The organism is Streptomyces sp. NPDC043726 (assembly GCF_056436565.1).
In genome coordinates, this window is sequence record NZ_JBWKCI010000006.1 from 1 (window position 1) to 57088 (window position 57088).

Below are 57088 nucleotides of genomic sequence, written 5' to 3' on the forward strand. Positions count from 1 at the left end.
TCGCCGAGCTGTCCGTCGCGATCACCGAAGAACTGCGTGGGGAGATCCGCCGCCATGGCCAGCACTGAGACCACCGCCAAGGACGGCAACGACCTCGCCGGCCTCGAAGCCGGCCTGGACGCCCTCGACACCGTCCAGACCAGCCGCGCCTCCGTGCGCGACACCCTCGTACGCAAGGTCCTCCCACCCGTCACCGCCGTCGCGCTGGTGCTGGTGGTGTGGCAGGTGCTGGTCTGGGCCGAGGTCGCCCCCGCCTACAAGCTTCCCTCGCCCTCCGCCGTAGGGGACGAGGTCCGCGCCGCCTGGCTGCAGGGCACCCTGCTCGACTACATCTGGACGAGCGTCTCGCGCGGTCTGCTCGGCTTCCTGCTCGCGCTGGCCATCGGCACCCCGCTGGGTCTGCTGGTCGCGCGGGTGAAGTTCGTGCGGGCGGCGATCGGACCGATCCTGTCCGGCCTCCAGTCGCTGCCGTCGGTCGCGTGGGTGCCGCCGGCCGTGCTGTGGCTGGGTCTGAACAACTCGATGATGTACGCCGTGATCCTGCTCGGCGCGGTCCCCTCCATCGCCAACGGCCTGGTCGCGGGCATCGACCAGATCCCCCCGCTGTACCTGCGCGCCGGACGCACCCTGGGCGCGACCGGGATGCGCGAGGCCTGGCACATCGTGATGCCGGGCGCCCTGCCGGGCTATCTGGCGGGTCTGAAGCAGGGCTGGGCGTTCTCCTGGCGCTCGCTGATGGCCGCCGAGATCATCGCGTCGTCGCCCGATCTCGGCGTCGGACTCGGCCAGTTGCTGGAGAACGGCCGCAACAACGCCAGCATGTCCCAGGTGTTCCTGGCCATCTTCCTGATCCTGCTCGTCGGCATCGCCATCGACCTGCTGATCTTCAGCCCCCTGGAGCGGCGGGTGCTGCGCAGCCGGGGCCTGCTGGCCAAGAGCTGACCGGCGCGGCGGCCGGGGAGGGCAGCCTCGCCGCCCTCTTTCGCCACCCTGCCGCTACCGGACGTCTCCAGCTCCTAGAGGACTCGTTCCCATTCGAGTGGGCGCTTCGGAGATGACCGCGCGAGCCGGAGACACAGCCATGACGCAGACCCCCCGCAGGAAGCGGGCCAACGGGGTGGAGTCCCGGCAGCGCATTCTGGACGCCACCGTGGAGATCGCCGGCGAGCGCGGTGACGACGGCACCTGCATCGCCGCCGTCAGCGCCAAGTGCGGGCTCCCGGCCAGCTCCGTCTACTGGCACTTCAAGGACAAGGACGACCTGATCGCCGCGGTCATCGAGCGCAGCTTCGAGACGTGGCCGGCGGCCGTGGAGCTGCCCGCCGAAGGGCCGCCTCTGGAGCGGGTCACGCTCATGGCCGCGAACATCGCCAGGTCCCTCGTCGAGGCCCCTGACTTCCTCCGCCTCGGCCTCATGCTCGCGCTCGAACGCCGTCCGACCGAGACCCCGCGGCCGGACCGTCTTCCTCCAGGTGCGGGAGATCTCCCGGCAGCGGATCTCGGAGACGATCCGTACCCTCTTCCCGGACCTGGACGAGAGCGAGGTCCACACCCTCACCACCTACGCCGTCGCGGGCGCCGACGGACTGTTCGTCCAGCGGGAGATCGCCGGCGACGGCGTGGACCTGGTCGCGTTGTTCGAGCTGCACGCGCGTCTGGTCTACGAGGCGGCGACACGGATGAGTGTCAGTTGAGCGGCTTGGCCAGCACCGCCTTGCGATGGCTGAACGTGTCGATGGAACAGCGGCCGTGGTAGTTGCCCATACCGCTCTCGCCCACTCCGCCGAACGGCAGGTCGGAGACGGTGAGGTGGGCGAGCGGCAGGCCGTGTCCGAGGCCGCCCGAGGAGGTCTCGGCGGCGATGCGCTCGCGCGTGTCGTCCGATGCGGAGAAGACGTACAGGGCGAGGGGCTTGTCGCGGTCGTTGATGAAGTCGATCGCCTCGTCCAGGCCGGGGACGGTGACGACGGGCAGGATCGGGCCGAAGATCTCCTCGCGCATGACGGGCGAGGCGGGGTCGACGTCGGCCAGGACAGTCGGCGCGATGTACTTCGACGCCCGGTCGCTCGCCCCGCCGACCACCGCGCGCCCCGAGCCGAGCAGCCCGGTCAGCCGGTCGAAGTGCCGTTCGTTGACGATCCGGCCGTACTCGGGCGAGACCGCCGGGTCGGTGCCGAACAGTGCCTCCACCGCGCGGACGAACTCGGCCTCCAGGGCCGCCGCGGTCTCGGGGTCGGTGAGGACGTAGTCGGGGGCCACGCAGGTCTGCCCGGCGTTGAGGAACTTCCCGGCGGCCAACCGGTCGGCGACGACCGTGAGGTCGGCGTCGCGGTCGACGAACGCCGGTGACTTGCCGCCGAGTTCGAGGGTGACCGGGGTCAGGTGTTCGGCGGCGGCGCGCATCACGATCCGGCCGACCGTGCCGTTGCCGGTGTAGAAGATGTGGTCGAAGCGCTCGGCCAGCAGGGCCGTGGTCTCGGGCACGCCGCCTTCGACGACCGCCACCGCCTCGGGATCCAGGTGCGCGGGCAGCAGCCGGGCCAGTACGGCGGAGGTGGCCGGAGCGAGTTCGCTGGGCTTGGCGACGACCGCGTTGCCCGCGGCGAGCGCACCGACGATCGGGGTCAGCAGCAGCTGGACCGGATAGTTCCAGGGGGCGATGACGAGGACGACGCCGAGCGGGTCGTACTGCGTCCAGGCGCGGGCGTCGGCGCCGAGGTGCTCCGGGACGGGGACGGGGACGGGGCGCAGCCAGTCGTCGAGGTGGTCGAGGGTGTGGTCGATCTCACGGACGGTGAAACCGATCTCGGTGCGCTGGGACTCCTTGGCGCTCTTGCCCAGGTCGGCGTGGAGGGCGGCGGCCAGCTCGGGGGCGTTCTCGGTGAGCATCGCGCGCAGCCGGCGCAGTTGCGTGACGCGCCACTCGACGGGCTTGGTGCGGCCGGTGCGGAAGGCGGCGCGCAGTCGCGCCACGGGGTCGGCGGGGTGGTTCACGGTGCCTCGCTGGTGATGCGCGGGCCGTGCGGCCCGCTCGCGGTCTGGCCGGGCGGTCGGCCCGACGTATCGATGTATACACCAACCATTCAGCTCGAGAAACGATTCCCAGACCCAGCCCTCGACTGGACCTCTCCACAGTGCAGCCTCTACACATAAAGGCCAAATAAGAGCAAAATGCTCGGTAGGCGGCGCTTATCCGCATACCGCACCAGACGCGGTCAGGCCTGCGAGTCAAAGGAGACGAGTCATGGCCAACGTCTCGCCCACCCGGGGTGACATAACCAGCCACCCCGATGCATCGGAGATGCGGGAACGCTACGCCCGCATGCTCGGCGGTCGTGATGTGACGCTCTTGGACGGACCGGTGTTCCTGCTCGGTCTTTACTGCGCCGTGTCCCCGTGGATCGTCCACTACACGACCAGCCAGCCCGATCTCGTCCCGCACAACCTGGTCATGGGGATCGCGATCGGCCTGCTGGCGCTCGGATTCACCCGGGCTCCCGAGCGCATGTACGGCCTGAGCTGGGCCATGTGCGCACTGGGCGCCTGGATGATCGTCGCGCCGTGGATCGTCGGCGACAGCCCGGACGCCGGCGTCGTGTGGAACAACATCATCATCGGAGCGCTGGCCGTGATACTCGGCCTGACGTGCGCCGGTGCGGCGGCGAAGAGCGCCCCGAGGCCATAACAGCCACGAAGTAGAGGAACAAGGGAAAGAGGAGAACGCGTCGGCGGGCCCCCGTACCCCGGGGTCCGCCGACGCCTCGCGTCCCGGCTCAGCCCTCCGGCACCAGCCACGGCTCCTGCGAGAGCGTGCGGCCGGTCTCCAGCAGGGACTTGAGGTTGGACAGCACGGCCGGCCACCCCTGGGAGACGGCGGCGAGGTCGTCCTCAGTGGGCAGGTTCTCGTGGGTCACGGTCAGCCGGACGATGGCGCCGTGCGGCTGGATGTCGAAGGTGACCCGGGACGAGGCGTCGGCCCGGCCCTCCTTGTCCGGTTCGGCCCAGGTGGTGACCAGGCGCGTCGGCCGCTCGCTCACCACGACGGTACCGACCACGTCGGCGATGCCGGAGCCGTCGGTGCGGACGTGTGCCCAGCGGGAGCCCTGCTGCCAGTCGGAGACATTGCTGTGCCCCCAGTAGCCGGCGGTCAGGTCGGCGTCGGTGAGCGCGTCCCAGACCTTGTCGGGCGTGCTCTCGATGTAGATGACGTAGACGTAGGTGGGCTTGTCGGTCATGGCTTCCTCGGCTTGTCGCTTCACGGCGCCGAGCGCGCGCAGCCGCGGGCGCTCGAACTTGTCGATCCAGCGCTCCTGGATCTCGTGGAGCGGGACCGGGTTGAGGTAGTGCAGCTTCTCCCTCCCCCGCCGCACCGTGCTGATCAGACGGGCCGCCTCCAGGACGGCGAGGTGCTGGGTCACCGCCTGCCGCGTCATCGCGATGCGGGCGCACAGCTCACCGAGCGTCTGGCCGTTCTCCTCGTGCAGCCGGTCGAGGAGCCGCCTGCGCGTGTCGTCGGCCAGGGCCTTGAAGACCTGATCCATCCGGGAGGCGTCCACTGATCGCACACTCAACGTTATGCAGGCAATTCCTTGCATGTCAACTCGGCGCCCGCTGCCACAACCCTCCGATTCCTCCGTGAGCCCGCCTGCTCAGCCGAGCTCCCGGCGATGGTCCGCCACCCAGTCGTGAGCGGCTCGCACCTCTTCCAGGACTCCTCGCTCCCGCAGCCGGACCATGGCCGCGTCGCCACGCTCGGCGCCGGCCGCGATGCCCCGCAGACACCGGTCCTGCCACCACAGGATCGTGTCGACCAGATCGTCCAGCTCGCGCTCGCCGTACGCCTCGCGTACGAGCCCGATCCGCCGGGCCGCCTCGGGCACATCGGTCACACCGGGTCCGAGGCCCAGGAACTGCCAGCACACATGGGCCACGTCGTGCACCCGCTCGCCCGGGGCGGCGAGGTCCCAGTCGACGAAGGCGGTCGGGCGCCAGTCGGCGTCGTACACGGTGTTCTTCGGCGCCAGGTCGTTGTGGCAGACCACGTCCCGGTCACCGGCGAGGGCGGTGCCGTGGGTCAGGTCGTGGAACTCGCGCACCATGCGGGCGATCCGGACGAGCGCCGCGTCCGTGCGGGCCGCCGTCCGCTCCTCGGGACTGACCGCTGCCCGCCCCTCGAGATAGCCGAGCATCTCCCGGCCCTGCTCGTCGGTCCCGAGGAACCGCGGCGCCCCCGGCCAGCCGTGCCGCTCGAACAGGGCGAGCAGGTCGTGCACGTACGGCGATCGCGGTGCGGGCCGCCGCCGTACCGTCGCGCCCACCCGTACGACCTCGTTGATCGCTCCGCCGTCCAGCGCGTGTTCCTTCATCCGCCGAGTATCGCCGCTGGGCTCGCCGTTGGTTGAAATCGAACGGACTGTTCATGGCACGGAGGGGCACCCGGAGGATGTGGGGGGACCGAGGAGAAGAGGTGGAGATGGAGATCTCCGGCATCATCAGTGCCATTGTGATCGGCATTGTCATCGGTGTGCTGGGCCGGCTGGTGGTGCCCGGCCGTCAGCGCATCGGGATCCTGCTCACGATTCTCGTGGGCATTCTGGCCGCACTGATCGGTACGGCCCTGGCCTCGGCGTTCGGCGTGGCCGACACCGATGGTGTCGACTGGGTCGAGTGGCTGTTCCAGATCGCGCTGGCGGCACTGGGTGTCGTCGCGCTGGACCGGTCGAAGGCACGCCGCTGACCGACCCGGCGGTCACTGCCGGCCGAGCCATTGCGCGTACCAGGCGACGGTGGCGTCGATGGTCTCGGCCAGCGGGGTCGGTGCCGCCCCGAAGGCCCGTTCGAAGGCCGAGGAGTCCATGATCTGCGGCTCGGTGTGCTGGTAGAACATCTCCGCGTACTCGGCCATGAACTCCTCGTCGAACGGGCCGAAGGGGCGCGCCTCGGGCACGGGCACGACGGTCAGGGGCCCGCCCACCCGCTTCTCGATCAAGGTGAGGATCTCGCGAGTGCTCAGGGCGGGCGCCGTCGGCAGGTGCCAGACGCGGCCGTCGCCCTCCGGGTGCTCGCCGAGGGTCGCGAGCCCGGCCGCCACGTCCTCGATGCTGGTGTAGCTGTGCGGCAGGTCGATGTCGCCGAGTCCCGGGACCTCGCCGCCGGTCAGCGCGGCCGGGAACACGGCGCCGCCGAGCGTGGAGTTGAGCACGCCGGGCCCGACGAAGTCGGCGGAGCGGCCGAGGACGACGCGGGCGCGGCCCTCACGGTGGGCGGCGAGGTACTTCTCATCGAGTTCGGCGCGCATCCGGCCCTTGCGAGTGGTCGCCTGCCACGGTGAGTCCTCGGTCATCACCGCTCCCCCGGTCTCGCCGTACGGGTAGAGCGTGTCGAGCACGACCAGGCGGGCGCCGGACTCCTCGGCGGCGGCCAGGACGGCCTCCTGGATGCGCGGCATCACCTCGACCTGGAGGTGATAGCCGACGTTGACGCAGTGGTAGGCGACGGCGGCGCCGGCCAGAGCGGCCCGCGCGCCCTCGGGGGTGGAGACGTCGGCGGCGCACCGCGTCACGCCCTGGAGCGCGGGGCCCTCGCCCTTGCGGTCGACGAGCCGCACGGGGTGGCCCCGGCGCACCAGTTCGCGGGCGAGCGCGGTTCCGGCCGGGCCGGAGCCGAGGACGACGTGCAGGGCGCGCATCTCAGTGGTCATGGCTGACCCCTTCTCGGGATAGTTAGCTTCCATCGCTTTCGTTAGAGACTATAACTCTCACGACAGGGTCTGGCAATGGCCGTCCGGCGTAGGCTGCGCGGGAAGATCACCCGAGCCGGAAGGGGCGTACGCCATGGGCGTGAAGGACTCCGAACTGCCGTACCTGCGGCGCTGCGTGGAACTGGCGGCCGAGGCGCTGGACGCCGGGGACGAGCCGTTCGGATCGGTGCTCGTCACGGCGGACGGCTCAGTGGTCGCCGAGGACCACAACCGGGTGGCATCCGGCGACCGCACCCGGCACCCCGAGTTCGAGCTGGCCCGGCTCGCGGCGGCCCGGCTCACGCCCGAGGAGCGGGCCGCGGCCACGGTCTACACGTCCGGCGAGCACTGCCCCATGTGCGCGGCCGCGCACGCCTGGGTGGGCCTCGGCCGCATCGTGTACGTGGCCTCCTCCGAACAGCTCTCCGCCTGGCTGACCGAGCTGGGCGTACCGGCCGCGCCGGTACGGGCCCTGCCCGTCAACGACATCGCGCCCGGCGTGACGGTGGAGGGCCCGGTCCCCGAGCTGGTCGACGACATCCGCGCACTGCACTTCCGCTTCCACCGCACGCGGGGCTGAACGGCACCCTGTCCCGCCCGAGATGCACGGGCCGACCCTCGCTGCCTAGGATCAAGAAAGGCCACGGCCGGATGGGCCGGGCCCCTCCCACGCGGGGAGGCGCATGACCTTGCAGCCGGCTCAGCGGCTTACGGCCGCACTGGTGACCCTGGTCGGGGTCGCCACCGCCGTGTACCTGACGGTCCCGGCGGCCCTCACCCCGGTGTGGGCCGTGATCGGTCTTTCCGGGGTCGCCGCCGTCCTGATCGGCGTCGAGGTACACCGACCCGCCCATCGCTGGCCCTGGTGGGCGCTGGCCGCCGGGCTGCTGACCTTCATCACCGGGGACACGTACTACAACGCGATGGAGGAGTACTTCGACGCCTCCAACCCGTTCCCCTCCCCCGCCGACGCCTGCTACCTGGCCACCTACCCGCTGTTCGCCATCGGCCTGTCCGGCCTGGTCCGCTACCGCTGGGCGGGCCACGACCTGCCCAGCCTGCTGGACGCGCTGATCTTCACCGCGGCTCTGGCGCTGCCGGTCTGGGTGTATCTGGTGCAGCCGCTCACCGAGGTGGAGGGACTGACCTGGCAGCAGCGGGCGATCAGCATCGCCTATCCGCTCGGCGACGTCCTCGTGCTGGCCCTGCTCGTACGGCTGCTCGCCCCAAGCCCCCTCAAGGGGCCCAACCGGTCGGTCCAGCTCCTCGTCATCGGCACCCTGACGCTGCTTCTCTTCGACATCGCCTACGGCATCCTGCAGCTCAACGGGCTGTGGCAGACGGGCACGCTGATCGACGCCGGGTGGATCATCTTCTACACGGCCTGGGGCCTGGCCGCGCTCCATCCGGCCATGGTGGAACTGACCGCGTCCGTGCCCACCCGCGCGTCCCTCGTCCCGCCCGCCCGCCGACTGCTGCTGCTCGCGCTCGCGACGCTGATCGCACCCGGCATCCTGCTGCACGAGTCGATCCGCGACACCGCCCAGGACGCCGCCGTGATCGCCGCGTTCTCGGCCCTGCTGTTCCTCCTGGTCATCCTGCGCCTGGCGGTCATGGTCGTGGCCCACCGCCAGGCCGTGGCCCGGGAACTGACCCTGCGCGCGGCCGCGGGCTCGCTGGTCTCGGCGTTCCTCCAGACCGACGTGGTCCGGTCCTGCGAGCGCGCCGCCGACACCCTGCTCGGACCCACCGTCCGCCACCGCACCCTGGTGCTGCCCGCCGAGAAGGTCACGGTCCCGGCCCTGCGCGAGGCGCACCTGACCACCCCGGACGCCCTCGGCCCGGAGCTCGCCGCCGAACTGGGCGACCTGCCGTCCGTGCTGGTGTGCCCGATGACCCCGCCCGACCGGCCGCCCGGCGGTGCCGCGGGCGCGCTGCTGGTGGCCGGGCCCGCCCGGCGGCTCGCCGAGACCCGCGGCTCCCTGGACATCCTCGCCTCCCACGCGGGCCTGGCCGTGGAGCGGGTGATGCTGCGCCAGGAGGTCGTGCGCAAGGAGAGCGAGGCCTACTTCCGCACCCTCGTCCGCAACACCTCCGACGTGATCCTGATCGTGGAGGACGACGACACGATCCGGTACGCGAGCCCGTCCGCGTCCTCGGTCTTCGGCACCTCGGAGCTGGCGGGCGGCTCGCTGCCGGACCTGGTGGACCCGAGGGACCGGGAGCGCGCGGCCCGGACGCTGTCGTCCGTGCGCGACGCGCAGTCCCGGGCGGGCCACGACCACTGGTGGGTGCGCCGCCGCGACGGACACGTCGAGGTGGAGGTGCGGTGCACCAACTTCCGCGGCGAGCCCACCGTGGGGGGCCTGGTCGTCACCCTGCGGGATGTCACCGAGCAGCGGCGGCTCCAGCAGGAGCTCACCCAGCGGGCCTTCCACGACTCGCTGACCGGGCTGCCGAACCGGACGCTGCTGCTGGAGCGGATCGAGCGCGCCCTGCTGCGCGGCCGCCGCGAGTCCGCGCTGACCTGTCTGCTCTTCATCGACCTGGACGACTTCAAGCAGGTCAACGACACGCTCGGGCACACCACCGGCGACCATCTGCTCGTCGCCGTCGGCACCCGGCTCTCCCGCACCCTGCGCCGCAGCGACACCGCAGCCCGGCTCGGCGGCGACGAGTTCGCCGTACTCATGGAGGACGCCCGGGAGCCGCTGGACGCCGAGCTGCTCGCGGCTCAGGTCATCCAGGCGCTCTCGCGGCCGTTCCGGCTGGCCGAGCAGACGGTGACGGTCTCCGCCAGCGTCGGCGTGGCCACCGCGCGGGACAGCACCGACGCGGAGGAACTGCTGCGCCACGCCGACCTCGCGCTGTACGCGGCCAAGGCGGCCGGCAAGCGCCAATGGCGGCGGTTCCAGCAGCTGCTGCACACCCGGATGGTCGAGCGGCACGATCTGCAGAGCCGGCTCGCGCGAGCCGTGGCCGACGAGGAGTTCACCCTGCGCTACCAGCCGGTCGTGGACATCAGCGTCGGCCAGGTCGTCGGCTTCGAGGCGCTGGTGCGCTGGCCGGGCGCGCCGCGGCCACCGGTGCTGCCGGAGCAGTTCATCACCCTCGCCGAGGAGACCGGACACATCGGCGCGCTCGGCGCCTGGGTCCTGGAGAACGCCGCCCAGGACTTCGCGGGCCTCCAGCCGCTGGCGCGGACCCACAACGGACCGCCGTTCATCAGCGTCAACGTGTCCGCCCGGCAGTTCCGGGACAACGCCTTCCTGGACCACGTCGGCCAGGCGCTGCGCACCCCCGGGCTCGCGCCCGGCTCGCTCCAGCTGGAGCTGACCGAGACGGTGCTGCTGCGCCGGGACACCCAGATCCAGACGGTGCTGCACGCGCTCAAGGAACTGGGGGTGCGGATCGCCGTCGACGACTTCGGCACCGGCTTCTCCTCGCTGCGCTATCTGCGGGACTTCCCCATCGACGTACTGAAGATCGACAAGTCGTTCATCGAGGACATCACCCGCGACTCCCAGCAGGTCGCCCTGGTGGAGGGCATCGTGCGGCTCGCCGACACGCTCGGCCTCCAGGTGATCGCCGAGGGCATCGAGGACCGGGCGCAACGCGACCTGCTGGCGGGCATGGGATGCCGCCTCGGGCAGGGCTATCTGTTCGCCCGGCCGATGACGGTCGAACAGACCGAGCGGGTTCTGCGGCGGCGCGGCGGCGGCCGTACGGCGCCGGCCCGCCCGACGCGTGCGCTGCCCTCGCGCGGCGCCCCGCCCGAGCGGCGCGCCACCTCGGCGGACCTCGAACGGCTGCGGCGCACCAGCCCGATGAGCGACGCGGTCCTGGACGAGGTGCGCGGCCGGCACATCCGCTGCCGCGACCACTGGCTGATCGACTTCGCCTCCTGCAACTACCTGGGCTTCGACTGGGACCCGGAGGTCATCGCCGGCGTCGAACCGGCCGTACGGCGCTGGGGCACACATCCGAGCTGGTCCCGGCTGATCGGCAGCCCGCGGCTGTACCCGGAGATCGAGGAGCGGCTCACCGGACTGCTCCACGCCCCGGACACCCTGCTGCTGCCGACGCTGACCCTGATCCACGCCTCGGTGATCCCGGTCCTCGCCGAGCAGGGGCACGTCTTCGTCGAGGCCACCGCCCACCGCACGGTCTACGACGGCGCCCTGGTCGCCCGCGGGCAGGGCGCCACCCTGCGCCGCTTCCACGCCGAACGGCCCGACGAACTCGACGCGTTGCTGGCCGCGGCGCCTGCGGCCGCGCCCCGCCTGGTGTGCCTGGACGGCGTCAACAGCATGAGCGGCAACGTCTGCGACCTGCCCACGCTCGCCGCCGTGTGCCGCGACCGGGGCGCCGTCCTGTACGTCGACGACGCGCACGGCTTCGGCGTGATCGGGGAGCGCGGCCCGGACGACTCGTGCCCGTACGGCTCGCGCGGCAACAGCGTGGTGCGCTACACCGATGAGTCGTACGACCAGATCGTGCTGGTCGCCGGGTTCTCCAAGGCGTATTCCTCACTGCTGGCCTTCCTCGCGCTGCCGACGGCGCTGAAGAACCGGCTCAAGACGGCGGCGGCGCCCTACCTGTACTCCGGTCCCTCCCCTACGGCGTCGCTGGCCACCGTAATGGCCGGGCTGGACGTCAACGACCGGCGCGGTGACGCCGTACGCGCCGATCTGTACCGCAAGACGGCCCGGGTGCTGGACCATCTGGCCGAGCTCGACGTGTACACCCTCAACCGGGACCGGCTGCCGATCCTGGAGGTCCCGCTGGCCGACCCGGACGACCTGGACGCGGTCGCCCGGTTCCTGTGGTCCGAGGGCATCTACGTGACGCTCGCCGCCTACCCGCTCGTCCCGCGCGACCGGGTGGGGTTCCGGGTCCAGGTCACGGCGCTCAACTCCGACGAGGACATCTCCCGGCTCAACGGCACGCTGACCCGGCTGGCCGGGCGGTACCCGCTGCGGCGCCGGGAAGAGCCGGCCGGGGCTCAGGGGGTAGCACGGTCATGACGACCCACAACGACGACGTGGACTGGGACCGCTGGCCGGTCGCGGACTACCTCGCCGAGAACTACCGGGAGGTGCACCCCTCGGACGCGGCGGTCATCGCGCACCACTCGGCGTTCTACCGGCGCCTCGCTCCCGGTTCCGTGGCCCGCTCGGTGGAGTTCGGGGCGGGCCCGAACCTGTATCCGCTGATGCTCGCCGCCGCCGTGAGCCGCCGGATCGAGGCCGTCGAGGCCGGGGCGGGGAACGTCGACTATCTGGAACGGCAGATCCAGCGTGGCCCCGAGGCGAGCTGGCTGCCGTTCCACGCCCTGTGCCGACGCCTCAACCCCGCGGTCCCGCCGACCCCGGCGCGGGCGCTGGCTCCCGTGTACGTGGTGCACGCGGACGTGCGTGAGCTGCCGCCGGACACCTACGGCCTGGCGTCGATGCACTTCGTCGCGGAGGGCGCCACCGAGGACTTCGCGGAGTTCACCGCCTTCTGCCGGGCCTTCGTGCGCTGTGTGGCGCCGGGCGGGTACCTGGTGGCGGCCTTCATGGAGAACATGCCGACCTACCGCATCGGGCCGGCCTCACGCTGGCCGGGCTGCCCGATCGACCCCGACCGGGTCACCGAGGTGTTCGCGCCGCTGACCCGTCAGCTGTCGGTCACCCACATCGACTCCGACCCGACGCTGCCGGACTACGGCGACTCCGGGATGGTGCTGCTGACGGGCGAGGCCCGGTGAACCCGACGGGCGGCCGGGCGCCGGGTCAGCACCCGCGCCCCGCGCGCAGGGCCAGCCGCCCGCCCGGGAACCGCTCGCGGAAGCCGCGGTCGTGCGAGACCGCGACGACGGCCCCGGGGTAGGCGGCGATCGCCGCCTCCAGGTCCGCCACCAGGTCGAGGGCGATGTGGTTCGTCGGCTCGTCGAGGACGAGCAGATCCGCGGGCCGGATCACCAGACGCGCGATCTGCAGCCGCCGCCGCTGTCCGCCGGACAGGTCAGCGACCCGGACTCGCAGGTCCTCCTCCCGGAACAGGCCGAGCGCCAGCAGCCGCTCGGCGTGCTCCTCCGGCGGGCCGGGCTCCCCGGCCGCGAAGGCGGCGAGCAGCGAGAGCCGGGAGGAGCGCACCGGCAGCTCCTGCGCCAGGTAGCCGATCCGGGCGGAGCGGCACACCGTGCCCGCGTCGGGAACCAGGTCTCCGGCCAGGACCCGCAGCAGCGTGGTCTTGCCGGCGCCGTTCTCGCCCGTCACGAGCAGCCGCTGTCCGGGCGTGATCGTCAGCGGCCCGTCGAGCCGCAGCCGGTCGCCGACCGCGACGCCGTCCAGCGCGACGAGCGGGCGGTCTGGGTGCTGCCCGCCGTCCGCGCCCGACAGCGCGGCCGTGAACCGCAGAGGTGCCGGCGGTGCCGCGACGGGGTGGCGCAGCAGGTGGGCCAGCCGCTCCCGGGCCGAACGCACCTGTCCGCCGAGCTTCGCCTCGTGCGAGCGACGGTGCTTACCGAAGCCCTGCCGCGGGTCCTTGCCCGTGGTGGCCAGCCGTTTCCCGGCGGCCTCCACCAGCTCGCGGGTACGGGCCACGTCCTCGAGCCAGTCCGCGTGCTCCTGCTCGGCGCGGCGCCGGGCGGCGGCCTTCGCGGCCCGGTAGCCGGCCCAGCCGTCGCCGTACCGGCGCACCGCGCGCGTGTCCCGGTCGACCTCGAGGATCGTCGTGGCGATGCGCTCCAGGAAGTCCCGGTCGTGGGTGACCGCGACGACGGTGCCCCGGTGCGTGCGCAGCCGCTCGACGAGCCAGCGCACGGCCGTCGCGTCGAGGTGGTTGCCCGGCTCGTCGAGCAGCAGCAGTTCGGGGTCGGCCGCGAGCACGCAGGCGAGCGCCAGCCGTGACTGCTCGCCGCCGGACAGCGTGCCGAGCGGCCGGTCGCGGGTGAGGTGGCCGAGTCCGAGCCCGTGCAGGGCGGCGTCGACGCGGGCGTCCGCCTCGTACCCGCCGCGTTCCTCGTAGGCGATCAGCAGCTCGCCGTAGGCGGCGAGTTCGTCCTGGGACGCCTCGCCGAGACGCTCCTCCTCCGTGCGCAGCCGGTGTTCCATGGCGCGCAGCTCGGTGAGGGCTAGGTCCACGGCGTCCTGCACGGTGCGGTCCGCGTCGAGGTCGAGGGTCTGGGCGAGGTGGCCGGTGCCGCCGGGGAAGCCGACGGTGATCTCCCCGGTGTCGGGGGCCTCGGCCGCGGCGAGCAGTCGTAGCAGGGTGGATTTGCCGGAGCCGTTCTCGCCGATGACGGCGGCCCGCTCTCCGGGGCGGACGGTGAAGGAGACCTGGTCCAGGACGGTCCGGGTGCCGTAGGACTTGGTGACGTTCTTGACGGACAGCTGTGCCACGGCGGCGGGTGCGGCGGCATGGGCGCGTTCGCGCATGGGACTTTCCCTGGGGGTACGGCGGGTCTACGGGCAGCTGAAACGGCGGCGTCGGCCGTGCCCGGACTCAGAGAAAGCAGAAGAAAGCCATGCGGCGACTATAGCAAGACGATGCGTATCGTCTCTATGGGGAATCTCGAAGGTCGCCCGGCCGGAGCGTCCCGGTCGGGCGGCCTTCGGGGGTGCGGAGGCGTTCCGCCCTGGGGTCAGCGCGTCGCGCTCGGACGGAAGCGCCGGTAGAGGACGGCGCCGCCGAGGAGGAGGGCGGCGCCGCCCGCGGCGGCGGGGAGGGCGTGGTCCGCGCCGGTGTGGGCGAGCGAGGGCCCGGGGGCGTGCGGCACGGGTGCCGCGGGCCAGGGGTCGGGCTGGGCCCGGGGCGGCCGGGGAGCCGGCTTCGCCGGGCGTTCGGGGCGTACGGGACGGTCGCCTGGCCCGTTCACGGACTCGTTGCCGGTGGCCGCGTTGCCGATGCCGACCACGCTCACACTGTTGCCGCTGACGTTGACCGGAACATGGACCGGCAGCTGCACGCCATTGCCGGAGATCACACCCGGCGAATCCTTTCCGCCGCCCCGCGCGGACGCACCCCCCGGCGCCGACGCGCCGACCGGCGCTCCCCGGCTGCCGCCGCCGGCACTCTCGTGCGCGCTCTCGTTGGCGCAGGTGTTGCCCGCGGCCGGGTTGAGCAGCCCCACCACGTTCACGGTGTTCCCGCACACGTTCACCGGCACGTGCACCGGGAGCTGGACGGTGTTGCCGGAGATCAGCCCGGGCGAGCCGGCCGCGGAGCCGTCCGCCCCGGAGTCGGCCTGCGCGGGCATCGCGACCGCCATCGCGCCGGAGGCGGCGGCGACGGCGATCACACCGTTTCGGGTAACCCGTCTCATAGGTTCCCTGCCTTCCAGATGTGGACGCGGGCACTCGCCCGCACCGCATAAAACGCGGGCGAACCATCCGAGTTATGGCTAATCGGCCTTTCACCCCATCGAGCGGCACGGTTATCGAACTACCGGCAAAGATGGCCGTATGCGGATGCAGAGGCAGGTATGCACATGCAGCGGACGGCCGGGGCAGCCGGGGTACGGCGCCCCGGACCGCTCGTGCGGAGGCGAGGCCCGTGCGGGCCGCTTATCGTGATCGAGGGCGCCGGATCCCGGTCCGCCGACGGGCGTCCCTGGAGGCATCGATGCCGGTCAAGCTGTCGAAGCGGTCCGTCCTGCGGCACTGCGCGGTCGTCTCGGCCGTGGCGGTCACGCTGCTGGGCGTGGGGCTGCCGACGGCGGACGACGACGACCGGCCCGATCTGTCCCGGTTCTACGACCAGCAGGTGACGTGGGCGAAGTGCGAGGGCATCGAGGCCCCCGACGACTTCCAGTGCGGAAAGGTCACGGTCCCCCTCGACTACTCCGACCCCGCGGCCGGCACGCTCGACCTCGCGCTCGCCCGCTATCGGGCCACCGGCGACTCCCGGGGCTCGGTACTCCTCAACTTCGGCGGTCCCGGTGGCGCGGGCGTGGACCAGCTCGCCTTCGGCGGCAAGGAGTTCATGAGCCTGACCGACGGCTACGACGTGGTGACCTTCGATCCCCGCGGTGTGGGCAGATCCTCGCCGGTCAGCTGCGGCGACGGCGCCGAGGGGCACGTCGACTCCAGCGATGACAGCGCCGAACTCGACGCCGACCCGGAGGCCGTGCTGGCGGAGGTACGCGCCACAGCGGCCGCCTGCGAGAAGCACTCGGGGCCCGTGCTGCCGCACATAGGCACGGTGAACGCCTCCCGGGACCTCGACGTGATGCGTGCGGCCCTCGGCGACAAGAAGCTCAACTACCTCGGTTTCTCCTACGGAACACGGCTCGGCGCGGTGTACGCGAAGCAGTTCCCGGACAAGGTCGGCCGGATGGTGCTCGACGGCGTGGACACCCTCACCGAGCCGCTGACCGAGCAGGGGATCGCGGGCGCCAAGGGGCAGCAGGACGCGCTGGACGACTTCATCGACTGGTGTGCGGAGGACATCGGCTGTCCCTTCGGCCAGGATCCGCGCACCGGGCGCGAGGAGGTCGTACGGCTGGTGGAGTCGCTGGACGAGGATCCCGTGCCCACCGACTTCGGGGACGTGTTCACCGGGCAGGACCTGGTCGGGGCCATCGGACAGGCGCTCTACAGCGAGGACCTGTGGCCCTCGCTGCAACGGGCCCTGGCGTCCCTGATCGAGGACGGCGACACCCAGGCGATCATGGGCTTCGCCTCCGGCGGATACGCGGTGCCCGCCCGGGACGAGGACGACGGCGGTCTCGTCGACGTGGAGGACATCCCGTTGGACAACCTCCCGGCGGCGCTGATGGCCATCAACTGCGCGGACGATCCCGACCGTCCGACAGCCGAGCAGATCACCCGGAACCTCGACCGGCTGCGCGCCGAGTACGAGCGGGCCTCGCCGGTCTTCGGGCCCTACCGGCTGACCGAAGTGCTGATGTGCTACGGCCGCCCCAAGGGCACGGACTTCATCCGGGAGAAGGTCAAGGACCTGGACACGCCGAAGATGCTCCTGATCGGCACCCGGGGCGACCCGGCGACGCCGTACCGCTGGACGGTGGAGACGGCCAGCCGCCTCGGCCCCTCGGCCGTCGTACTCGACAACCGCGACGGGGGCCACACCGGGTACGCGTCGTCTCAGTGTGTGCAGCGCAAGGCGGAAGCGTTCCTGCTGTACGGCTCCCTGCCGGCCAGCGGCAGTTCGTGCGGCTCGGAGTACGAGGAGGAGTGAGGCGTCGGGGCGCCGCCGCGTATCACCGCACGGCGACCGTCCGCTCCGGCGCCGCATCAGCAGTGCGCCGATCCCGTTCCCGCGCGCGGAGGGGCGGGCGACGTAGAGCCGGTTGACGACGGCGGTCGCGGCGACGAGGGCTTGCCGCCCGGGCTCGCCGCGGCGCAACTGGCGGGCGAGGACACCACGTTGGACGACGCGCTCGCCTGGGCGGCCCGCCTCGGCCTCGACACCGAGGGCGCCCTGCGGGTCACGGCGTCGTGAGCGGGTGAGGGTCACGGGCGCCGTGCCGGGTGAGGGACGCGGACGTCGTGCGCGGGCGAGGGACGCGGGCTCCGTGGGCGGGTGAGGGACGCGGGCTCCGGGCCGGGTGAGGGACGTGGGTCAGTCGTCGCCGTAGGCGATGCGGTGCAGGGCGGCGGCGGTCCGGTGGAATCCGTCGTCGCCGAGGAGGACGCGCAGTTCGGCGTTGAAGCGGTCGATCTCCGGGCGGGCGGCGTCCAGGGCGGCGGATCCGGCGTCGGTCAACTCCAGGACCACGGCCCGGTGTTCACTGGGGTGGGCCCGTCTGGCGAGGAGGCCCGCCGTGGCCAGCCGGGTCACCAGACCGGTGACGGCCGACTCCCGCAGGCCGAGGGTGCGCGCGAGCCGCTGCTGGGTGATCCCTGGCTGGTCCTCGACGGCGAACAGGGCGCCCAGTTGCGCGGTGGTGACCCCGGCCGCCGCCACGCAGCGCCGGTCGGCGGTGGTGCGCAGCCGGTGCGCCGCTCGCTGCAGCAGGAAGTACAGGCGCTCGTCGGGCTCGGACATGGGCCGATCTTGACAGAGGCGGCAGGCCCGCGCCACCCTCAGTTCACTAGTGAAGTGAGGTTCGACGTGAACGAGACCCTGGATCTGGACCGGGCCCGGAAGGTGCTCGCGGCGCAGCCCTTCAGCGCGCTGCTCGGCGCCCGCCTCACGGCCTTCGGCAAGGGCGAGGCGGTCCTCGAACTGGACATCCGCGAGGAACTGCTCCAGCACTACGGCACCGTGCACGGCGGTGTGCTCGGCTACGCGGCGGACAACGCGCTGACCTTCGCCGCGGGCTCCGTGGTCGCCGAGCGGCTGATCACCGCCGGTTTCACCATCGACTATCTGCGCCCCGCCCGGGGCGATGTGCTGCGGGCCCATGCCCGGGTCGTCCGCGCCGGCCGCACCCGGGTCGTCGTCCGCTGCGACCTGACCACCGTCGAGGGCGAGGGCACGCCGACCCTGTGCGCGGTGGCCCAGGGCTCGATCGCGGTGCAGCGGGCGGCGTGAGCGGGCCCGGCCCTCAGAAGTCGACGGGGTCGCGGACGATCGGGCAGGTCATGCAGTGCCCGCCGCCCCGGCCGCGGCCCAGTTCGGCGCCGACGATGGTGATGACCTCGATCCCGGCCTTGCGCAGCAGGGTGTTGGTCTGGGTGTTGCGGTCGTAGGTGAACACCACGCCCGGCTCCAGGGCGACGGCGTTGTTGCCGCTGTCCCACTGCTGGCGTTCGGAGGCGTAGACGTCCCCGCCGGTCTCCACGACCCGGAGCTTGGGCAGGCCGAGTGCCTTGGCTACGACGTCGACGAAGGACGCCGGGGCCTCGTCGATCAGTTCGACGCCGGGTGCCTTGTCGGTGGGGCGCAGGGAGAAGGTGTGGACGCCGTCCATGATGGTCGGGTACAAGGTGACCAGGTCGCGGTCGGCGAAGGTGAACACGGTGTCCAGGTGCATGGCCGAGCGCAGCCTCGGCATGCCGGCGACGATGACGTGCTCGGCGGCGCCGCCCTCGAAGAGCGCCTTGGCGACCTGGGTGATGGCCTGGCGCGAGGTGCGCTCGCTCATCCCCATCAGGACGACGCCGTTGCCCACCGGCATGATGTCGCCGCCCTCGAACGTGGCCTGGCCCCAGTCGCGTTCGGGGTCGCCCCACCACACCCGGGAGTGCGCGTAGTCGGGGTGGAAGGTGTACACCGCCTTCATCAGCAGGGTCTCGTCGTGCCGGGCGGGCCAGTACAGCGGGTTGAGGGTGAGTCCGCCGTACAGCCAGCAGGTGGTGTCGCGGGTGTAGAGGGTGTTGGGCAGCGGCGGCATCAGGTACTCGCGGACGCCGGTGGACTCGCGGGCCAGCGCGATGGAGCCGCCGCGGTAGTCGTCGGGCAGGTCGCCGGTGGCCAGGCCGCCGATCAGGTACCGGGCCAGCTCGGCCGGTTCGAGGGACTCCAGATAGGCGCGGGTGCCGTCGACGAGGCCGAGGCCGACCTCGTTGGGCACGATCTTCCGGTCCAGCAGCCAGTCGCGGGCGCCCGGCACCGTCATCGTCCGGGCCAGCAGCTCGTGCAGCTCGACCACGTCGACGCCCCGTTCGCGCAGCTTGTTGACGAAGTCGGCGTGGTCGCGCTGGGCGTTCTCGACCCACATCACGTCGTCGAAGAGCAGGTCGTCGGAGTTGGTCGGGGTGAGCCGGCGATGGGCCAGTCCGGGCGCGCAGACCAGCACCTTGCGCAGCCGGCCGACCTCGGAGTGGACGCCGTACACGGGAGCGGTTTCCTGACTGGTCACGGTGCACCTTCCGGAGGTTTCAGAGGCTGATCCAGCCCACTGCCAGGGCCACGACGCCGATCACCGCTCCGGCCACCGACACGGCGAGGACGAGGAGTTCGCGCGGGCTGAAGACCCGTCGGCCCTGCTCCTTGCGGGCCATCACGAACAGCACGGTGGCGGGGGCGTAGACGATCAGGGAGACGAGGAGGTACTTGAACCCCGCCGCGTAGATGAGGAACGCGGTGTAGATCGTCGCGAGGGCGGCGACGACGAGTTCGGTGGTCCGCTCCCGTTCCCCGGCCGCGGCGATCCGCAGGGCGAAGCCCGCGGCGAGCAGGAACGGGATCAGGGTGAGCGCGCTGGTCAGATTGAGGGCGAAGTCGAAGGCGTCGCCCGAGAAGTACGTGACGACGAGGACGACCTGGCTCAGGGCCGTCGTCAGCACCAGCGCGGGAACGGGGACGTCGGCGGGCGTGGACCGCTTGAGGAAGCGGGGCATGTCGTCGTCCTTGGCGGCCACGAACAGCACTTCGGCGGCCATCAAGGTCCAGGCGAGGTAGGCGCCGAGGACGGAGACGATGAGCCCGACGCTGACGAAGACCTGCCCCCAATTGCCGACCGCGTGCTCCAGCACCCCGGCCATGGAGGGCTGGCGCAGCTCGGCGATCTCCTCCATCGGCATCAGGCCGTACGACACGATGGTCACCGAGGCGAAGATCGCGAAGACGCTGAGGAAGCCCAGCACGGTCGCCCGCCCGACGTCCTCGCGGCGTCGTGCGTGCCGGGAGTAGACGCTGGCGCCCTCGACGCCGAGGAAGACGAAGACGGTGGCCAGCATGGTGCCCTTGACCTGCTGGAAGAGGGAGCCGGCGTAGTCGGCGCCGCCGAAGTTGTCGGCGAAGACGGCGGGCTCGAAGTAGAACAGCGCGAGCACGACGAAGACGATGATCGGCACCACCTTGGCGATGGTGACGATCCGGTTGATGGCCGCCGCCTCCTTCACCCCGCGGCTGATCAGCCAGAAGAACAGCCACAGCCCCACCGAGGAGAGCACCATGGCGAGCACGGTGTCGCCGTCGCCGAGGGCGGGGGCGACCGCGCCGATCGTCGACATGATCAGCACCCAGTACGTCACGTTGCCCACGCAGGCGCTGGCCCAGTAGCCGAAGGCGGAGAAGAAGCCGAGGTACTCGCCGAATCCGGCCTTGGCGTACGCGTAGACGCCGGCGTCGAGATCGGGGCGGCGCAGCGCGAGCGTCTGGAAGACGAACGCGAGCATCAGCATGCCGGTGCCGGCCACCGCCCAGGCGATCAGCGCCCCGGCGACCCCGGTCTCCTGGGCGAAGCGGCGCGGCAGGGAGAACACGCCGGCGCCGACCATGGAGCCGACGACCATCGTGGTGAGGGTGGGCAGGCTGAGCTTGGCGGCGCGGGAGCGCTCGGTCGTGGTCTCGACCTCGGCCATGGGCGTCCTTGTAGCGGGCGGGCCCCATCGCAAGCGGCGATGCGGAGACGTCATCCGACGACCTGAGCGACAGTAACAGTGAATTGTCTGAAATGCCCGGCCAGTTTGCCCGAGATGCTCCCCCGATGCCCGATCGGCGAATCAGTCCTATCGTGCTGTCATGGAGCATGCACTGAGTCCCGCCACACTCGCCGAGCTGCGCCGCCCGCGCCCCTATCCCGCGGTGTCCGTCCTGACCCCGACGCACCGCAGGGAGCCCGAGAACGCCCAGGACCCGGTCCGGCTGCGCAATGTCGTGGCCGACGCCAAGAAGCAGCTGGAGGCGGATCCCGCGGTCAGCAGGGACCGGCGGATCGACGTCGTACACCAGCTCGAGGAAGCGCTCGCCGAGGTCGATCTGACGCACGCCGAGGACGGCCTGGTCATCTTCGCCGCCCCGGGCGAGCACCAGGTGTGGTCACTGGCGCGCACGGTGCCCGAACGCGTGGTCCTCTCGGACACCTTCCTGACCCGCAACCTGGTCTCGGCGCAGGCCGCCGAGCGGCCGTTCTGGGTGCTCTCGGTCTCCGCCGACCGCGTCACCCTGTGGAACGGCGGCACCGACCGGGTCACCGAGGAACACGTCGGCGGCTTCCCCCTCACCCGGAGCATGGACAACTTCGACGCCGAGCGGCAGGAGCGGATCGGCGATCTGCCGAGCACCTTCCGCGACGAGGGCACCCGGCACTTCCTGCGGGAGGCCGACACCGCGGTGGGCAAGCTGCTCCGCGAGGATCCGCGCCCGCTGTACGTCACGGGCGAGACGGCCGCGCTGTCCCTGCTCGACGAGGTCGGCAGCGTCACCCGCGACGCCGTCCACGTCCGGCACGGCGGCCTCGCGGACGCCACCCCGGACACGGTGTGGCAGGCGGTGCGGCCCATGGTCGCGGCCGACAGCCGCAGGAGCACCGACCAGGTGTCCCGGGAACTGGAGACGGCCCGGGGCCGCAAGGCGTACGCGGCCGGTGTCGACGAGGTGTGGCAGAGCGCCCGCGAGGGCCGGGTACGGCTGCTGGCGGTCGAGGAGAACTACCGCGCGACCGTCCGCGACGACTCCGGCGACCATCTCGTCCCGGCCGAGAGCGGCGACCTCGACGCCCGCGAGGACATCGTGGACGAGATCGTCGAGCAGTGCCTGGAGACCGGCGCGGACGTCCGCTTCGTACCGGACGGCACCCTGGGCGACGCGACCGGCATCGCGGGCATCCTGCGCTACTGAGCCGGCCCGCCACCTGGCCGGCCGCGCCTCACACGCTGCCGAAGAGCGCGCTCAGCCCCTCGTCGACGGCCGCCGCGACGTCCTCCTGCCCGACGGCCACCACGGCGTAGCTGCGCAGCAGGAAACGGCGCAGCGCGGAACTCTCGAAGCGCAACAGGGCGAGCCCGTACGGCGAGTGGAACTCGAGCACCGTGCGGGTCCGGCCGCACGGCCAGATGTGCACGTCCCCCGCTCCGGCCGGACCGCGCAGCCCCTCCGCGAGCAGCGAGCGGGCGAAGGTCCAGGTGACACCCTCGCCGTCGAGCGAGGCCTCGGGCGGGAAGTCGATGTGCACGGCCAGCGGATCCGCCGAGCTGTAACGCAGCGTGGCGGGAGCGGGCAGCTCCTGCTCGTCGGCGGTGATCAGTCGAGCGCGGGCCGGTTGCTCGAGGATGAATTCCATGACGGTCCCCCATTGATGGTGAAAGGTCGGTCGTAACCGATCTGCCTTTAGGACCGCACAGGTGCCACTCGTAGTACGCCTGAGCCCCGATTCAATGACGTGACCTGCGTCACACATGCGTCCGACAGTCCCGCATGGGCGATACCGGATAGAACACACTGCCGTAGAACATATAAATGAGCGCCCCACCGACACCTCGCAGGACCGTCAAAACGCGTACGCCGCCTACGACTTGACCCTTCGGCGCAGTACGCCGTTCGCACGGCCGGATCGGCCCGTGAAGACTGTGGCATATGCCAGAAGCACCACCGTATCGTGTGTTGCCAAATCCCTTACAGCGCGTCGTGGGCTGTGCAACAGTCGTAACGGTCCCTCCGTCAATCTGGTCGTACCGTCCCCTTCACCGGAGTGCGTCATGCCGTCCCATCTCTCTGCGGACCGCCCCGCCGCCCAGCCGCCCAATCGCGGCTCGGTCGACGCGCTCATATCGCAGGCGCGGCGCCTGAAGGTCGACGTGGACGCCGTACGGCGGGACACGCCGAGTGACGGCGCGGACCCGCAGGACCGCTGGCAGCGCGCCCTGTACGACCTCGCGCTGACCCAACTCGACGACCTCGACGCCCACTTGGCCCAGCTGCGGGAGGGACCGCCGCCGGTGCCCGCCGCACCGGCGACGCCCGCCGCCGAGCCCGTGCCGCCCGCCCCGCGCAGCGGCTCGCTGCTCAGCCGGGTCGGCAGCGCGGAGTGGAACCTCCTGACGGACGAGGCCAGTTGGTCCGGCGAGCTGTACCAGATCCTGGGCCGGGACGCCGCCGCTCCCCCGCTCACCCTCGACGAGCTGCCGTCCCTGGTGCTCGACGAGGACCGGCCGAAGCTGACCGCGATGGTCACCGACTGCCTGGTCGACGCCAAGCCCATCGACGGGGAGTTCCGCGTCGTCCGCCCGGCCGGCGAGGTGCGGACCGTCCACATGATGGGCGAGCCCGTACTCGGCGCCGACGGCAGCACCGCCGCCATGTGGGCCGTGCTGCGGGACGTCAGCGAACTGCGCCGCAGCCAGCGCACGGTGAGCGAGACCCGTGACTCGCTCCAGCGCCAGCGGGACCGCGCACAGACCGAGCACCGGCTGGCGGTCGAGCTGCAGGAGGCCGTGCTGCCGCCGTGGCGTGGCACCCTGCGGCTCCCGCACCGCGGCGCGCCGAGCCTGGACCTGGCGGCCCACCACCTGCCCTCCGCGACCAGCTCCCTGATCGGCGGAAACTGGTACGACGCCCTGGAACTCCCCGGCGGGCAGACGCTGTTGAGCGTCGGCGACCTCACCGGCCAGGGTGTCGCCGTGGCCTCGGGGATGGCGACGCTGCTGGGTGCCGTGCGCGGCATGGCGATGGCCGGCACCGAGCCGGGCCAGCTGATGTCCTGGCTCAACCAGCTGCTCGACGCCACTGTGCAGCCGGCCCTCGGCAGCGCGGTCTGCTGCCGCTACCGGCCCGAGACCCGCACCCTGGTGTGGGCACAGGCGGGACACCCCGCCCCACTGCTGTTCCGCGGCGGGACGGGGTGCAGGTTGGAGTCACCGGACGGCGTCCTGCTGGGAGCCACCACCGGTGCCTCGTACGACCAGGCCGAAGTGACCCTGGAGACCGGCGACCTGCTCGTGCTGCACACCGACGGGCTGATGTCGGGGCACAGCGGCGCCGATGCCGTGAGCCGTCTCCTCGACCTGGCTCCGCGGTTCGGCGAGGCACGCACCGCGCAGGACTGTGTGCGGCTGGTCGTGGAGGAGTTCGGTGAGAACGGGCGCGAGGACCACGCCTGCGTGCTCGTCGCCAGGGTGACGGCGTAAGTCGTCGTTGTCGGAAGTCGTCGTAGTCGGATGAATCCGTGAGCGGTCGGCGCACAGGCCCCCTATGCCCGTGCGCTGTCCTATGCCCGTGCGCTGTGCCCGCCCTTCGCCGGCTTCGGCAGGGCCAGCTTGATCTCCTCCCGCAGCTCGTTGATCCTCGGATAGCTGGAGTACTCGGCGGTCAGCCGGTACATCTGGCGCAGCCGGTCCCAGGTCCGGTGGGAGGAGTTGGATCCCATCGACACCAGCGCGAGGCGCGCGTAACGGTCGGCCTGTTCGGGGTCGTCGGCGATGAAGCAGGCGGAGGCCATGGACAGGAAGTCGAAGATCTTCGACCGCTGCCGCCCGTCGACCCGCAGCGCCAGGGCCTTCTCCGCGTAGTGCTGGGCGTGCACGGCCGCTTGGGGCTCGAACTCCGCCAGCGTGCGGTAGGCCAGGGCCTGCATGCCGTACAGGTCCTCCTCCTTGAAGGTCTGCATCCAGCTCGGGGGCGGCACATCGCCCTTGTCGGAGACGAACAGGTCCTCCGCCTGTCCGAGGGTGCGGCGCATCGCCTGGCCCTTGCCCATGGATGCCTGCGCCCAGGCCTCGATGGTGTAGAGCATCGCCCGGGTCCGCGGCAGCACCTCGGCGCCGGAGCCGGACTGGGCGAGCTTCATCAGGTCCAGTGCGTCGTCGGGCCGGCCCAGGTGCACCATCTGGCGAGCCGCTCTGGAGAGCGCCTCCCCGGCGCGCGGCCGGTCGCCGCCCTCACGGGCCGCGTGGGCGGCGATGACGAAGTACTTCTGGGCCGTGGGCTCCAGGCCGACGTCGTGCGACATCCAGCCCGCGAGTACGGCGAGGTTGGCGGCGACGCCCCACAGGCGCCGCTGGAGGTGTTCGGGGTGCCGGTAGGCGAGCATGCCGCCCACTTCGTTGAGCTGTCCCACCACAGCCTTGCGTTGCAGCCCGCCTCCGCGGGCCGCGTCCCAGGCTCGGAACACCTCCACCGAGCGCTCCAGTTCCTCGATCTCCTGCGACCCGATGGGGGCGGCCTCGTAACGGTCGAACCCAGCGGGGTCGGCGTGCAGGGGATCGTCGAGTCGGGGAGCGTCGGCCTTGAGAGTCGGATCGGTGTGCAGCCAGTCGTGCATGGCGCTGCTGAGTGCGGATCCCGCGGCGAGCGCGGCACCCGCGCCCACCAAGCCGCGTCGGTTGAGCATGAGGTCCATTCCCGTGAATTCGGTGAGGACCGCAGCAGTCCGCTCGGGCGCCCACGGCACGTCGTCGGGATGTTCCACAGTCCCGCCGCCCTGCCGCTTCCCCGCACGCCCGTGCCGGACCAGACCGAGGTCCTCGATGGTCACGACACGGCCGAGTCGCTCGGTGAACAGCGCCGCCAGCACCCTCGGCACCGGATCGCGCGGGATCTCTCCCATGTCGATCCAACGCCGCACCCGCGAGGTGTCGGTCGACAGCTGGGGGTGGCCCATGGCCGCCGCCTGCCGGTTGACCAGCCTCGCGAGTTCGCCCTTGGACCAGCCGGCCAGGCCGAACAGGTCCGCGAGGCGGGAGTTGGGTTGTCCGTTCACGTCAAGCCCCCAGGTTCTCGGCTGAGTTGACAGTAGCCCGGTGAGAGTTGCCGGGCGACTATTCGCCAGGGTTCGCCAGGGTGCGCCAGATGGTGTGCCACTGGGCATCGGGTGTCAGGTAGGAACGCGCCACCCCGACCCGGTCGCCGCTCTCCCAAGGGCGTACTCCCCAGGGTGCTCCCGGGCGACCGGGCCGGGTAGGCGTTCGCGCTCAGCAGGCATTGCAGGCACACGAAGGGATCTGTTTCGCCCATGTACGCAGCATCGTCCTCCGTGTCCGCCCCGCCCCGGCCGCCGCACCCCCGCCCGGCGGGCAGCGGCCCCTACCTCGACCCCGCCCGCTCGGCGGCCCCCGGCCTCGGAGCCGGCCGGCCACGGCGCGCGGCGGGGCTCGGCACCCAACCGCTCAGCGGGAGACTCGACTTGTCCGGCCCTCAGGGCGCCCAGCTGCGTACGGCCATCGCGTCGGTGCACCGGATCTGCCCGGAGTTCGCCCCGGTCCAGGTGCTGCGCCGGAGCGGGCGGTCCGTACTCCTCGTGGGGACGACAGGACGCAGCACGGCCGTCGCCAAGTGTTTACTGGACCACTCCCCGGTCTGGGCCGAGCGGATCCGGCACGAAATAGCTGCATACCGCTCGTTCGTCCGGCACCGCCCCCCGGTGCGGGTGCCGAGGCTGATCGCAGCGGATCCGGACAACTGCACGCTGGTCATCGAGCGGATGCCGGGCCGGGTGGCCGCCCTGCAACGGCACCCGGTCGAGCCCCCGCCCCGCACGGACGTCAGGGCGGCTTTCGCGGCGATCTGCCGGCTGAACGCCTGGCGGCCCCCGGCGGGCACCTTCGACGCCCCGCTGGACTACCCCGCGCGCATCTCCCGCTATCACGAGCTGGGGCTGCTCACCGACCGGGACATGGGCGATCTGCAGAAGCTGCTGCACGGCATCGCGCACTCGGCGGGCCGGCAGGGCATGGGCCAGTTCTGCCACGGCGAGGCACTGCTGTCGAACATCCTTCTCTCACCGGCCGGTCCAGTGCTGGTGGATTGGGAGCACGCCGGCTGGTACCTGCCGGGATACGACCTGGCCACCCTGTGGTCGGTCCTCGGGGACGCGCCGGCCGCGCGGCGGCAGATCAGCCAGATCGCCCAGTCGGCGGGTCCGGCCTCCCGGGACGCCTTCCTGGTGAACCTGATGCTCGTGCTGACCCGCGAGATCCGTACCTACGAGACGGCCGTGCAGCGATCGATGCACGACACGGCCCCGGCGGCACCGGGTACGGCCCACCCGGGTGCTGCGCCGTCCGGCGAGGAACAGCGCCTGCTGCTCAGGCGGCTGCACGACGACTGCCAGCTGGCCCGCCGGGCCGTGCGTGCCGCGGTCGGCACTCGCTGACGGGGACGGTGGTCCGCGGCGCGCCCTGAACTGCGGCGCACCGCGGACCTTCGTATGCGCCCCTCCTCGCCTGCCCCTGGGCATGATTGACGGATCGTCGGCCGGCCGGTACCACGGACGCATTGCCCGGCCCCGCACGGCTCATCGCGCCCGACCGTCCCAGGAGGCTGCTTTGCGACGATCCGTCACCGCCCTGAAGAGAGCCGCCGGTCCGGTGGCCTGCGCCGCGCTCGTGCTCCCGCTGCTCGGCGCGGCCCCTGCCGAAACCCGGTCGTCCGCGCTCCGCCTCCAGTCGGCGTTCTCCGCGGCCGCCGCCGAGTACGGCGTCCCGCGGAGCGTGCTGCTGGGTGTCTCCTACCTCCAGTCCCGCTGGGACGCGCACGCCGGGGCGCCGAGTGTGACCGGCGGCTACGGCCCGATGCATCTCACGGACGCCCGGACCGCGCTCGCGGGCGCCGCGGCCCATCACAGCGAGGGCACGGAGGACGCCCGCGGCGACCAGGCCCGTCCCGCGCTGGTCCCCCAGGAGCGGATCCCGGACGCCGGCGAACTCCCGGCCCGCCTGAAGACGCTGCCGAGGGCCGCGGAGCTGAGCGGGCTGAGCCCCGAGAAGCTCCGCACGGACCCCGCCGCCAATGTGGCGGGCGGTGCCGCCCTGCTCGCGGCGGCGCAGCGGAGGCTGGGCGCGCCGGTGAGCGCGGATCCGGCGGACTGGTACGGCGCGGTGGCGCTGTTCTCCGGCGCCGACGACCGCGCGACGGCGGCTGCGTACGCGAACGACGTCTACGAGGTGATCCGGACCGGTGGTGAGCGGTTCACCGACGCCGGGCAGCGGGTCGTCCTGGCGGCGCAGCCGAGGCTGGCGCCGGACACCGGGACCCTGGCGGGCGCGGGGCTGCGTGCCCCGGCCGCCGGGGGCACCGAGTGCCCCGCGTCGGTGTCCTGCGAGTGGATCCCGGCGCCGTACGAGGAGTTCGGGGACGGCGACTACGGCAACCACGACCTGGGGAACCGGCCGGGTGCGCAGAGCATCGACTACATCGTCGTGCACGACACCGAGGGCGCCTGGGAAGGCGTCCTCGAGCTCGTGCAGGACCCGACCTACGTGTCCTGGAACTACTCGCTGCGCTCCACCGACGGCCACATCGCCCAGCACCTGAAGGCGAAGGACGTCGGCTGGCACGCGGGGAACTGGTACGTCAACGCCAAGTCGATCGGCCTGGAGCACGAGGGGTTCCTGGCCGACCCGGACGCCTGGTACACGGAGGCGATGTACCGCTCGTCGGCGCGGCTGGTGCGGTATCTCGCCAAGAAGTACGGCATCCCGCTCGACCGGCAGCACATCCTCGGCCACGACACGGTGCCGGGACCGACCGCGGCGACCGTCCGGGGCATGCACACCGACCCCGGCCCGTACTGGGACTGGGCGCACTACTTCGAGCTGCTCGACCGCCCGTTCGAGCAGACCGCCGGGAAGAAGGGCGGTGTGGTGACCATCCGCCCCGACTACGCCGAGCACCGGCCCCAGTACACGGGCTGCACGGCCGCCGGCGAGCCCTGCCCGGCGCACGGTTCGAGCGCGGTACGGCTGTACTCCGGGCCCGGGACGTCGTACCCCCTGATCAAGGACATCGGCCTGGGGACGACCCCGAGCACCGGGGTGAACGACCTGTCCTCGCGGGTCTCCACCGGGCAGCAGTACGCCGTGGCCGGGCGGGACGGGGACTGGACGGCGATCTGGTACCTCGGCCAGAAGGCCTGGTTCCACGACCCGGCGAAGCAGCCGACGGCCGTGAACGCGACGGGCCTGGTGGTGACGCCCAGGGCGGGCCTGGAGGAGGTCCCGGTGTACGGGCGGGCCTATCCGGAGGCCTCCGCCTATCCGGCGGGGGTGCCCGCGCAGCCGGTGTCGCCGCTGCCGTACCGGCTGCCCAAGGGGCAGAAGTACGTGGTCGGGGACAAGGTGCCCGGGCAGTACTACTACGCGGTGACCTTCGACGAGGCATCGCACCGGGTGGTGACCGGGAAGGATCAGTACTACGAGATCCAGTTCGGCCACCGCGTGGGATTCGTGCGGGCCGCGGACGTGACGGTCGTGCCCGCGGCCGGTTAGCCGCCTCAGCCCTGCTGGAACAGCTCCGCGGGCAGCGGCTTCAGCAGGGCGTAGAGGTCGTCCGTGATCGGGCGGTCCCAGGCGGCGATGGTCACCAGGACGTTGTCGCTGCGGTCGAACTGCACGCAGGAGATCCGGCTCTCGGAGAGCTTCAGACGGCGCACGATCAGGAGGTTGTCGCCCTGCATCACCGGCACGTCCTCGGTGCCGACGACGGTGACCTCCTCCTCGTTCTCCAGCGCCAGGAGCAGCTGGGCGACCTCGAAGGGGATCTCGCCCTCTTCGATGTCCCGGGCCGGGGAGCCCTCCGGCAGATTGCCGATGATCATCGCGGGGCCGCGGCCGCCGAACAGGTCGTAGCGCAGGAAGACGCCCTGGCAGCTGCCGTCGGGGGCGGGCAGCAGGCCGGCGCCCAGATTGCCGGGCCAGTCGCCCGGGTCCATGGCCAGAACGTCGAAGTCGGGCCCGGCGGGGGTGGCGCTGCGGCGGCGGAGGAACGACATAGCGCAATGCTACTTGGCGCTGCGCTGTACTGGGCGGGCCGGGATACGCCTACGCGGGTGCCACGCTGCGCCGTCCGGCGGGTGCGGGTTCGTCGTGGTTGATCGCGCAGTTCCCCGCGCTCGTGCCTGCACCGCGGGGCCGCCCTTCTTCACTCCTCCGGTGGAGACGGCGGGATCACCGCGATCGGGCTTGCCGCGTGCAGCAGGACCGCCTGGGTCACCGAGCCGATCATGCGGGTGGGGGCCAGCAGGCGGCGGCGGTGACGGCCGACGACCACCAGGTCGGCGTTCCTGGAGGCGGCGACCAGGTGGCCCGCCGCGTCGCCGGGGGCCACCTGGGCCTCGGCCAGGACGTCCGCGTACCGGCCGCGGTGCGGGGCCAGGAAGCCCTCCGCCAGCGCGCGGGTCTCGTTCTCCACGGCCTTGTCGTCCACCGCCGGGGGCAGGATCTGGGCGGGGGCCGCGGTCCAGATCTGGACCGGGGACGGGTAGGCGGCCACCACCTGGAGGCGGGCTCCGCGCCGGGCGGCCTCCGCGAAGGCGAAGTCGAGGATCGCCTCGTCCGGGCTGTCGACCTGGAGGCCGACCACCACCCGTGGCCCGGGGCCGGTCGGCGCGCCCTCGTGGACCTCGCGGCCCGGTCTGGGCACCACCACGACCGGGCACTCGGCGTCCCGCGCGGCGGCCATGCCGTTCGAGCCGAGCAGCAGGCTGGCGAAGCCGCCCCGGCCGCGCGAGCCGAGCACCAACAGCTGAGCCAAGGAGCCCAGTTCGGGCAGCACGGCCGCCGGCGCGCCCTCCAGGGTCACGTACTCCGTCTCGGGGCGGTCCGGCACCGCGGCCAGACGGGTGCGGACCTCGCCGAGGACCGGGTCGTCCCCCGGCTCCGGCGGTCCCGACACCAGTACGTCGGCCTGCATCCAGGCGGCGTACTGCCGTACATGGACCACCCGCAGCGGCGCTCCGCGTCCGCGGGCGGTGTCGAGGGCCCAGTCCAGGGCCCGCAGGCTGTCGTCCGAACCGTCGACCGCCGCGATGACCGGCAGGGTGTCCATGGGTTCCTCGCTTCCCGAGTACGACCGTCTCCCCTCCCTGGACCAGCCTGGCTCAGGCCCCGGTCCGGGGAGGGTCCCGGCGGTCGCGTGTCCGGGAAATCGGGCGCAACACCCCCGGATCAGCCGGTCAGGTCAGGTCGAACTCCCCTTCCCGCGCGCCCGAAACGAACGCGCCCCATTCGGCGGGTGTGAAGATCAGCGAGGGGCTCTGTGGGCGGCCGCTGTTGCGCATCGCGATGAAACCCTCGACAAAGGCGATCTGGACGTCTCCCAGACCGCGGCTGCTCGAGTGCCAGTCGGCGCTGCTGAGGTCCAGCTCCGGCTTGTCCCAGCCCGTGAGCGGCTGCTGCTGGATGGTGCTCTCGGCCACGTCCGTGCTCCTCCCGGTTCGTCGTCCGCGGCCAGCCTAGCGATCGGTTCCGAGAGTCAACAGGCCACGTGAGGGGGACCTTTCAGGAGTCCGGGGGCTCGGCTCCCACCAGCCACATGGAGAAGAACTGCGATCCGCCGCCGTAGGCGTGTCCGAGCGCCCGGCGGGCGCCCGCCACCTGGTGTTCCCCTGCCTGTCCGCGCACCTGGAGGGCGGCCTCGGCGAACCGGATCATGCCGGAGGCGCCGATGGGGTTGGAGGAGAGGACCCCGCCCGACATGTTGACCGGCAGGTCGCCGTCGAGCTCGGTCACCCCGGACTCGGTGAGCTTCCAGCCCTCGCCCTCGGCGGCGAAGCCGAGGTTCTCCAGCCACATCGGCTCGTACCAGGAGAACGGCACGTACATCTCGACGGCGTCGATCTCCCGGCGCGGGTCGGCGATGCCCGCCTGCCGGTAGACGTCCGCGGCGCAGTCCTTGCCGGCCCGCGGCGACACCGCGTCCTTGCCCGCGAAGAGGGTCGGTTCGCTGCGCATCGCGCCGCCGTGCATCCAGGCCGGCGGCCGGGGCGCGCGGGCGGCGCCGGCCCGGTCGGTGAGGACCATCGCGCAGGCGCCGTCGGAGGAGGGGCAGGTCTCCGAGTAGCGGATCGGGTCCCACAGCATCGGCGAGGACTGGACCTTCTCCAGGGTGATGTCGTGCTCGTGGAGGTGGGCGTAGGGGTTCTTCAGGGCGTTGCGCCGGTCCTTGTACGCGACGAGCGAGCCGACCGTGTCGGGGGCGCCGCTGCGCCGCATGTACGCGCGCACGTGCGGGGCGAAGAAGCCGCCGGCCCCGGCGAGCAGGGGCTGTTGGAAGGGGATCGGCAGGGACAGGCCCCACATGGCGTTGGACTCGGACTGCTTCTCGAAGGCGCAGGTCAGTACGGTGCCGTGGACGCGGGACGCCACGAGGTTCGCGGCGACCAGGGCGGTCGAGCCGCCGACGGAGCCCGCGGTGTGCACGCGCAGCATCGGCTTGCCGACCGCCCCGAGCGCGTCTGCGAGGTACAGCTCGGGCATCATGACGCCCTCGAAGAAGTCGGGCGCCTTGCCGATGACGACGGCGTCGACGTCGGCCCAGGTCACCTCGGCGTCCTCCAGGGCCCTGCGGGACGCCTCCCGAACCAGGCCGGCGATGGAGACGTCCCGGCGTGCCGCCACGTGCTTGGTCTGGCCGACCCCGACGACGGCCACGGGTTCCTTGCTCATCGCGGATCCCCTTCCAGTACGGCGACCAGGTTCTGTTGCAGACAGGGGCCGGAGGTGGCGTGGCCGAGGGCCCGGTCGGACTCGCCCCGGTGGATGGCGGCGGCGGCCTCGCCGAGGCGGATCAGTCCGGCGGCCATGACCGGGTTGGCGGCGAGGGCGCCGCCGGAGGGGTTGATCCGTACGCCGTCGTCGAGCCGGAGCGCCTTGCGCAGGATCACCTCCTGGGAGGTGAAGGGGGCGTGCAGCTCGGCGGTGTCGACGGGCCGTTCGAAGGCGCCCGCCTTCTCGGCGGCCAGGCGGGTAGAGGGCGAGTCGGTGAGGTCGCGGACGCCGAGGGAGTGCGCCTCGATGCGGTGGTCGATGCCGCGGATCCAGGCGGGCCGTTCGCACAGCTCCCGGGCCCGGTCCCCGGCGGCGAGGATCACGGCGGCGGCGCCGTCGCCGATGGGCGGGCAGTCGCCGGTGCGCAGGGGTCGTACGAGATAGTCCCCCTGGGGGACCGGGCCCCTCAGCTGTGCGTGCGGGTTGTCGGTCGTGCGGCTGCGGGCGGCGATGGCCGTGAGCCGGGGTTCGTCCGTCTCGCCCGCGTCGATGAGGGCCTGGGCCTGGAGGGCGGCGAGGGCGACGGAGTCCGGCCACAGGGGGGCGAGGTAGTACGGGTCCAGCTGGCGGGTGAGGACGTCTCGCAGGGGGCCCGGGGAGGACTTGCCGTAGGAGTAGACGAGGGCGGTGTCGGCGTCGCCGGTCAGGAGCTTGGTCCACGCCTCGTACAGGGCCCAGGCGCCGTCCATCTCCACGTGCGACTCGGAGATCGGGGGCCAGGCGCCCACGCCGTCGAGGGCGAGGGTGAAGGAGAAGGCGCGGCCCGCGAGGTAGTCGCTGGAGCCGGAGCAGGTGAAGCCGATGTCGGCGGTCTTCAGGCCGGTGCGGTCCAGGACGTCGTGCAGGACCGGCATCAGCATCTCGACCTCGGAACTGTCGTCGCTGGTGCGCCGGTGGTCGGTCTGGCCGAAGGCGACGACGGCGATCTCGCGGGTCACAGCAGCTCCCTGTAGGTGTCGTAGTCCGCGTCGGGTTCGCCGGTCGGCCGGTAGTGGTCGGGGAAGCGGGCGCCCTCGGTCCACACCGGTTCCACCCGCAGCCCCATGCGGACCTGGTCGTAGGGGATGCCTGCGATACGGCCGTGCAGGGCGAGGCCCGCTCCGTCGAGCGCGATGTGGGCGTAGACGTAGGGCACCTCGATGTCGAGGTTCTTCGCCTTGATGTTGACGATGCAGAAGGTGGTGACGGTGCCGTGGGGGCCCACCTCGACCTGTTCGGAGGTGGCGACGCCGCAGGTGGGGCAGGCGCCCCTGGGCGGGACGTAGACCTTGCGGCAGGAGGGGCAGCGTTCGCCGACGTTGCGGTGCTCGGCGAGGGCGTTGATGTAGGCGGTCTGGGCGCGGCCCGGCGAGTAGGTGTAGTCGAGGCGGGCGTGGGCGACGATGCCGGTGACCGGGTCCTCGAACTCGCCGGTGTGGCCTCGCGTCGCGGCCGGTTCGCCGTCGTACGGCTCGAAGCAGGCGATGTCGGTGATGGCGCCGGAGCGTTCCTCGGCCCAGCGGACGCGGACGCGCAGGCCGGTGCGCACGGCCTCGGGGCCGGGGGCGTCGAGGGCGTGCAGGAGGGCGGTGTCGGCGCCGTCGAGGCGGACCAGGACCCAGGCGAAGGGGGTGTCCAGGGGCTGGCCCCGGCGCGGTTCGTGGTTCCAGGCCCAGGTGGTGACGGTGCCGGTGGGGGCCACCTCGACGAGGTCGCGGAGTTCGTCGGCGGTGACGGGGTCGTACTCGACGGGTGGGACGAGGGTGCGTCCGTCGGTGGTGCGCACGCCGAGGACGACGCGTTCGCGCAGGCCGGTGAGGAAGGCGCTCTGGACGGGGCCGAGGGAGCGGGTGAAGGGGAACTCGACGACGAGCGGGGCTTTGAGGACTTCGGGCATGCCGGTCTCCTTCAGTGGCGCTGGTAGTCGGGCGGCCGTTTCTCCGCGAAGGCGCGGGCGCCTTCCTTGGCGTCGGCGGTGTCGAAGATCGGCCAGCCGCGCTTGAGTTCGGCGGCGAGGCCCTCGGTCTCGGTCAGCTCGGCGGTCTCGTACACCGACGCCTTGACGGCCTCGACGGCGAGCGGGCCGCAGGCGTTGATCTGTTCGGCGATCTCCAGGGCCTTGGCGAGTGCGGTGCCGTCGGGGACGACATGGCCGATCAGGCCGATGCCGGCGGCCTCCGGGGCGCTGTAGGGGCGGCCGGTGAGGAGCATCTCCAGGGCGTGGGTGCGCGGGATCTGGCGTTGCAGCCGGACCGTGGAGCCGCCGATCGGGAACAGTCCGCGCCGGACCTCGAAGAGGCCGAAGGTCGCGGACTCCCCCGCCACCCGGATGTCGGTGCCCTGGAGGATCTCGGTGCCGCCGGCCACACAGTGGCCCTCGACGGCGGCGATCACCGGTTTGCGCGGGCGGTGATGGCGCAGCATGGCCTTCCAGTGCAGGTCGGGGTCGGCGGTGAGCCGGTGGCGGTACCGCTCGCCCGCCATCCCCTGGCCGGCCAGGGCCTTGAGGTCCATGCCCGCGCAGAACGCGCCGCCCGCGCCGGTCAGCACGATCGAGCGGACGGTGTCGTCCGCGTCGGCCTGGACCCAGCCGTCGTACAGGCCGACGAGCATGGGCAGCGAGAGCGCGTTCTTCGCCTCGGGCCGGTTGAGCGTGAGCACGAGTGTGGCGCCCTCGCGCCGCACGTCGAGATGTTCGGTGCCGCCCTCCGCTGTTCCGCCTTTCCCCGTTCCACCTTTCGCCGTTCCGCCCTCCGCCGTTCCGCCTTTCGCCGTTCCGCCCATCACCCGTCTCCCCTCATCACCCGTCTCCCCGCATCAGAACGAGAACAGGTTGCAGGAGGCGGCGGAGCACTTCAAGAGTTTTCTGACAGACAGTCAGATTTGTTGTGCGCGGAGTCTTCACAGTCCTGCCCCCCTTTGCTCTGATGACCGGCAACCGAGGGGCAGCGAGGTCAGGAGGAGCGGTGGAGTACAACCTTGCCGACCTGTTCGAGTCGGTCGTGGACGCGGTGCCGGACCGCGAGGCGCTGGTGTACCTCGACCATCCCGGCACGGGCGCGGAGCGCAGGCTGACGTACGCCGAGCTGGACGCGGCCGCCAACCGGATCGGGCACCATCTGCTGGACAGCGGGATCCGCCCCGGCGAGCACCTCGGACTGCACCTGTACAACGGGGTCGAGTACCTGCAGACCGTGCTGGGCTGCCTGAAGGCGCGGATCGTGCCGGTGAACGTCAACTACCGCTATGTAGAGGAGGAGTTGGTCTATCTCTACCGGGACGCCGACCTGGTCGCGGTGGTCTTCGACGCCGAGTTCGAGGACCGGGTGGCGGCGGCGCGGCCCCGGGCGGAGAAGCTGCGGCATCTGGTGCGGGTGGGGGACGGCACGACGGGCGTGCCCTTCGCGGAGGCCGAGGCGGGCGGATCTGCGGAGCGGGGGTTCCCGGCACGGTCGGGCGACGACCAGTTCATCATCTACACCGGGGGCACGACCGGGATGCCCAAGGGCGTCATGTGGCGCCAGGAGGACCTGTTCTTCGCGGGGCTGGGCGGCGGGGCGCCGACCGGGGAGCCGGTCGCCAAGCCCGAGGAACTGGCCGAGCGGGTCGCGGCCGGCGGGTCCGGGATCACCTTCTTCCCCGCTCCCCCGCTGATGCACGGCACCTCCACCCTCACCGCCTTCATCGGCTTCAACTTCGGCCAACGGGTCGTGCTTCACCGTAAGTTCGTGCCCGAGGAGGTGCTGCGCACCATCGAGAAGGAGAAGGTCAGCAGCATGTCGCTGGTGGGCGACGCGATGCTGCGGCCGCTCATCGACGCGCTGAGCGGGCCGATGAAGGGCACGGACTGCTCCTCGATGTTCAGCGTGTCCTCGTCCGGGGCGATCATGTCGGAGACGGTGCGCCGGCAGTTCCTGGAACTGGTGCCGAACGTCATGCTGCTGAACAACTTCGGCTCCTCCGAGTCCGGCTTCAACGGCACGGCCACCGAGGACGCGGGCCCCGAGCGCGGCTTCCGGATCCGCGTCAACTCCCGTACCCAGGTGGTCGATCCGGCCACGCGCGAGCCGGTAGCCGTGGGGGAGGTGGGCCGGGTGGCGCAGTGCGGGCACGTCCCGCTCGGCTACTACAACGACCCTGTGAAGAGCGCGGAGACCTTCTTCGAGAAGGACGGGCGGCGCTGGGTGCTGCTCGGGGACATGGCGACCGTCGACGCCGAGGGCGTGGTGACCGTCCTCGGCCGCGGCTCGCAGTGCATCAACACCGGCGGCGAGAAGGTGTACCCGGAAGAGGTCGAGCAGGCGCTCAAGTCCCATCCGGACGTGTACGACGCGCTCGTGGCCGGGGTGCCGGACGTGAAGTGGGGCCACCATGTGGCGGCCGTCGTCCAGCTCCGCGCGGGCGCCGAACGGCCCTCCCTGGAGGACATCCAGACCCACTGCAGGTCCCACCTCGCCGGGTACAAGATCCCCCGCCAGCTGGTGGTCACCGAATCCATCCGCCGCTCCCCGAGCGGCAAGGCGGACTACCGGTGGGCCCGGGAGGTGGCCGGGGCGGCGCAGGCGTAGGAACAGGGCAGGCGAGGGGGCCGGGGCGGCGCAGGCGTAGGACAGGGCAGGCGAGGTGGCCGGGGCGGCGCAGGCGTAGGGCAGGGGGCGGTCCGTCGGTGGGTGCCTCCGTGTGGCGGGCATGGGGCCTTCGTCCCTGGTCACAGGGCCTATCGGCCCCGCTGTCAGGCCACGGGGCCGCCGCCTCGCGTGCCGACTCGTGGGGAAGCTGGGATTCTGGTGGAGGAGCACTGGCCATGGCCTGATGAACGGTGGTGGTGGTCGGCATGGGCGCGGGTGAACCCAGGGGGCCGGGTACGGCCGCCGCGGGGGTCGATCCCCTCGGTGCCCCCTACCTTCCGGGACGCTTCGCCATCCCGGCCAGGCCCCCCACCTTCCTGCGCCGCCCACGGCTGCACCGGCACCTCGACCGGGGCCGCTCGACTCCGTTGACCATGGTCAACGGGGCGGCGGGAGCGGGCAAGACGCTGCTGGTCGCCGACTGGGCCGCGCGCCAGGACGGACCGGTCGTCTGGTTCACCGCCGACGCCGACCAGACACCCGGACTGTTCTGGGCCCATCTGCTGGAAGCGCTGCACCACCAGGGCGTCCTCGCCCCCGCCGAGGTCGCCTTCCCGGCGGACGCCCACCGCGTGGACGACAAGCTGCTGGCCCGGCTCGCCGTGGCACTCGCCGCCCGCGAACGGCCCGTGGTCGTCGTGCTCGACGAGTACGAGCGGGTGACCGGCCCCGCCGTCAGTGAGCAGCTGGAGTTCGTCCTGCGGCATGCCTGGCCGGGCCTGCGCCTGGTCCTGGTCACCCGCACCGAGCCCCTGCTGCCGCTGCACCGGTACCGCGCGGCCGGCACCCTCACGGAGATCCGCAACGCCGACCTGGCCTTCACACCCGAGGAGACGGTCGGTCTGCTGACGCTGCACGGCATGGAGCTGTCCGTGGCATCCGCCGACGCGCTGGTGGAGCGGACCGGGGGCTGGGCGGCGGGCCTGCGGCTGTGTGCCCTGGCCGCGCAGGAGACCGACGACCCCGAGGCCTATCTCAAGGAGTTCGAGGCCGGCCAGAGCACGGTCGCCGACTACCTGCTCGGCGAGGTGCTCAAGCGACAGCCCGCCGACACACAGGACCTGTTGCTGCGGGTCAGCGTCCTGGACCGGTTCTCCCCCGCCCTGGCCGACACCCTCACGGGCCGGCTCGACGCGGGGCCGATCCTGGACGGGCTGCGCCGCCAGAACGCCTTCGTGGAGTCCCTGGGGGACTCGTGGTACCGGCTGCACCCGCTGCTCGGCGAGATCCTCCGGACCCATCTGGAGGTGACCCGGCCCGGTCTCAGCCCCCGGCTGCACCGCCGGGCGGCACGGTGGCTGCGCCGCTCCGGATACCTCTCGGAGGCGCTCGCCCACGGCGCGGCGGCGGGCGACTGGGAGTTCACCGCCGCCGCCCTGGTCGACGACCTGGCCATCGGGCAGTTCTTCACGGGCCTGCGCGCCGACGGCCTCGCCGACCTGTTCTCCGGCATGGCCCGCGAGACCACCGGGCCGGCCGCCGAACTCGTCCGCGCGGCCCGCGCGCTGAACCACCACGACGTCGGCCGGGGCCTCGCCCACCTGCACCAGGCGGAGCGGACCCTGGCCACCGAGGCGTCCGACCCGGCCGCCGCCCAGCTCAGCTGCGCGCTGCTGGAGGCGCACGCCGCCCGGCTGGCCGGCGCCCCCGGGCGGGCGGAGAAGGCGGCCCGCTCGGCCCGGCACCTCCAGGAGGACGTGCCCGCCCGGCTCCTGGAGCAGCACCCCGAGCTCAACGCGCTGTTGCTGACCCACCTCGGCACGGCCCATCTGTGGGCCGGGCGGTTCGAGGACGCGCGCGCCGCCTTCGAAGCCGTCGTCGCCTCCCCCGCGGGCGCCGCCACGGCGCTGCCCCGCCAGGAGAGCCTCAGCCACCTCGCGCTCATCGACTACCTCGGCGGCTGGCTCGACCGGGCCGACCGCAAGGCCTTCGCCGCGCTGGCCGAGACCGAGCGCTACGGTCTGCCGCCGCTGGCGGGGTCGAGCGTGGGCCACCTCGTCCGGGCCGCCGTGGCCGTCGAACGCGATGAACTCGAGCAGGCCCAGAGCCTGCTCGACGAGGCGGGCGGATCCGTCCCGGCAGGACACGACGACCCGGTGACAGCCGCTGGGCGGGCGCTGACCACTGCGCGGCTGCGGCTCGCCCAGGGGGACGTGCCGGCCGCGCTCGCCGCGGCGGAACCCGCCATCAGCGCCGACGTGGTCTCGCCGTGGGAGCGCGGCCAGGCCGCCGCCATCGCCTGCGCCGCCCACCTCGCCGAAGGGCACCCCGAGTCGGCAGCGCGAGCGCTGCTGGAGGCTCCGGAGGACCAGGCCGCCTGCGCGGTGGGCGCCGCCCGGGCCCTGCTGGCCGCCGGACACCCCGGCCCGGCCGTCGAGATGCTCGCCGCCGTACCGCCCGAGGGCGAGGCCGGTCCGGCGGTCACCGTGCCGGCCCTGCTGGTGCGCGCCCAGGCCTGCGAGCAGACCGGGGATCCGGCGACCGCCCGGCGGATCCTCGTGCGGGCCCTGCTGGAAGCCCGCCACGAGCGGCTGCGCAGGCCCTTCCTGGACGCCCGCCCCTGGGTCCTGCGGCTGCTGGGCACGGGACCGCGGGAGACACTGGCCGAGAGCTGGCTGCTGCGGGACACGCCGCCCGCCACGACCGGTCCGCTGGTCGTCGAGGAGCTGAGCGCCCGCGAACGCGACGTCCTGGCGCGGCTGGCCCAGATGATGTCCACCGAGGAGATCGCCGCCGACCTGTACGTCTCCGTGAACACGGTCAAGACCCACCTCAAGGGCATCTTCCGCAAGCTGGCCGTCAACCGGCGCACCGACGCCGTACGGCGGGCCCGGGAGCTGGGCCTGCTGTGACCCTCCCCCGGCTCCGCGCTTCCTCCCCCGCGGCGGGTGAGGCGCCCGCGGGCCGCTTCGGGTGACATGGACGTACGGCCCGGCAGCCGAGGCCGTCGCCGAAGACTGTGAGGTGGCAGCGTGGCGCACTGGCGGGCTCTGATGGTGCTCGGCACGGCCCAGTTCCTGATGGTCCTGGACACCTCCGTCATGAACGTCTCGATCAGCCAGCTGGTCGAGGACTTCGACACCGAGGTCACCGCGATCCAGGCCGTGATCACGCTGTACGCGCTGATGATGGCCGCGTTCATGGCCGTCGGCGCCAAACTCGGCGACATCCTGGGCCGCCGCCGGCTGTTCCTGATAGGACTCGTCGTCTACGGCGTCGGATCGGGGATCACCGCGGCGGCGCCCACGGTCTGGGTGCTGGCGATCGGCTGGTCGGTCATCGAGGGGATCGGCGCGGCCCTGGTCCTGCCGGCCATGGCCGCGCTGGTCGCTGAGTCCTACCGGGGCCGGGAGCGCGCCGTCGCCTACGGCGTCATCGGCGGCCTCGCCGGTGCGGGCATCGCGGTCGGACCGCTGCTCGGCGGCTGGGTGACGACGTACCTCAGCTGGCGTCTGGTCTTCGCCGGCGAGGTCGTGCTCGTGCTGGCCATGCTGTTGTGCCGTCGGATGATCACCGAGGCCCCCCGGACCGGGCCCCGGCCCCGGATGGACGGGGTGGGCGCGACCCTGTCGGCGACCGGGCTCGCTCTCGGTGTCCTCGCCGTGCTGCAGAGCGGCACCTGGGGCTGGGTCCAGCCGCGGAACCCGCCGTTCACGGTGTTCGGCTTCGCGCCCACGATGTTCGTCATCGGCGCCTCGGTGCTGGTCCTGTACGCCTTCGTCGCCTGGGAGCACCGACGGGCCGCCCGGCACCGGGACCCGCTGGTGCACCTGCCCCTGCTGGACCGCCCCGCGCTACGGGCCGGGCTGCTCACGATGCTCAGCCAGAACCTGATCCTGCTCGGCCTGTTCTTCGCCATCCCCCTCTATCTCCAGGTCGTCCAGGGCTTCGACGCCTTCGAGACCGGCCTGCGGCTGCTGCCGGTCTCGGTCACCATGCTCGTCGCCTCGCTGGGCGCCTCCCGGTTCGCGCGCCGGGTGCCGGCGCGCACCCTGGTCCGGGCCGCCCTGCTGACCCTGGCGGCGGCCATCGTGTGGCTGCTGGCCACCATCGACCCGAAGATCGACGACGTGCAGTTCGCCGCGGCCATGGCCCTGCTGGGGCTCGGCATGGGCCTGCTCGTCTCGCAGTTGGGCAACGTCGTGCAGTCCAGCGCCCGCGAGGAGGAGCGCAGCGAGGTCGGCGGACTCCAGTACACGGCCCAGAACCTGGGCTCGGCCCTGGGCACCGCGCTGATCGGTTCGCTGCTCATCGGGGCGCTCGCGCACGCCTTCACCGCCCATGTCGAGGACGATCCACGGCTGTCGGAGCAGGCGCGGCAGCAGACGAGCGTCGCCCTGGAGGCCGGGGTCTCCTTCGTCCCCACCGATCAGGTGCGGGCGGCCGCCGAACGGGCCGAACTGCCGCCCGCCGAGGTCGACGCCGTCGTTGACTCCTACGCGTCGGCCCAGCTGAAGGGCCTGAAGGCGGCCATCCTCGCGGCGGGCGGGGTCACGCTGGCGAGCTTCCTCATCACCCCCCGGCTGCCGGGCCGCACGGACGACATACGGCCGCCAGGGGCCGCCCCCGCCGACGCGGGAGAGCAGGGGCCGACGTCGTGAGGATCCCTGAGACGGTCCGCAACGGCCGCGCCGCGCACCGCGCGCGCCGCGCCGAGCGACGCGCCCACGAGGACTTCACCGGTGGCGTCTACGGCTCGCTGCTCGCCGCCTCGGTGGTGCTGGGCGCCGGTTCCCTCGGGAACTTCCCCCGGGCGGAGCTGGTCCTGTTGCTGCTCCTGACCGGCACGGTGTTCTGGCTCGCGCACGTGCACGCCAAGCTGTTCGGGGAGCACCTGGCGCAGCGGGCTCTGAACCGCGCGACGGTGCTGGAGGTGTGCCGCGAGGAGTGGCCGATCCTCCGGGCCGCGCTGCCGCCCGCGCTCGCCGTGGTTGTCAGCCCGCTGCTCGGTCTCGACGTGAAGGGTGCCGTCTGGCTGGCACTGGGCATCGCGGTGGCGGGTCAGGTGGGCTGGTCGGTGCGGGCGGCCCGGGGCGTCGGAGCCTCCTGGCGGCTGGTCGCCCTGACCGCGTCGGTGAATCTGGGGCTCGGCCTGCTGATCGTCGCGGTCAAGCTGCTCGTGAAGCACTGAGGGCGCCGCGAGGGTCAGGCCCGTCGTAGAACGCGACACCCCCGGCACTTCGTCAGCACAACGGCCCGCCATGGCGCGTCGTGAAGTCGTGGCGTCGTGAAGTGCCGCAGCCGGACCTCGTGGGCTATCACCTGTGCCGGGTGAGGACGCGCGGCGCCCGGGGTCGGAGCATCGGAGGTGCGGGGTGCGGTCAGCCCGCCTCACGCCTTTCGCGGGAGTACGGCATGCGCTATGAGATCCGCGTCGACGGGCAGATGTCGGAGACGCTCGCCAAGTCCTTCCCCGAGCTGAACCATGTGGTGATGGCCGGGCAGACCATCCTGTTCGGCTCGGTGGTCGACGAGGCGCACCTCTACGGTCTGGTGGCCCGATGTCAGTCCCTGGGCCTGCGGATCGTGGAGATGCGCCGACAGCCGGAGTGAGTCGTGGAGATGCGCCGACAGCCGCGGTGAGGGGCCCGGCGCCCGGCCTCACAGGGTCCGGGCGGTCACCCTGCCGGCCTTGACGGCCGCGGCCAGCGCCTCGAAGTCCCGCTCGTTCCGATCGGCGTAGCGCTGCGCGAAGTCGGTCAGCGCGCGGTCGAAGCGGTCGCTGCCCCCGAGATAGGCGCTGATGGCGACGGGGTCGCCGGAACGGGCGTGCGCCCGGGCCAGGGACGCCCCGCACACCTGGGCGAACAAGTTCATCAGCGGCGGGTCCATGGTCTCGGGGCGGGCGATGCCCTTCCAGTCGCGCAGCTGCCGTACGTAGAAGTCGCGGCCGCGGCCGTCCAGGCCCACGACATGGGTCCAGCCCAGCAGGATGTCGCTGGTGGTCTGGATGAGCCGCTGCCCCTCGACGACCCGGCGGCCCTGGTTGTCGTAGTCGTGCCCGTCCGTGTGGGCGGCCAGCACCGACCGCTGGGCCTCCTTGGCCTGGAGCAGGAGGGGATCGTCGTCGTCCCGGCCGAGCAGGAGCAGGATCCAGCAGCGGGTGCCGACGCTGCCGACGCCCACGACCTTGCGGGCCAGGTCCACCAGCCGGAAGTGGCGCAGCAGATGGCGCTTCTCGGCCGACAGACTGCTGGTGTACTGCTCGAAGATCGTCTCCAGCTCCGTCTCCGGTCCCGCCTCGCCGGGATCGGTCAGATCGGAGAGGGGGGTGATGAGCGGCGGGTCCGGTGCGATGCGCCGGCCCTCGGGCGTGTCCCTGGTGAGCTTGGCGAAGGCCTGCATGTGTGTGCGGGTGCGGGCCTTCGCGGCGGCCTCGGCGGTGCGCCGCCGCTCCTTCTTGTCCATGGCGGAGGCCAGCAGTTCCTGCATCCGGTCGGCGTCGTCCTGGGCGTACCAGATGTCCAGGGTCCGCATCCCGGCCAGCTCCCGCATCCGTTCCCGGTACGCCCGTACACACGTGCGCGCAGCGCTGTCCTGCTCCCCGTCCGTGAAGCCGCCCGCGCGGGCGGCAATGACGAAGCTGGCGGCCAGTCGCTTGACGTCCCACTCGAACGGCCCGGCGAAGGTCTCGTCGAAGTCGTTGATGTCGAAGACCAGATGCCGCTCCGGTGAGGCCAGGAGCCGGAAGTTCAGCAGATGGGCGTCGCCGCACAGCTGGACCGTCAGCCCGGAGTCCGGCGCGGCCCCGAGGTCGGCCGCCATGATCGCCGCCGCCCCACGGTAGAAGCGGAACGGCGACTCCAGCATGCGGCCGTAGCGGATCGGCACCAGTTCCGGCAGCCGCGTGGCCGACTGGGCCTCGATCACGTCGACCGGGTCGAAGCGCCCCGGACCCGGCTCGAACCGCGCCTGCGCCAGGCGGGGCACCCGCTTGCGCGCCCGCTTGCCGTGGGCCGCCCGTTCCCCCGGGTTCAGGGAGGGGGTGAACGCGCTCCGTTCGGTCATGGCCGGCCTCCTCGCCCGCGCTGCGTGTCAGGGCAGCCCCTGCTCGTGCGCACCGCACGAACAGAACGCCGCCCGCGCGCCCAATGAACCAAGCGCCGCTCCGCTCGTATTCGTGCCGCATCGCAGGGCGCCGCCCGAATCCACCCTCGCCCCCTCCCGGCGCGCACGGATCACCCTTGGCGGGTGATCCGGTGGGAGGCCGAAGGCGGGACGCTGGGCCGGTGGGAACTCCACACTCCGCCCCGCCGGTGTCCGGCGGCGGCGCGTTCCGTAGGAGCGAGGAGGAGCCATGACCGAATCGCCCACCGCGGCACGGCCGACCGGCCCCGGGCAGCAACCCGGCGGGGCGGCGCACGAAGACCCCGAGGACGTCCTCGGTCGCCTCGGCGGCTCGTGGACGTGGATGCTGGGATCGGCGCTCGCCACCCTGCTGCCGGGGATCCTGCTCCTGGTCTGGCCGGACGCCACCCTTCAGGTGGTCGCCGTCCTCTTCGGGCTGTACCTGCTGGTGACCGGCGCCTTCCGGTTCGTGGCGGTGTTCGGCCAGGACCGCGGCGAACGGGTGCCGGGGCTGCTGATCGCGGTGCTGTACGTCCTGGCCGGGGTGCTGTGCATGCGCAACCCCCTGCAGACCATCGCCGCCCTGTCGGTGATCGTCGGCGTCGTGTGGCTGGTGTCCGGGCTGCTGACCGCCTACGCGGCCCTCGCCGCGAAGGGCCTGCCGCACCGGGGCGTCCTGCTCGGCGCGGCCCTCCTCGGCGTCGTCGCGGGCATCGTCGTACTGGCCCTGCCGAGCGAGTCGGCGGTGGCCCTCACCCGGCTGCTCGGGCTGTGGCTGGTGCTGCTCGGCGTCATGGAGCTCGCGGTCGCCTTCGCCTGGCGGGCGGCCCTGCGTCGGGTCACCCCCTGAGGGTGAGGCCGACCCCCAGTTGCCGTGGGCACGCTGAGAACGGACAACGACCTTCGGGCCCGAGGCCCGGACGGAGGCGACGACATGAGCACAGCCACGTACCTCGCGTACGACTTCCCCCTGCTGAGCACCTTCTGGGCGATGCTCTGGTTCTTCCTGTGGATCCTGTGGTTCATCCTGCTGTTCCGGATCATCGTGGACATCTTCCGCGACGACGCGATGAGCGGCTGGGCCAAGGCGGGCTGGCTCGTCTTCGTCATCGTGCTGCCCTTCCTCGGCGTGCTCGTCTACGTGATCGCCCGGGGCAAGAACATGGGACGCCGCGAGATCGCGCAGGCACGTGCCCAGCAGGAGGCCTTCGACTCCTACGTCCGGGAGACGGCCGCCGGAGGCCAGCACACCAGCGCCGACGAGCTGGCCAAGCTCGCGCGGCTGAAGGAGAGCGGCGACATCTCGGACGAGGAGTTCCGCAGGGCCAAGGAACTGATCCTCACCGACTACGGCCCGGCGGGCGTCCGCAAGAGCCGCGAGTCCGCCACTCCGGCCGCCGGCGTCTGAGGCCGCCGCACGAGACGAGATGAGGCACCGCAATGACTGCCACACACAGCGCGCCCGCCGGCACGGCGAAGCAGAGCTGGGCCAGTGGCCTGACGGTCTTCGCCGCGGTGATGCTGATGATCGGCGGCGTGCTCGCCATCACGCGGGGCATCATGGGCATCGCCGAGGACGACGTCTTCGTCACCACACCCAACTACGTCTTCGAGTTCGATCTGACCAGTTGGGGCTGGATCCATCTGATCCTCGGCGCGATCGCCGTGCTGGTCTCCCTCGGCCTGTTCACCGAGGCGACGTGGGCACGCGTCGCCGGCGTCGCGATCGGCGCCCTCGTCATCATCGCCAACTTCCTTTCCCTGCCGTACTACCCGGTGTGGTCGGTGGTGCTGATCGGGGTCTCCGCGCTGATCATCTGGGCGCTGTGCGTGGAACGCCCCGACCGCCCGGTCACCTGAGCCGACACGGCCGCGGTGTCCCGCGGTGACCTGGCCCCCCTGCGCGTACCGTGTGCGTTCGACCGGCTCGGCGTGTGAACGGAAGACGACGGCCGACCGTACGCATGATGACGGGACGCAAGGAAGGGACCACGGGTGTCGCACGTGACGGGGCAACTGCCGGACGCCGAGACGGAGGAGACAGAGGAGACTGAGGCACCGGAGCAGCAGAGGGAAGACCGGGCCGAGGGCATGTCGCAGCGCCCCGGGCCGCGCGGATGGCGGGGACGGTATCCGCAGGCGGCCCGGGGCCTCTCCGTGTCGGCCACCGTCCTGGCCGGCGTGGTCGTCCTGGCCGCGCTCCTGCTGCCCAACCGTGTCGAGCGGCTGTCGTTCGGCGCGTTCCTCCGCATCCCCGCCGAGGGCGTCCTCCTCGCCGGTCTGCTGCTGTCGCTGCCACCAAGGCCCCGGCGGATCACCGCGATCGCGACCGGCGCGCTGCTCGGCGTGCTGACCGTCCTCAAGTTCCTGGACATGGGCTTCTACCAGGTGCTCGCCCGCCCCTTCGACCTGGTCCTCGACTGGATCCTGCTCGACGACGGAGTGTCCTTCCTGGGCGAGTCGTTCGGCCGGACGGGCCAGATCCTCGCGGTGACCGGCGTACTGGTGCTCCTCGTACTCGTCCTCGTCGCGATGACGCTGTCGGCCGTGCGGCTGACCGGCCTGATGGTCCGCCACCGTCCGGTCGCCTCCCGGACCACCCTGATCCTCGGTACCGCCTGGATCACCTGCGTCACGCTCGGCGTCCAGGTCACCGAGGTGCCGGTCGCCTCGAAGATCAACGCGGACTACGTCGACAACCGGGTCGAGCAGGTCCGGGCCGGGCTGCGGGACGCGGCGGTGTTCGAGAAACAGGCCGCCGTCGACGCCTTCGCCACCACCCCGCCCGACCAGTTGCTGACCGGACTGCGCGGCAAGGACGTGCTGTTCACCTTCATCGAGAGCTACGGCCGGGTCGCCCTCGACGATCCGGACATGGCCGGGCAGACCGACGCGGTCCTCACCGAGGGCACCGAGCGCCTGGAGTCGGCCGGGTTCGCCTCGCGCAGCGCCTGGCTGCGCTCCCCGGTGACAGGCGCGGGCAGCTGGCTCGCCCACTCCACGTTCCTGTCCGGACTGTGGATCAAGAACCAGCAGCGGTACCGCACTCTGACCACCAGCGACCGTGCCACGCTGGGCAGTTACTTCCGCAAGACGGGTGCGTGGCGCACGGTCGGGATCGTGCCCGGGGTGCGCAGGGCGTGGCCGGAGGGCAAGTTCTTCGCCCTCGATCACATCTACGACTCCGAACAACTGGGCTATCACGGACCGTACTTCAGCTGGACACCCGTGCCGGACCAGTTCAGCCTGGAGGCCTTCGAGCGGCTGGAACACGGCAAGAAGGACCGTGAGCCGATCATGGCCGAGATCATCCTGGCCTCCAGCCACAATCCCTGGTCTCCCATCGCCCGCATGATCGACTGGGACGACCTCGGCGACGGCTCGGTCTTCCACAAGATCAAGGAGGAGGGCAAGGACCCCAAGGAGGTCTGGAAGAACCCCGAGAGCGTCCGCGCCGAGTACGCGAACGCCATCGAGTACTCGCTGCGCAGCCTCGTCGAGTACGTCGAGCGCTACGGCGACGACGACACCGTCCTGGTCTTCCTCGGCGACCACCAGCCGGTGCCGACGGTGACGGCGGGCAGCAGGAACAAGGACGTCCCGATCACGATCGTGGCCCGCGACCGGAAGGTCCTGGACCGGATCGAGGACTGGGGCTGGACGGACGGCCTCAAGCCGGCGCCGGACGCTCCTCAGTGGCCCATGGACAAGTTCCGGGACCGCTTCATGACGGCCTACCGCTGACGTCCCCCAGGAACTCCCCGACGCATGCCGGGACTTGCACCGGCCAGCTCTCGTGCACCAAGCGGCCCACGTCGATGGTCACCGCGCGAACGTCGGGGAGCCGCCCGGCGAAGGCGGTGATCCGGTCCCGCGGTCTCGGACTGTCCGGATCACCACCGATCAACAGGGTGGGCACGGTGATCCGCCGCCTGCGGTCCCACCCCGCCGGATCGGGCACGCTGCGACGGGCATCGGTGGCGGTGACCACGGCCCAGTCGGTCAGCCCGCCGAGGGAGCGCGCGACGATGCCCGTACCGCCGGAGTTCCGCGTCCCTACTCCGCCGACGGCAGAGCGAGGAACTCCTCCACGCACCCCGCGAACCACTCCGGGGCGTCCAGCCAGGGGAAGTGGCCGCCGCCGGGCTGGACCGCCACCTCCGCGTGCGGGAAGACCTCCGCGATCCCGCGGGCGAGTTCGGGGTTCGGAGCGCCGTCGAGTTCTCCGGCCAGGACGAGGACGGGAGCGGCGAGGCGGGCGAGGGCGGCGCGGGTCGCGGGTGGGTCGTAGGCGCCCTCGGAGCCGTACACCGCGGCGGCCTCCTCGTTGAACTCCTCGTCCCCGCGGGCGTCGTGCTCCTGGGCCGCGCTGTCCCAGCGGCCGTAGAAGAGAGGGACGAGTTCCGGCCCGACGTCCGCGGTGCCCGCGAGCCAGGACTCCATGGCCGCGAAGGCCTCCTCGAACCAGGGCTCGCCCTTGCGCAGCCGCGCCGCCGACAGCCGGTCCTCGGGCGTCGCGGGGGTGCCCAGTGCCCACGGGTTGGCGGCGACGAGCACCAGCCGCCGGATCCGCTCGGGGTGGCGGGCGGCGTAGAGCATCGCGAGGCTGCCGCCCGCGGAGTGGCCCAGCAGGTCGATCCGCTCCAGGCCCAGGTGGATCCGGAGCGCTTCCACGTCGTCCACGAGCCGGTCGCAGCGGTACGTCGCCGGATCCGCCGGGACCCGCGAGTCGCCGGTCCCCCGCAGATCGAGGCGGATCAGCCGGCGTCCGGCGTCGAGTCCGCCCAGGTTCCCGAGGTAGGAGGAGGCGCGCATCGGACCGCCGGGCACGACGACGAGCGGCTCGCCCTCGCCGTGCTGGTGGTAGGCGAGCGTGGTTCCGTCAAACGCTGTGAAAGTCGGCACGCCGCCGATCCTAGGACGCGGCGAAACGTTCCCGCACGTCCCCCGGGCGTACCGGGCAACTCGCTTCCGTGCCAGTCCCGTTGACGACCCTTCTGCTCAACACTAGCTTGCCGAGAGCGCTCTCACACCGACAGGGAGGCCCCATGACTCCCGTACCAGGGCTCCGTGGACCACGCACGCTCGCACTGTCGGCCGCGGCCCTCGCCCTGGCGCTCCTGCCAGGCCTGTCCCCCCAGCCGGCCTCCGCCGCCGACACCGCCGCGACCGTCTGCAACAAGTACTGCGACGCCCGTGACCCCGCCCTCTCGCCCGGCGACCGCACCCCGGTCACGGCGACCCTCCACGGCCGGTCGATCGCCCTCCACTTCGACGACGCCGACGCGATGGGCTGGGCGTCCGTCGCCAACGGCAGCCCGGGCGACGAGGTGTGGCTCGACCGCTCCTTCGACGGCGGCCGCGGCTGGAGTTCGGGCAGCAGACTGGGCAACACCGCGATCCCGGCGGGCCGTCGCGACTGGCGCACGCTCATGTACAACGTGGACGACTGGAACAACCACGGCGTCGGCGCCCTGCGCGCCTGCGGCAAGGCCGGGGACCGCCCCGAGATCGCCTGCACACCCTGGGCCCGCACCACTTGGAACGCGGGCGACCGGCGCACCGCGGCGGCCACCGGCCTGATGACCTTCTACAACCATTCGACCGGCCTGTTCGACACCACCGGCTGGTGGAACTCGGCGAACGCCCTGACCGCCGTCGTCGACAACATCCGTGTGACAGGCATGGGCAGTTACTCGTACGCCGTCTCCCGCACCTACGAACTGAACCTGAGCGCGCACCACGGACAGTTCCGCAACGAGTACATCGACGACACCGGCTGGTGGGGGCTCGCCTGGATCGCGGCGTACGACCTCACCGGTGACGGCCGTTATCTCGCCACCGCCCGCGCCGACGCCGACCACATGGCGGCGTACTGGGACGGCACCTGCGGCGGCGGGGTGTGGTGGAGCACCGCGCGGACGTACAAGAACGCCATCGCCAACTCCCTCTACATCCAGCTCAACGCCGCCCTGCACAACCGCATCCCGGGCGACACGACGTATCTGAACCGGGCCCGCGCCGGCTGGTCCTGGTTCCAGGGCACCGGCATGGTCAACGGCTCGAACCTGGTCAACGACGGCATCGACCTGGCCACTTGCCGCAACAACGGCCTGCCGGTCTGGTCGTACAACCAGGGCATCCTGCTCGGTGCCCTCACCGAGCTCCACCGGGCCACGGGCGACAGCGCACTGCTCACCCGTGCGCGGCAGATCGCCGACGCCGCGACCACGGCCCCTTCCCTGCACACCGCCGACGGCATCCTGCGCGACCCGTGCGAGGGCGGTGACTGCGGCGCCGACGGGCCGTCGTTCAAGGGGGCGCACGTGCGCGGCCTGGGCAAGCTGAACGCGGCGCTGCCGGACCACCCCTACTCGGCCTATCTGCGACGCCAGGCCGACCGTGCCCACGCGAGCGACCGCAACGCCCTCGACCAGTACGGCCTGCGCTGGTCCGGCCCGGTCGACACCGTGGACGCGGCGCGACAGCACAGCGCCCTCGATCTGCTCAACGCGGTTTCCTGACAAGGGCGTTGACGGCATGCAGGCGGAAAAGCGGCACGTGAAGCGAGCTTTCACGTGCTTGGAGGGCTCCCTGACCGCCGCGGAGCGGTTCAGGGGGTGAAGCGGTCCCTCAGCTCCCGCTTGAGGATCTTCCCGCTCGCGTTGCGGGGCAGTTCGTCCACGAAGAGGACCCGCTTGGGGGCCTTGAAGTGGGCGAGCCTCTCCCGCGCGTGGTCGATCAGCTCGGTCTCGGTGACCTCCCCGCGCGGCACGACGACGGCGGTGACCGCCTCGATCCAGCGCTCGTCGGGCAGCCCGACCACCGCCACCTCGGCCACCGCCTCATGGGTGTACAGCGCGTCCTCGACCTGGCGTGAGGCGACCAGCACACCGCCGGAGTTGATGACGTCCTTCACCCGGTCCACGATCGTGAAGTAGCCCTGGGCGTCCTTGACCGCGAGGTCGCCGGAGTGGAACCAGCCGTCGCGGAAGGCCTCTTCGGTCTCCTCGGGCTTGTCCCAGTAGCCCTCGCACAACTGCGGGGAGCGGTAGACGATCTCACCGGGCGTGCCGTCGGGCACGTCCTTGCCGTCCTCGTCCACCACGCGCGCGTCGACGAAGAGCACCGGCCGCCCGCAGGAGTCCATCCGCCCCTTGTGCTCGTCGGGGGCGAGGACGGTGGCCAGGGGCCCGATCTCGCTCTGGCCGAAGCAGTTGTAGAAGCGCAGCTCCGGCAGGTGTTCGCGGAGCCGCTCCAGCACCGGCACCGGCATGATGGAGGCGCCGTAGTACGCCTTGCGCAGGCCGGTGAGGTCGCGGGTGGTGAAGTCGGGGCGGTTGGCGAGACCGATCCACACGGTGGGCGGTGCGAAGAGGCTGTCCACGCGGCCTGCCTCGATCAGGTCGAAGAGCCGTTCGCCGTCGGGGGCGTCGAGGATGACGTTGGTCGCGCCGACAGCGAGGTAGGGCAGCAGGAAGACGTGCATCTGCGCCGAGTGGTACAGCGGCAGCGAGTGCACCGGCCGGTCCCCGGCGCTCAGGTCGAGGGCGGTGATGGCGCTCAGGTACTCGTGCACCAGGGCGCGATGGGTCATCATCGCGCCCTTCGGCAGGGCGGTCGTGCCCGAGGTGTACAGCAGTTGCGCGAGATCCTCGCCGCGCGGCTCCGGACCGTCGTACGCCGGGGCCGAGGCCAGCCGCTCCAGCAGCGAGCCCTCGGCGTCCCGCAGCGGCAGTGCCCGTACGCCGTCCGGGAGCCGGTCCGCAAGATCGGGGTCCGTGAGGACGAGCGAGCTGCCGGACTGGCCGACGAGGTAGGCCAGATCGTCGCCGGTGAGGTTCTGGTTGACCGGCACGTGCACCAGCCCGGCGCGGGCGCAGGCGAGGAAGCCGATCAGGTAGGCGTCGGAGTTGTGGCCGTAGGAGCCCACGCGGTCGCCGGGTGCGAGGCCCTGGCCGAGCAGGACGCTCGCGGCGCGGGAGACGGCCTCGTCGAACTCCTCGTACGTCCATGTCCGGTCGCGGTACTCGACCGCGACGCGTGCCGGGGTGCGCCGGGCGCTGCGCCGCAGCACCCCGTCAACCGTGCTGCCGTGTCCGGGCGTCATGACAGTCGATCCTCGGCCCCAGCCGAAGGGAGGTCAAGCACCTGACAATCGGCACGTTCCATGGACACATACCCGTTGGTACGCTCAACCGCCCCTTCCCCCAATGATGTTGGGAGGCCTGATGCGCATCCGCCTCAGACGGCTCGTCGTCGCGGCCGTCGCCCTGCTCACCGCCACCGTCACGCTCCCGGCGAGCGCGGCCGAGCGCCCCGACCGCCATGACCGTCCCTCGTCCGGTGGCCTGTCGGCCCTGATCCGCTACACCGAGTACGGCATTCCGCACATCGTCGCCAAGGACTACGCCAACCTGGGCTTCGGCACCGGCTGGGCGCAGGCCGCCGACCAGGTGTGCACCCTCGCCGACGGTTTCGTGACCGTGCGGGGCGAACGCTCCCGGTTCTTCGGACCGGACGCGGCGACCGACTTCTCGCTCTCCTCGGCGACCAGGAACCTCTCCAGCGACCTCTACTTCCGTGGCGTACGGGAGACGCGCACGGTGGAGAAGCTGCTCGCCGAACCGGCGCCGCGCGGTCCGAGCCGCCAGGTCGAGGAGCTGATGCGCGGCTTCGCGGCCGGCTACAACGCCTGGCTGCGCCAGAACCGGATCACCGACCCGGCCTGCGCGGGCGCCGCCTGGGTGCGGCCCGTCACCACGCTCGACGTGGCCACGCGCGGCTTCGCGCTCGCGGTGCTGGGCGGCCAGGGCCGGGCCGTGGACGGCATCACGGCCGCGCAGCCGCCCACCGCCACGACGACCGCTCAGGCACCCGACGCCCAGGACACCGCCCGCGCCGCGCGGGAGCTGCTCGCCGCGGACACCGCCGACATGGGCTCCAACGCCGTCGCCTTCGGCGGCTCCACCACAGCGAACGGGCGCGGGCTGCTGCTGGGCAACCCGCACTACCCGTGGCAGGGCGGCCGCCGCTTCTGGCAGTCGCAGCAGACCATCCCCGGCGAGCTCAACGTGGCGGGCGGTTCGCTGCTCGGCAGCGCCACGATCTCCATAGGCCACAACGCCCGCGTGGCCTGGAGCCACACCGTCGCGACGGGCGTCACCCTCAACCTCCACCAGCTGACGCTGGATCCGGCGGACCCGACGGTCTACCTCGTCGACGGCAAGCCGGAAAGGATGACGAAGCGCACGGTGAGCGTGGCCGTGAAGGACGGCGCTCCCGTGACCCGGACCCAGTGGTGGACGCGGTACGGCCCGGTGGTCACCTCGCTCGGCGCCTCGCTGCCGCTGCCCTGGACGAGCACGACGGCGTACGCGGTCAACGACCCCAACGCCGTCAACCTGCGCGGCAACGACACCGCGCTCGGCTTCAGCAAGGCCCGCAGCACCGCCGAGGTGCTCGGCACGCTCAAGCGGACCCAGGGCCTGCCCTGGGTGAACACCATCGCCGCGGACTCCGCGGGCCACACCCTGTTCACCCAGTCCCAGGTGCTGCCCCGGATCACCGACGAGCTGGCCCAGTCCTGCTCCACCCCGCTCGGCAAGGTCACCTACCCCTCCGCGGGCCTGGCGATCCTCGACGGCTCCCGCGGCGCCTGCGCCCTCGGCGCCGACCCCGACGCCGTACAGCCGGGGATCTTCGGACCCGCGAAGCTGCCGACGCTGAAGGACGCGCCGTACGCGGAGAACTCCAACGACAGCGCCTGGCTGGCCAACGCGGACCGTCCGCTGACCGGGTACGAGCGGGTCTTCGGCACCGTCGGGACGCAGCGCACGCTGCGCACGCGCGGGGCGATCGAGGACGTGGCCAAGATGGCGCAGCGCGGCGAGCTGACCGTGCGGGACCTCCAGGCGCAGCAGTTCGCCAACCGGGCGCCCGCGGGTGACCTGGCCGCCAAGGACGCGGCGGCGGCCTGTGCGGCCCTGCCGGGCGGAACGGCAACGGCGAGCGACGGCAAGGCGGTCGACGTCTCCGGCGCCTGTGCGGTGCTGGCGGCATGGGACCGCACCACCGACACCGGCAGTCGGGGCGCGCTGCTGTTCGACCGGTTCTGGCGGAAGCTGTCGGCCGCGGTTCCGGCCGCCCAGCTGTGGAAGGTGCCGTTCTCGGCCGCCGACCCCGTGGGCACCCCGAACACCCTCGACACGGCCGCGCCGGGCTTCGCCACGGCCCTCGCGGACGCGGTCGCCGAGCTGAGGGCGGCGGGCATCGCGCTCGACTCCCCGCTCGGGCAGCACCAGTTCGTCGTGCGCGACGGTCAGCGCATCCCCGTCCCCGGCGGCACCGAGAGCCTGGGCGTGTGGAACAAGGTCGAGCCGGTGTGGGACCCGGCCAAGGGCGGCTACACGGAGGTGACGACCGGCTCCAGCTACATCCAGGCCGTGGGCTGGGACGGCGGCCGCTGCCCGGTGGCGCGCACACTGCTGTCGTACTCCCAGTCCTCGAACCCAGGCTCGGCCCACTACAGCGACCAGACGCGGCTGTTCTCCGGCGAGAAGTGGGTGACCTCTCGCTTCTGCGAGAAGGACATCCTGACCTCGCCCGCGCTGAAGCTGGTCGTGGTCCGCGAGCGCCGCTGACCGGCGCTCATCGCGTACGGCCGTACATCAGCCGCCGCAGCACCGCTTCGGCGGGGCCGCGGCGGCCCGCGCGTTCCAGGACGTGGGCGCCGGCCACGGTGACCAGCCAGACGGCGAGCGCGAACAGGGCCATCGTGGTGCTGCCGAGGTGTTCGCCGAGGCCGAGGCCCCAGGCGGCGAGGACCGGCGCGAAGAGCAGCGAGTGCGCCAGGTAGCAGGACAGGGAGCGTTTGCCGACGGCGGTGACCGCGGCCACGGCGGCGGCGCCCCGGCGGTGTTCGCGGCCGCTCCACCAACGCGCGAACAGGGTCAGGGCGGCCAGGTAGCCGACTCCGGCGGCGTTGCCGGTGGCGTCCCGCAACAGGGTCAGGGCGCCGCTCTCGCTCTCGGCGTCGGGCGGTACGTCGAGCGCGCCGACGTGGGCGAGCGCGGCGGGCAGGGCGCCGAGCCAGCCGACCGCGATGCCGATGACGGCGGTACGGCGCAGCAGGGTGCGGTGACGGCCGGGTTCCTCCAGGACGCGGTGGCGGGCGGCGAGGAAGCCGAGCAGGAAGAGCACGAAGCCGCCGCCGACGAGGGAGAGCGGGGCGGCGGCGAAGGTGAGGAACAGGCCGGTGCCGAGCCGAGTCTGCGCGGCGTCGAGCCAGTTGCTCTCACCGGCGCCGAACGCCTTGAACCCGGGTTCGGCGCCCGCGTCGCCCAGCGTGCCCAGTTCGCCCCGCAGCAGCGCGTCGACGACCGGCAGGGCCGTGGTGAGCACCAGCAGCGCGACGGCGACGACGGTCCAGCGTTGGAGGGCGCGTTCGCTGCGCCGCAGGAAGAGCAGGCCGACGACGAGGCTGAGGACGCCGTAATAGCCGAGTATGTCGCCCGCCATCAGCAGGGTGGCGTGGGCGAGGCCGAAGACGATCAGCCACAGGCTGCGGCGGCGCAGGATCCGGACGGCGTCGCGCTCGGTGGTTCCGGCGGCGGTCTGGCGGAGGTAGAGCTGCATCATGCCGTAGCCGAAGAGGAACGCGAAAAGCGGATAGAACCGCAGGTCGAGCGCCGTGATCATGGTGAACTGCACGGTCTGGTCGAGCCAGTTGCCGTCCACCGGCTGCCATCCGGACGGCCCGCGCCGGGCCGCCCAGAGATGGAAGGCGGTGTTGGACAGCACGATGCCCAGCAGCATGATGCCGCGGGCGAGATCGGGGGCGAGCGCCCGCTCGCCCTGCCGTACGCCCCCGCGCTTCAGGCGGCCCGCCGTGCTCGTGGTCGTCATGCGTCCACGCTAGGAAGGCGCCGAACGGCCGGACATCGGCCGAAGGTCGAGCGCGGGCCGACCAAAGGATGACGTCCGGTCCCGCGCCCGCGACCAACGGCGTCACATCGCGCGGTCGCGTCCTTCCCAGTACGGGTCCCGCAGCCGTCGCTTGTACAGCTTGCCGTTGGGGTCGCGGGGCATCTCGGTGATGAAGTCGACGCTCCTGGGGCGCTTGTAGCCGGCGAGCCGCTCGGCGCAGTGGTCGAGGAGCGCGGCGGCGAGTCCCGGTCCCGGCTCCTGGCCGGGGGCCGGTTCGACGACGGCCTTGACCTCCTCGCCCCAGTCGTCGTGCGGTACGCCGAAGACGGCGGCGTCGGCGACGGCGGGGTGGGCGAGCAGCGCGGACTCGATCTCGGCGGGGTAGATGTTGACCCCGCCGGAGATGATCATGTCGATCTTGCGGTCGCGCAGGAAGAGATAGCCGTCCTCGTCGAGATAACCGAGGTCGCCGACGGTGAAGAAGTCGCCGATGCGGTTCTTCCTCGTCTTCTGCTCGTCCTTGTGGTAGGCGAAGCCGCCGGTGTTCATCTTCAGGTAGACGGTGCCGAGTTCACCGGGCGGCAGCCGGTTGCCGTCGTCGTCGAAGACGGCCAGTTCGCTGATGGGCCAGGCCTTTCCGACGG

47 protein-coding genes and 1 pseudogene (1 of these 48 cut by a window edge) are annotated in these 57088 nt (G+C 72.1%); 25 read left to right on the forward strand and 23 right to left on the reverse strand.

Going from position 1 to position 57088, the window contains the following annotated elements; genetic code table 11:
• Positions 1-54: 54 nt before the first annotated feature.
• Complete coding sequence (locus AC068Z_RS18245; RefSeq protein WP_478556374.1) at positions 55-942, forward strand: ABC transporter permease; 888 nt, start codon at positions 55-57, stop codon at positions 940-942.
• Between the two features lie 139 nt (positions 943-1081).
• Positions 1082-1694 (forward strand): annotated as a pseudogene (locus tag AC068Z_RS18250) (TetR/AcrR family transcriptional regulator).
• On the opposite strand, the gene AC068Z_RS18255 reads toward AC068Z_RS18250, so the two are convergent.
• A complete protein-coding gene (locus AC068Z_RS18255) occupies positions 1687-2994 on the reverse strand; it encodes an aldehyde dehydrogenase family protein (protein ID WP_478556376.1) in 1308 nt (435 codons plus the stop codon). The pseudogene AC068Z_RS18250 and the gene AC068Z_RS18255 sit on opposite strands and share 8 nt — an antisense overlap.
• Positions 2995-3244: 250 nt before the next feature.
• Between AC068Z_RS18255 and AC068Z_RS18260 the strand changes: the two genes are divergently transcribed.
• Positions 3245-3685 carry an SPW repeat protein gene (locus AC068Z_RS18260; protein ID WP_478556378.1) on the forward strand — a complete coding sequence of 147 codons (441 nt, stop codon included), beginning with the start codon at positions 3245-3247 and terminating at the stop codon, positions 3683-3685.
• Between the two features lie 88 nt (positions 3686-3773).
• Here the strand turns inward: AC068Z_RS18260 and AC068Z_RS18265 are convergent, their stop codons facing one another.
• Together AC068Z_RS18265 and AC068Z_RS18270 are read right to left on the reverse strand one after the other, a co-directional pair.
• On the reverse strand, positions 3774-4541 hold the full coding sequence (locus tag AC068Z_RS18265) for an ArsR/SmtB family transcription factor (protein WP_478557255.1): 768 nt from the start codon (positions 4539-4541) through the stop codon (positions 3774-3776).
• Positions 4542-4649: 108 nt separating this feature from the next.
• A complete protein-coding gene (locus tag AC068Z_RS18270; protein ID WP_478556380.1) occupies positions 4650-5366 on the reverse strand; it encodes an aminoglycoside phosphotransferase family protein in 717 nt (238 codons plus the stop codon).
• Positions 5367-5473: 107 nt separating this feature from the next.
• Here AC068Z_RS18270 and AC068Z_RS18275 point away from each other — a divergent pair, with 107 nt between their 5' ends.
• A complete protein-coding gene (locus AC068Z_RS18275) occupies positions 5474-5737 on the forward strand; it encodes a GlsB/YeaQ/YmgE family stress response membrane protein (RefSeq protein WP_478557257.1) in 264 nt (87 codons plus the stop codon).
• Positions 5738-5749: 12 nt separating this feature from the next.
• On the opposite strand, the gene AC068Z_RS18280 is transcribed toward AC068Z_RS18275, so the two are convergent.
• Complete coding sequence (locus AC068Z_RS18280) at positions 5750-6700, reverse strand: NAD-dependent epimerase/dehydratase family protein (RefSeq protein WP_478556382.1); 951 nt, start codon at positions 6698-6700, stop codon at positions 5750-5752.
• A 133-nt stretch (positions 6701-6833) separates the two neighbouring features.
• On the opposite strand from AC068Z_RS18280, the gene AC068Z_RS18285 reads away from it, so the two are divergent.
• From AC068Z_RS18285 to AC068Z_RS18295, 3 genes are all read left to right on the forward strand, one after another.
• On the forward strand, positions 6834-7319 hold the full coding sequence (locus AC068Z_RS18285) for a nucleoside deaminase (RefSeq protein ID WP_478556384.1): 486 nt from the start codon (positions 6834-6836) through the stop codon (positions 7317-7319).
• 103 nt (positions 7320-7422) lie between these two features.
• Positions 7423-11766: an aminotransferase class I/II-fold pyridoxal phosphate-dependent enzyme gene (locus AC068Z_RS18290; RefSeq protein WP_478556386.1), complete on the forward strand. Its 4344-nt coding sequence runs from the start codon at positions 7423-7425 to the stop codon at positions 11764-11766.
• A complete protein-coding gene (locus tag AC068Z_RS18295; protein ID WP_478556388.1) occupies positions 11763-12491 on the forward strand; it encodes a class I SAM-dependent methyltransferase in 729 nt (242 codons plus the stop codon). Before AC068Z_RS18290 ends, AC068Z_RS18295 begins: the two co-directional genes overlap by 4 nt.
• A 25-nt stretch (positions 12492-12516) precedes the next feature.
• Here AC068Z_RS18295 and abc-f read toward each other — a convergent pair whose 3' ends face one another.
• Both abc-f and AC068Z_RS18305 read right to left on the reverse strand, forming a co-directional pair.
• Positions 12517-14163: a ribosomal protection-like ABC-F family protein gene (abc-f, locus tag AC068Z_RS18300; protein ID WP_478556390.1), complete on the reverse strand. Its 1647-nt coding sequence runs from the start codon at positions 14161-14163 to the stop codon at positions 12517-12519.
• Positions 14164-14369: 206 nt separating this feature from the next.
• Entirely contained in the window at positions 14370-15050 is a 681-nt protein-coding gene (locus AC068Z_RS18305; RefSeq protein WP_478556392.1) for a chaplin, read from the reverse strand.
• A gap of 299 nt (positions 15051-15349) precedes the next feature.
• Here AC068Z_RS18305 and AC068Z_RS18310 point away from each other — a divergent pair, with 299 nt between their 5' ends.
• Together AC068Z_RS18310 and AC068Z_RS18315 are read left to right on the forward strand one after the other, a co-directional pair.
• On the forward strand, positions 15350-16927 hold the full coding sequence (locus AC068Z_RS18310; protein ID WP_478556394.1) for an alpha/beta hydrolase: 1578 nt from the start codon (positions 15350-15352) through the stop codon (positions 16925-16927).
• A gap of 141 nt (positions 16928-17068) precedes the next feature.
• On the forward strand, positions 17069-17191 hold the full coding sequence (locus AC068Z_RS18315; RefSeq protein WP_478556396.1) for a hypothetical protein: 123 nt from the start codon (positions 17069-17071) through the stop codon (positions 17189-17191).
• A 120-nt stretch (positions 17192-17311) separates the two neighbouring features.
• Here the strand turns inward: AC068Z_RS18315 and AC068Z_RS18320 are convergent, their stop codons facing one another.
• Positions 17312-17737: a MarR family winged helix-turn-helix transcriptional regulator gene (locus tag AC068Z_RS18320; RefSeq protein ID WP_478556398.1), complete on the reverse strand. Its 426-nt coding sequence runs from the start codon at positions 17735-17737 to the stop codon at positions 17312-17314.
• 66 nt (positions 17738-17803) lie between these two features.
• Between AC068Z_RS18320 and AC068Z_RS18325 the strand changes: the two genes are divergently transcribed.
• A complete protein-coding gene (locus AC068Z_RS18325) occupies positions 17804-18226 on the forward strand; it encodes a PaaI family thioesterase (protein WP_478556400.1) in 423 nt (140 codons plus the stop codon).
• 13 nt (positions 18227-18239) lie between these two features.
• On the opposite strand, the gene AC068Z_RS18330 is transcribed toward AC068Z_RS18325, so the two are convergent.
• Both AC068Z_RS18330 and AC068Z_RS18335 read right to left on the reverse strand, forming a co-directional pair.
• Positions 18240-19496, reverse strand: a complete 1257-nt coding sequence (locus AC068Z_RS18330; protein WP_478556402.1) for an arginine deiminase — start codon at positions 19494-19496, stop codon at positions 18240-18242.
• A gap of 19 nt (positions 19497-19515) precedes the next feature.
• The gene (locus AC068Z_RS18335) at positions 19516-20943 is read right to left on the reverse strand and encodes a basic amino acid/polyamine antiporter (protein WP_478556404.1); all 1428 of its coding nucleotides are present in this window, start codon (positions 20941-20943) and stop codon (positions 19516-19518) included.
• 160 nt (positions 20944-21103) lie between these two features.
• Between AC068Z_RS18335 and AC068Z_RS18340 the strand changes: the two genes are divergently transcribed.
• Positions 21104-22201 carry a baeRF3 domain-containing protein gene (locus AC068Z_RS18340; protein WP_478556406.1) on the forward strand — a complete coding sequence of 366 codons (1098 nt, stop codon included), beginning with the start codon at positions 21104-21106 and terminating at the stop codon, positions 22199-22201.
• Positions 22202-22229: 28 nt separating this feature from the next.
• On the opposite strand, the gene AC068Z_RS18345 is transcribed toward AC068Z_RS18340, so the two are convergent.
• The gene (locus tag AC068Z_RS18345) at positions 22230-22643 is read right to left on the reverse strand and encodes an SsgA family sporulation/cell division regulator (protein WP_478556408.1); all 414 of its coding nucleotides are present in this window, start codon (positions 22641-22643) and stop codon (positions 22230-22232) included.
• Between the two features lie 415 nt (positions 22644-23058).
• Here AC068Z_RS18345 and AC068Z_RS18350 point away from each other — a divergent pair, with 415 nt between their 5' ends.
• Positions 23059-24486: a PP2C family protein-serine/threonine phosphatase gene (locus AC068Z_RS18350; protein WP_478556410.1), complete on the forward strand. Its 1428-nt coding sequence runs from the start codon at positions 23059-23061 to the stop codon at positions 24484-24486.
• 80 nt (positions 24487-24566) lie between these two features.
• On the opposite strand, the gene AC068Z_RS18355 is transcribed toward AC068Z_RS18350, so the two are convergent.
• Positions 24567-26057, reverse strand: coding sequence for a DNA-binding protein NsdB (locus tag AC068Z_RS18355; RefSeq protein WP_478556412.1), 1491 nt, complete (start codon positions 26055-26057; stop codon positions 24567-24569).
• 252 nt (positions 26058-26309) lie between these two features.
• Here AC068Z_RS18355 and AC068Z_RS18360 point away from each other — a divergent pair, with 252 nt between their 5' ends.
• Together AC068Z_RS18360 and AC068Z_RS18365 are read left to right on the forward strand one after the other, a co-directional pair.
• On the forward strand, positions 26310-27449 hold the full coding sequence (locus tag AC068Z_RS18360; protein ID WP_478556414.1) for an aminoglycoside phosphotransferase family protein: 1140 nt from the start codon (positions 26310-26312) through the stop codon (positions 27447-27449).
• An 82-nt stretch (positions 27450-27531) separates the two neighbouring features.
• The gene (locus tag AC068Z_RS18365; RefSeq protein ID WP_478556416.1) at positions 27532-29562 is read left to right on the forward strand and encodes an N-acetylmuramoyl-L-alanine amidase; all 2031 of its coding nucleotides are present in this window, start codon (positions 27532-27534) and stop codon (positions 29560-29562) included.
• Between the two features lie 5 nt (positions 29563-29567).
• On the opposite strand, the gene AC068Z_RS18370 is transcribed toward AC068Z_RS18365, so the two are convergent.
• The 7 genes from AC068Z_RS18370 to AC068Z_RS18400 all read right to left on the reverse strand — a co-directional run bounded on the left by AC068Z_RS18370 (position 29568) and on the right by AC068Z_RS18400 (position 35604).
• On the reverse strand, positions 29568-30065 hold the full coding sequence (locus tag AC068Z_RS18370; RefSeq protein ID WP_478556418.1) for a hypothetical protein: 498 nt from the start codon (positions 30063-30065) through the stop codon (positions 29568-29570).
• A 149-nt stretch (positions 30066-30214) separates the two neighbouring features.
• A complete protein-coding gene (locus AC068Z_RS18375; protein WP_478556420.1) occupies positions 30215-31120 on the reverse strand; it encodes a universal stress protein in 906 nt (301 codons plus the stop codon).
• 127 nt (positions 31121-31247) lie between these two features.
• Positions 31248-31490: a DUF397 domain-containing protein gene (locus tag AC068Z_RS18380; protein ID WP_478556422.1), complete on the reverse strand. Its 243-nt coding sequence runs from the start codon at positions 31488-31490 to the stop codon at positions 31248-31250.
• 82 nt (positions 31491-31572) lie between these two features.
• Positions 31573-32739, reverse strand: a complete 1167-nt coding sequence (locus AC068Z_RS18385; RefSeq protein ID WP_478556424.1) for a thiolase domain-containing protein — start codon at positions 32737-32739, stop codon at positions 31573-31575.
• Positions 32736-33779 (reverse strand): thiolase domain-containing protein, encoded by a 1044-nt coding sequence (locus AC068Z_RS18390; protein WP_478556426.1) that lies wholly within the window; start codon positions 33777-33779, stop codon positions 32736-32738. The genes AC068Z_RS18385 and AC068Z_RS18390 overlap by 4 nt, the downstream gene beginning before the upstream one ends.
• Positions 33776-34717 carry a Zn-ribbon domain-containing OB-fold protein gene (locus AC068Z_RS18395; RefSeq protein WP_478556428.1) on the reverse strand — a complete coding sequence of 314 codons (942 nt, stop codon included), beginning with the start codon at positions 34715-34717 and terminating at the stop codon, positions 33776-33778. Before AC068Z_RS18395 ends, AC068Z_RS18390 begins: the two co-directional genes overlap by 4 nt.
• 11 nt (positions 34718-34728) lie before the next feature.
• Entirely contained in the window at positions 34729-35604 is an 876-nt protein-coding gene (locus AC068Z_RS18400) for a crotonase/enoyl-CoA hydratase family protein (RefSeq protein WP_478556430.1), read from the reverse strand.
• Between the two features lie 182 nt (positions 35605-35786).
• Between AC068Z_RS18400 and AC068Z_RS18405 the strand changes: the two genes are divergently transcribed.
• The 5 genes from AC068Z_RS18405 (at position 35787) to AC068Z_RS18425 (ending at position 43001) form a co-directional block, all read left to right on the forward strand.
• Positions 35787-37388 (forward strand): acyl-CoA synthetase, encoded by a 1602-nt coding sequence (locus AC068Z_RS18405; RefSeq protein ID WP_478556432.1) that lies wholly within the window; start codon positions 35787-35789, stop codon positions 37386-37388.
• Between the two features lie 266 nt (positions 37389-37654).
• The gene (locus tag AC068Z_RS18410) at positions 37655-40300 is read left to right on the forward strand and encodes a helix-turn-helix transcriptional regulator (protein ID WP_478556434.1); all 2646 of its coding nucleotides are present in this window, start codon (positions 37655-37657) and stop codon (positions 40298-40300) included.
• A 120-nt stretch (positions 40301-40420) separates the two neighbouring features.
• Positions 40421-42049, forward strand: a complete 1629-nt coding sequence (locus AC068Z_RS18415; protein ID WP_478556436.1) for an MFS transporter — start codon at positions 40421-40423, stop codon at positions 42047-42049.
• A 2-nt stretch (positions 42050-42051) separates the two neighbouring features.
• A complete protein-coding gene (locus AC068Z_RS18420; RefSeq protein ID WP_478557259.1) occupies positions 42052-42579 on the forward strand; it encodes a hypothetical protein in 528 nt (175 codons plus the stop codon).
• Positions 42580-42803: 224 nt separating this feature from the next.
• Positions 42804-43001, forward strand: coding sequence for a hypothetical protein (locus tag AC068Z_RS18425; protein ID WP_451723401.1), 198 nt, complete (start codon positions 42804-42806; stop codon positions 42999-43001).
• A 48-nt stretch (positions 43002-43049) separates the two neighbouring features.
• Here the strand turns inward: AC068Z_RS18425 and AC068Z_RS18430 are convergent, their stop codons facing one another.
• Positions 43050-44456: a DUF2252 domain-containing protein gene (locus AC068Z_RS18430; protein WP_478556438.1), complete on the reverse strand. Its 1407-nt coding sequence runs from the start codon at positions 44454-44456 to the stop codon at positions 43050-43052.
• 289 nt (positions 44457-44745) lie between these two features.
• On the opposite strand from AC068Z_RS18430, the gene AC068Z_RS18435 reads away from it, so the two are divergent.
• The 4 genes from AC068Z_RS18435 (at position 44746) to AC068Z_RS18450 (ending at position 48260) form a co-directional block, all read left to right on the forward strand.
• A complete protein-coding gene (locus tag AC068Z_RS18435; RefSeq protein WP_478556440.1) occupies positions 44746-45366 on the forward strand; it encodes an HdeD family acid-resistance protein in 621 nt (206 codons plus the stop codon).
• A gap of 84 nt (positions 45367-45450) precedes the next feature.
• Positions 45451-45924, forward strand: coding sequence for an SHOCT domain-containing protein (locus AC068Z_RS18440; protein ID WP_478556442.1), 474 nt, complete (start codon positions 45451-45453; stop codon positions 45922-45924).
• A gap of 32 nt (positions 45925-45956) precedes the next feature.
• The gene (locus AC068Z_RS18445; protein ID WP_478556444.1) at positions 45957-46376 is read left to right on the forward strand and encodes a DUF7144 family membrane protein; all 420 of its coding nucleotides are present in this window, start codon (positions 45957-45959) and stop codon (positions 46374-46376) included.
• Positions 46377-46511: 135 nt separating this feature from the next.
• Positions 46512-48260 carry an LTA synthase family protein gene (locus tag AC068Z_RS18450; protein ID WP_478556446.1) on the forward strand — a complete coding sequence of 583 codons (1749 nt, stop codon included), beginning with the start codon at positions 46512-46514 and terminating at the stop codon, positions 48258-48260.
• 312 nt (positions 48261-48572) lie between these two features.
• Here AC068Z_RS18450 and AC068Z_RS18455 read toward each other — a convergent pair whose 3' ends face one another.
• Positions 48573-49421, reverse strand: a complete 849-nt coding sequence (locus tag AC068Z_RS18455; protein ID WP_478556448.1) for an alpha/beta fold hydrolase — start codon at positions 49419-49421, stop codon at positions 48573-48575.
• Between the two features lie 143 nt (positions 49422-49564).
• Between AC068Z_RS18455 and AC068Z_RS18460 the strand changes: the two genes are divergently transcribed.
• Positions 49565-51040: a glycoside hydrolase family 76 protein gene (locus AC068Z_RS18460; protein ID WP_478556450.1), complete on the forward strand. Its 1476-nt coding sequence runs from the start codon at positions 49565-49567 to the stop codon at positions 51038-51040.
• 89 nt (positions 51041-51129) lie between these two features.
• On the opposite strand, the gene AC068Z_RS18465 is transcribed toward AC068Z_RS18460, so the two are convergent.
• Positions 51130-52626, reverse strand: a complete 1497-nt coding sequence (locus tag AC068Z_RS18465) for an acyl-CoA synthetase (RefSeq protein WP_478556452.1) — start codon at positions 52624-52626, stop codon at positions 51130-51132.
• A 121-nt stretch (positions 52627-52747) separates the two neighbouring features.
• Here AC068Z_RS18465 and AC068Z_RS18470 point away from each other — a divergent pair, with 121 nt between their 5' ends.
• The gene (locus AC068Z_RS18470) at positions 52748-55159 is read left to right on the forward strand and encodes a penicillin acylase family protein (protein ID WP_478556454.1); all 2412 of its coding nucleotides are present in this window, start codon (positions 52748-52750) and stop codon (positions 55157-55159) included.
• A 7-nt stretch (positions 55160-55166) separates the two neighbouring features.
• Here the strand turns inward: AC068Z_RS18470 and AC068Z_RS18475 are convergent, their stop codons facing one another.
• Both AC068Z_RS18475 and AC068Z_RS18480 read right to left on the reverse strand, forming a co-directional pair.
• Positions 55167-56423 (reverse strand): DUF418 domain-containing protein, encoded by a 1257-nt coding sequence (locus tag AC068Z_RS18475; RefSeq protein WP_478556456.1) that lies wholly within the window; start codon positions 56421-56423, stop codon positions 55167-55169.
• A gap of 102 nt (positions 56424-56525) precedes the next feature.
• Positions 56526-57088, reverse strand: partial view of an acyl-CoA synthetase gene (locus AC068Z_RS18480; RefSeq protein WP_478556458.1) — the 3' portion only. It continues 991 nt past the right edge of the window; the window shows 563 of its 1554 coding nt (coding positions 992-1554); the start codon falls outside the window, past its right edge — the gene reads right to left on this strand; the stop codon is at positions 56526-56528.

Bases quoted from the DNA above. Each gene is read 5' to 3' on its own strand.
- AC068Z_RS18385 (WP_478556424.1), bottom strand. From the start codon at position 32,739: ATGAGCAAGGAACCCGTGGCCGTCGTCGGGGTCGGCCAGACCAAGCAC.
- AC068Z_RS18460 (WP_478556450.1), top strand. From the start codon at position 49,565: ATGACTCCCGTACCAGGGCTCCGTGGACCACGCACGCTCGCACTGTCG.
- AC068Z_RS18335 (WP_478556404.1), bottom strand. From the start codon at position 20,943: ATGGCCGAGGTCGAGACCACGACCGAGCGCTCCCGCGCCGCCAAGCTC.
- AC068Z_RS18260 (WP_478556378.1), top strand. From the start codon at position 3,245: ATGGCCAACGTCTCGCCCACCCGGGGTGACATAACCAGCCACCCCGAT.
- AC068Z_RS18435 (WP_478556440.1), top strand. From the start codon at position 44,746: ATGACCGAATCGCCCACCGCGGCACGGCCGACCGGCCCCGGGCAGCAA.
- AC068Z_RS18410 (WP_478556434.1), top strand. From the start codon at position 37,655: ATGGGCGCGGGTGAACCCAGGGGGCCGGGTACGGCCGCCGCGGGGGTC.
- abc-f (WP_478556390.1), bottom strand. From the start codon at position 14,163: ATGCGCGAACGCGCCCATGCCGCCGCACCCGCCGCCGTGGCACAGCTG.
- AC068Z_RS18280 (WP_478556382.1), bottom strand. From the start codon at position 6,700: ATGACCACTGAGATGCGCGCCCTGCACGTCGTCCTCGGCTCCGGCCCG.
- AC068Z_RS18320 (WP_478556398.1), bottom strand. From the start codon at position 17,737: ATGTCCGAGCCCGACGAGCGCCTGTACTTCCTGCTGCAGCGAGCGGCG.
- AC068Z_RS18425 (WP_451723401.1), top strand. From the start codon at position 42,804: ATGCGCTATGAGATCCGCGTCGACGGGCAGATGTCGGAGACGCTCGCC.
- AC068Z_RS18400 (WP_478556430.1), bottom strand. From the start codon at position 35,604: ATGGGCGGAACGGCGAAAGGCGGAACGGCGGAGGGCGGAACGGCGAAA.
- AC068Z_RS18350 (WP_478556410.1), top strand. From the start codon at position 23,059: ATGCCGTCCCATCTCTCTGCGGACCGCCCCGCCGCCCAGCCGCCCAAT.
- AC068Z_RS18445 (WP_478556444.1), top strand. From the start codon at position 45,957: ATGACTGCCACACACAGCGCGCCCGCCGGCACGGCGAAGCAGAGCTGG.
- AC068Z_RS18360 (WP_478556414.1), top strand. From the start codon at position 26,310: ATGTACGCAGCATCGTCCTCCGTGTCCGCCCCGCCCCGGCCGCCGCAC.
- AC068Z_RS18270 (WP_478556380.1), bottom strand. From the start codon at position 5,366: ATGAAGGAACACGCGCTGGACGGCGGAGCGATCAACGAGGTCGTACGG.
- AC068Z_RS18465 (WP_478556452.1), bottom strand. From the start codon at position 52,626: ATGACGCCCGGACACGGCAGCACGGTTGACGGGGTGCTGCGGCGCAGC.
- AC068Z_RS18375 (WP_478556420.1), bottom strand. From the start codon at position 31,120: ATGGACACCCTGCCGGTCATCGCGGCGGTCGACGGTTCGGACGACAGC.
- AC068Z_RS18370 (WP_478556418.1), bottom strand. From the start codon at position 30,065: ATGTCGTTCCTCCGCCGCCGCAGCGCCACCCCCGCCGGGCCCGACTTC.
- AC068Z_RS18340 (WP_478556406.1), top strand. From the start codon at position 21,104: ATGGAGCATGCACTGAGTCCCGCCACACTCGCCGAGCTGCGCCGCCCG.
- AC068Z_RS18310 (WP_478556394.1), top strand. From the start codon at position 15,350: ATGCCGGTCAAGCTGTCGAAGCGGTCCGTCCTGCGGCACTGCGCGGTC.
- AC068Z_RS18305 (WP_478556392.1), bottom strand. From the start codon at position 15,050: ATGAGACGGGTTACCCGAAACGGTGTGATCGCCGTCGCCGCCGCCTCC.
- AC068Z_RS18275 (WP_478557257.1), top strand. From the start codon at position 5,474: ATGGAGATCTCCGGCATCATCAGTGCCATTGTGATCGGCATTGTCATC.
- AC068Z_RS18440 (WP_478556442.1), top strand. From the start codon at position 45,451: ATGAGCACAGCCACGTACCTCGCGTACGACTTCCCCCTGCTGAGCACC.
- AC068Z_RS18245 (WP_478556374.1), top strand. From the start codon at position 55: ATGGCCAGCACTGAGACCACCGCCAAGGACGGCAACGACCTCGCCGGC.
- AC068Z_RS18295 (WP_478556388.1), top strand. From the start codon at position 11,763: ATGACGACCCACAACGACGACGTGGACTGGGACCGCTGGCCGGTCGCG.
- AC068Z_RS18365 (WP_478556416.1), top strand. From the start codon at position 27,532: ATGATTGACGGATCGTCGGCCGGCCGGTACCACGGACGCATTGCCCGG.
- AC068Z_RS18345 (WP_478556408.1), bottom strand. From the start codon at position 22,643: ATGGAATTCATCCTCGAGCAACCGGCCCGCGCTCGACTGATCACCGCC.
- AC068Z_RS18285 (WP_478556384.1), top strand. From the start codon at position 6,834: ATGGGCGTGAAGGACTCCGAACTGCCGTACCTGCGGCGCTGCGTGGAA.
- AC068Z_RS18290 (WP_478556386.1), top strand. From the start codon at position 7,423: ATGACCTTGCAGCCGGCTCAGCGGCTTACGGCCGCACTGGTGACCCTG.
- AC068Z_RS18470 (WP_478556454.1), top strand. From the start codon at position 52,748: ATGCGCATCCGCCTCAGACGGCTCGTCGTCGCGGCCGTCGCCCTGCTC.
- AC068Z_RS18430 (WP_478556438.1), bottom strand. From the start codon at position 44,456: ATGACCGAACGGAGCGCGTTCACCCCCTCCCTGAACCCGGGGGAACGG.
- AC068Z_RS18475 (WP_478556456.1), bottom strand. From the start codon at position 56,423: ATGACGACCACGAGCACGGCGGGCCGCCTGAAGCGCGGGGGCGTACGG.
- AC068Z_RS18265 (WP_478557255.1), bottom strand. From the start codon at position 4,541: ATGGATCAGGTCTTCAAGGCCCTGGCCGACGACACGCGCAGGCGGCTC.
- AC068Z_RS18395 (WP_478556428.1), bottom strand. From the start codon at position 34,717: ATGCCCGAAGTCCTCAAAGCCCCGCTCGTCGTCGAGTTCCCCTTCACC.